This window comes from Bradyrhizobium sp. AZCC 1721 (assembly GCF_036924715.1).
In the GTDB taxonomy this organism is placed as follows: domain Bacteria; phylum Pseudomonadota; class Alphaproteobacteria; order Rhizobiales; family Xanthobacteraceae; genus Bradyrhizobium.
Map to the genome: position 1 here is coordinate 6,715,934 of NZ_JAZHSB010000001.1, position 56,526 is coordinate 6,772,459.

The 56,526-nt window shown below is 63.2% G+C and carries 50 protein-coding genes, 2 pseudogenes and 1 riboswitch (2 of these 53 only partly in view); of the genes and pseudogenes, 13 read left to right on the forward strand and 39 right to left on the reverse strand.

Annotation, left to right across the window (positions count from 1 at the left end; translation table 11 throughout):
• Positions 1 to 684 carry the 5' portion of a 2'-deoxycytidine 5'-triphosphate deaminase gene (locus tag V1273_RS32065; protein ID WP_334379981.1) on the reverse strand. The gene continues 423 nt to the left of window position 1, outside the view, so 684 of the gene's 1,107 nt are visible here — the first part of the coding sequence; it begins with the start codon at positions 682 to 684; the stop codon falls past the left edge of the window.
• Positions 685 to 803: 119 nt separating this feature from the next.
• Positions 804 to 883: riboswitch (SAM riboswitch) on the forward strand.
• A 71-nt stretch (positions 884 to 954) separates the two neighbouring features.
• On the opposite strand from V1273_RS32065, the gene V1273_RS32070 reads away from it, so the two are divergent.
• Positions 955 to 2,148, forward strand: coding sequence for an O-succinylhomoserine sulfhydrylase (locus V1273_RS32070; protein WP_334411921.1), 1,194 nt, complete (start codon positions 955 to 957; stop codon positions 2,146 to 2,148).
• Positions 2,149 to 2,321: 173 nt separating this feature from the next.
• On the opposite strand, the gene V1273_RS32075 is transcribed toward V1273_RS32070, so the two are convergent.
• From V1273_RS32075 to V1273_RS32085, 3 genes are read right to left on the reverse strand one after another with little or no spacing between them, the layout of a single operon-like run.
• Entirely contained in the window at positions 2,322 to 3,353 is a 1,032-nt protein-coding gene (locus tag V1273_RS32075) for an SGNH/GDSL hydrolase family protein (RefSeq protein WP_334411922.1), read from the reverse strand.
• Positions 3,354 to 3,365: 12 nt separating this feature from the next.
• Entirely contained in the window at positions 3,366 to 4,127 is a 762-nt protein-coding gene (locus tag V1273_RS32080; RefSeq protein WP_334411923.1) for an SGNH/GDSL hydrolase family protein, read from the reverse strand.
• Positions 4,124 to 5,383, reverse strand: coding sequence for an OpgC domain-containing protein (locus V1273_RS32085; RefSeq protein WP_334411924.1), 1,260 nt, complete (start codon positions 5,381 to 5,383; stop codon positions 4,124 to 4,126). Before V1273_RS32085 ends, V1273_RS32080 begins: the two co-directional genes overlap by 4 nt.
• 252 nt (positions 5,384 to 5,635) lie before the next feature.
• Between V1273_RS32085 and apaG the strand changes: the two genes are divergently transcribed.
• Positions 5,636 to 6,028 carry a Co2+/Mg2+ efflux protein ApaG gene (apaG, locus tag V1273_RS32090; protein ID WP_028351829.1) on the forward strand — a complete coding sequence of 131 codons (393 nt, stop codon included), beginning with the start codon at positions 5,636 to 5,638 and terminating at the stop codon, positions 6,026 to 6,028.
• A gap of 505 nt (positions 6,029 to 6,533) precedes the next feature.
• On the opposite strand, the gene V1273_RS32095 is transcribed toward apaG, so the two are convergent.
• The 3 genes from V1273_RS32095 to V1273_RS32105 all read right to left on the reverse strand — a co-directional run bounded on the left by V1273_RS32095 (position 6,534) and on the right by V1273_RS32105 (position 9,867).
• Positions 6,534 to 7,535, reverse strand: a complete 1,002-nt coding sequence (locus tag V1273_RS32095; protein WP_334411925.1) for an Hsp33 family molecular chaperone — start codon at positions 7,533 to 7,535, stop codon at positions 6,534 to 6,536.
• Between the two features lie 197 nt (positions 7,536 to 7,732).
• Entirely contained in the window at positions 7,733 to 8,659 is a 927-nt protein-coding gene (gene argF, locus V1273_RS32100; protein WP_334365359.1) for an ornithine carbamoyltransferase, read from the reverse strand.
• Positions 8,659 to 9,867 (reverse strand): aspartate aminotransferase family protein, encoded by a 1,209-nt coding sequence (locus V1273_RS32105; RefSeq protein ID WP_334379977.1) that lies wholly within the window; start codon positions 9,865 to 9,867, stop codon positions 8,659 to 8,661. The genes argF and V1273_RS32105 overlap by 1 nt, the downstream gene beginning before the upstream one ends.
• A 496-nt stretch (positions 9,868 to 10,363) precedes the next feature.
• Here V1273_RS32105 and V1273_RS32110 point away from each other — a divergent pair, with 496 nt between their 5' ends.
• The gene (locus tag V1273_RS32110) at positions 10,364 to 10,873 is read left to right on the forward strand and encodes a GcrA family cell cycle regulator (protein ID WP_028351833.1); all 510 of its coding nucleotides are present in this window, start codon (positions 10,364 to 10,366) and stop codon (positions 10,871 to 10,873) included.
• Between the two features lie 179 nt (positions 10,874 to 11,052).
• Here V1273_RS32110 and phoB read toward each other — a convergent pair whose 3' ends face one another.
• The 10 genes from phoB to V1273_RS32160 form a co-directional block, all read right to left on the reverse strand.
• The gene (phoB, locus tag V1273_RS32115) at positions 11,053 to 11,757 is read right to left on the reverse strand and encodes a phosphate regulon transcriptional regulator PhoB (protein ID WP_028351834.1); all 705 of its coding nucleotides are present in this window, start codon (positions 11,755 to 11,757) and stop codon (positions 11,053 to 11,055) included.
• A 10-nt stretch (positions 11,758 to 11,767) separates the two neighbouring features.
• Complete coding sequence (phoU, locus tag V1273_RS32120) at positions 11,768 to 12,484, reverse strand: phosphate signaling complex protein PhoU (protein WP_334365361.1); 717 nt, start codon at positions 12,482 to 12,484, stop codon at positions 11,768 to 11,770.
• 11 nt (positions 12,485 to 12,495) lie between these two features.
• A complete protein-coding gene (gene pstB / locus V1273_RS32125) occupies positions 12,496 to 13,317 on the reverse strand; it encodes a phosphate ABC transporter ATP-binding protein PstB (protein ID WP_334365362.1) in 822 nt (273 codons plus the stop codon).
• Positions 13,314 to 14,159, reverse strand: coding sequence for a phosphate ABC transporter permease PstA (gene pstA / locus V1273_RS32130; protein WP_334365363.1), 846 nt, complete (start codon positions 14,157 to 14,159; stop codon positions 13,314 to 13,316). The genes pstB and pstA overlap by 4 nt, the downstream gene beginning before the upstream one ends.
• Before the next feature lies 1 nt (position 14,160).
• On the reverse strand, positions 14,161 to 15,159 hold the full coding sequence (gene pstC / locus V1273_RS32135) for a phosphate ABC transporter permease subunit PstC (RefSeq protein WP_334411926.1): 999 nt from the start codon (positions 15,157 to 15,159) through the stop codon (positions 14,161 to 14,163).
• Positions 15,160 to 15,308: 149 nt separating this feature from the next.
• A complete protein-coding gene (gene pstS / locus V1273_RS32140) occupies positions 15,309 to 16,319 on the reverse strand; it encodes a phosphate ABC transporter substrate-binding protein PstS (RefSeq protein WP_334365365.1) in 1,011 nt (336 codons plus the stop codon).
• A 139-nt stretch (positions 16,320 to 16,458) separates the two neighbouring features.
• The gene (locus V1273_RS32145) at positions 16,459 to 17,760 is read right to left on the reverse strand and encodes an ATP-binding protein (protein WP_334379973.1); all 1,302 of its coding nucleotides are present in this window, start codon (positions 17,758 to 17,760) and stop codon (positions 16,459 to 16,461) included.
• A gap of 46 nt (positions 17,761 to 17,806) precedes the next feature.
• The gene (locus tag V1273_RS32150; RefSeq protein WP_334365367.1) at positions 17,807 to 18,865 is read right to left on the reverse strand and encodes a lysylphosphatidylglycerol synthase domain-containing protein; all 1,059 of its coding nucleotides are present in this window, start codon (positions 18,863 to 18,865) and stop codon (positions 17,807 to 17,809) included.
• Positions 18,866 to 19,142: 277 nt separating this feature from the next.
• A complete protein-coding gene (locus V1273_RS32155; RefSeq protein ID WP_334365368.1) occupies positions 19,143 to 19,439 on the reverse strand; it encodes a hypothetical protein in 297 nt (98 codons plus the stop codon).
• 2 nt (positions 19,440 to 19,441) lie between these two features.
• Positions 19,442 to 20,836 carry an OmpA family protein gene (locus tag V1273_RS32160; protein WP_334365369.1) on the reverse strand — a complete coding sequence of 465 codons (1,395 nt, stop codon included), beginning with the start codon at positions 20,834 to 20,836 and terminating at the stop codon, positions 19,442 to 19,444.
• A 168-nt stretch (positions 20,837 to 21,004) separates the two neighbouring features.
• On the opposite strand from V1273_RS32160, the gene V1273_RS32165 reads away from it, so the two are divergent.
• Both V1273_RS32165 and V1273_RS32170 read left to right on the forward strand, forming a co-directional pair.
• Positions 21,005 to 22,063: a polysaccharide deacetylase family protein gene (locus tag V1273_RS32165; RefSeq protein WP_334365370.1), complete on the forward strand. Its 1,059-nt coding sequence runs from the start codon at positions 21,005 to 21,007 to the stop codon at positions 22,061 to 22,063.
• Between the two features lie 448 nt (positions 22,064 to 22,511).
• The gene (locus V1273_RS32170) at positions 22,512 to 23,312 is read left to right on the forward strand and encodes an SDR family oxidoreductase (RefSeq protein WP_334411927.1); all 801 of its coding nucleotides are present in this window, start codon (positions 22,512 to 22,514) and stop codon (positions 23,310 to 23,312) included.
• A gap of 146 nt (positions 23,313 to 23,458) precedes the next feature.
• Here the strand turns inward: V1273_RS32170 and V1273_RS32175 are convergent, their stop codons facing one another.
• The 6 genes from V1273_RS32175 to V1273_RS32200 all read right to left on the reverse strand — a co-directional run bounded on the left by V1273_RS32175 (position 23,459) and on the right by V1273_RS32200 (position 30,256).
• A complete protein-coding gene (locus V1273_RS32175; protein WP_334365372.1) occupies positions 23,459 to 23,743 on the reverse strand; it encodes a hypothetical protein in 285 nt (94 codons plus the stop codon).
• A 27-nt stretch (positions 23,744 to 23,770) separates the two neighbouring features.
• Positions 23,771 to 25,207, reverse strand: coding sequence for a benzoyl-CoA 2,3-epoxidase subunit BoxB (gene boxB, locus V1273_RS32180; protein ID WP_334412300.1), 1,437 nt, complete (start codon positions 25,205 to 25,207; stop codon positions 23,771 to 23,773).
• Positions 25,208 to 25,368: 161 nt separating this feature from the next.
• Positions 25,369 to 27,057 carry a 2,3-epoxybenzoyl-CoA dihydrolase gene (boxC, locus tag V1273_RS32185; RefSeq protein ID WP_334365373.1) on the reverse strand — a complete coding sequence of 563 codons (1,689 nt, stop codon included), beginning with the start codon at positions 27,055 to 27,057 and terminating at the stop codon, positions 25,369 to 25,371.
• A gap of 106 nt (positions 27,058 to 27,163) precedes the next feature.
• Complete coding sequence (locus V1273_RS32190; RefSeq protein WP_334411928.1) at positions 27,164 to 27,682, reverse strand: DUF309 domain-containing protein; 519 nt, start codon at positions 27,680 to 27,682, stop codon at positions 27,164 to 27,166.
• A gap of 36 nt (positions 27,683 to 27,718) precedes the next feature.
• Positions 27,719 to 28,537 carry an alpha/beta fold hydrolase gene (locus V1273_RS32195; protein WP_334411929.1) on the reverse strand — a complete coding sequence of 273 codons (819 nt, stop codon included), beginning with the start codon at positions 28,535 to 28,537 and terminating at the stop codon, positions 27,719 to 27,721.
• A 171-nt stretch (positions 28,538 to 28,708) separates the two neighbouring features.
• On the reverse strand, positions 28,709 to 30,256 hold the full coding sequence (locus V1273_RS32200) for a benzoate-CoA ligase family protein (protein ID WP_334411930.1): 1,548 nt from the start codon (positions 30,254 to 30,256) through the stop codon (positions 28,709 to 28,711).
• Positions 30,257 to 30,319: 63 nt separating this feature from the next.
• Between V1273_RS32200 and V1273_RS32205 the strand changes: the two are divergent.
• Positions 30,320 to 31,288, forward strand: a pseudogene (locus V1273_RS32205) (helix-turn-helix transcriptional regulator); the annotation flags it as partial.
• 71 nt (positions 31,289 to 31,359) lie between these two features.
• Here the strand turns inward: V1273_RS32205 and V1273_RS32210 are convergent.
• Together V1273_RS32210 and V1273_RS32215 are read right to left on the reverse strand one after the other, a co-directional pair.
• A complete protein-coding gene (locus tag V1273_RS32210; protein WP_334411931.1) occupies positions 31,360 to 31,848 on the reverse strand; it encodes a GNAT family N-acetyltransferase in 489 nt (162 codons plus the stop codon).
• A gap of 3 nt (positions 31,849 to 31,851) precedes the next feature.
• Entirely contained in the window at positions 31,852 to 32,643 is a 792-nt protein-coding gene (locus V1273_RS32215) for an IclR family transcriptional regulator domain-containing protein (protein WP_334411932.1), read from the reverse strand.
• 97 nt (positions 32,644 to 32,740) lie between these two features.
• On the opposite strand from V1273_RS32215, the gene V1273_RS32220 reads away from it, so the two are divergent.
• Together V1273_RS32220 and V1273_RS32225 are read left to right on the forward strand one after the other, a co-directional pair.
• Positions 32,741 to 34,099, forward strand: a complete 1,359-nt coding sequence (locus V1273_RS32220; RefSeq protein WP_334411933.1) for an aromatic ring-hydroxylating dioxygenase subunit alpha — start codon at positions 32,741 to 32,743, stop codon at positions 34,097 to 34,099.
• Positions 34,100 to 34,217: 118 nt separating this feature from the next.
• On the forward strand, positions 34,218 to 35,654 hold the full coding sequence (locus V1273_RS32225) for a glutamine synthetase family protein (protein WP_334411934.1): 1,437 nt from the start codon (positions 34,218 to 34,220) through the stop codon (positions 35,652 to 35,654).
• Positions 35,655 to 35,797: 143 nt separating this feature from the next.
• On the opposite strand, the gene V1273_RS32230 is transcribed toward V1273_RS32225, so the two are convergent.
• The 8 genes and pseudogenes from V1273_RS32230 to V1273_RS34150 all read right to left on the reverse strand — a co-directional run bounded on the left by V1273_RS32230 (position 35,798) and on the right by V1273_RS34150 (position 43,467).
• Positions 35,798 to 37,042: an IS4 family transposase gene (locus V1273_RS32230; RefSeq protein ID WP_334368994.1), complete on the reverse strand. Its 1,245-nt coding sequence runs from the start codon at positions 37,040 to 37,042 to the stop codon at positions 35,798 to 35,800.
• Positions 37,043 to 37,304: 262 nt separating this feature from the next.
• The gene (locus V1273_RS32235; RefSeq protein ID WP_334411935.1) at positions 37,305 to 38,033 is read right to left on the reverse strand and encodes an ABC transporter ATP-binding protein; all 729 of its coding nucleotides are present in this window, start codon (positions 38,031 to 38,033) and stop codon (positions 37,305 to 37,307) included.
• A complete protein-coding gene (locus tag V1273_RS32240) occupies positions 38,026 to 38,793 on the reverse strand; it encodes an ABC transporter ATP-binding protein (protein WP_334411936.1) in 768 nt (255 codons plus the stop codon). The genes V1273_RS32235 and V1273_RS32240 overlap by 8 nt, the downstream gene beginning before the upstream one ends.
• The gene (locus tag V1273_RS32245; protein ID WP_334411937.1) at positions 38,786 to 39,733 is read right to left on the reverse strand and encodes a branched-chain amino acid ABC transporter permease; all 948 of its coding nucleotides are present in this window, start codon (positions 39,731 to 39,733) and stop codon (positions 38,786 to 38,788) included. The genes V1273_RS32240 and V1273_RS32245 overlap by 8 nt, the downstream gene beginning before the upstream one ends.
• On the reverse strand, positions 39,730 to 40,647 hold the full coding sequence (locus V1273_RS32250) for a branched-chain amino acid ABC transporter permease (RefSeq protein WP_213289778.1): 918 nt from the start codon (positions 40,645 to 40,647) through the stop codon (positions 39,730 to 39,732). The genes V1273_RS32245 and V1273_RS32250 overlap by 4 nt, the downstream gene beginning before the upstream one ends.
• Positions 40,648 to 40,794: 147 nt before the next feature.
• Positions 40,795 to 41,971, reverse strand: a pseudogene (locus tag V1273_RS32255) (ABC transporter substrate-binding protein).
• 413 nt (positions 41,972 to 42,384) lie between these two features.
• Positions 42,385 to 43,272: a sigma-70 family RNA polymerase sigma factor gene (locus V1273_RS32260; RefSeq protein WP_334411938.1), complete on the reverse strand. Its 888-nt coding sequence runs from the start codon at positions 43,270 to 43,272 to the stop codon at positions 42,385 to 42,387.
• On the reverse strand, positions 43,273 to 43,467 hold the full coding sequence (locus V1273_RS34150; RefSeq protein WP_442894125.1) for a hypothetical protein: 195 nt from the start codon (positions 43,465 to 43,467) through the stop codon (positions 43,273 to 43,275).
• Positions 43,468 to 43,942: 475 nt separating this feature from the next.
• On the opposite strand from V1273_RS34150, the gene V1273_RS32270 reads away from it, so the two are divergent.
• Complete coding sequence (locus V1273_RS32270) at positions 43,943 to 45,217, forward strand: NAD(P)/FAD-dependent oxidoreductase (protein WP_334411939.1); 1,275 nt, start codon at positions 43,943 to 43,945, stop codon at positions 45,215 to 45,217.
• A 35-nt stretch (positions 45,218 to 45,252) separates the two neighbouring features.
• On the opposite strand, the gene V1273_RS32275 is transcribed toward V1273_RS32270, so the two are convergent.
• From V1273_RS32275 to V1273_RS32290, 4 genes are all read right to left on the reverse strand, one after another.
• Complete coding sequence (locus tag V1273_RS32275; RefSeq protein WP_442894126.1) at positions 45,253 to 46,923, reverse strand: tannase/feruloyl esterase family alpha/beta hydrolase; 1,671 nt, start codon at positions 46,921 to 46,923, stop codon at positions 45,253 to 45,255.
• A gap of 248 nt (positions 46,924 to 47,171) precedes the next feature.
• Positions 47,172 to 48,386 (reverse strand): ABC transporter substrate-binding protein, encoded by a 1,215-nt coding sequence (locus V1273_RS32280; RefSeq protein WP_334411940.1) that lies wholly within the window; start codon positions 48,384 to 48,386, stop codon positions 47,172 to 47,174.
• A 78-nt stretch (positions 48,387 to 48,464) separates the two neighbouring features.
• On the reverse strand, positions 48,465 to 48,788 hold the full coding sequence (locus tag V1273_RS32285; protein WP_334411941.1) for a 2Fe-2S iron-sulfur cluster-binding protein: 324 nt from the start codon (positions 48,786 to 48,788) through the stop codon (positions 48,465 to 48,467).
• 10 nt (positions 48,789 to 48,798) lie between these two features.
• Positions 48,799 to 50,034, reverse strand: coding sequence for a cytochrome P450 (locus V1273_RS32290; protein WP_334411942.1), 1,236 nt, complete (start codon positions 50,032 to 50,034; stop codon positions 48,799 to 48,801).
• Between the two features lie 80 nt (positions 50,035 to 50,114).
• Between V1273_RS32290 and V1273_RS32295 the strand changes: the two genes are divergently transcribed.
• Positions 50,115 to 50,645, forward strand: coding sequence for a MarR family winged helix-turn-helix transcriptional regulator (locus tag V1273_RS32295; RefSeq protein WP_334365392.1), 531 nt, complete (start codon positions 50,115 to 50,117; stop codon positions 50,643 to 50,645).
• Positions 50,646 to 50,887: 242 nt separating this feature from the next.
• On the opposite strand, the gene V1273_RS32300 is transcribed toward V1273_RS32295, so the two are convergent.
• Positions 50,888 to 52,087, reverse strand: a complete 1,200-nt coding sequence (locus V1273_RS32300) for an ABC transporter substrate-binding protein (RefSeq protein WP_334412303.1) — start codon at positions 52,085 to 52,087, stop codon at positions 50,888 to 50,890.
• Between the two features lie 136 nt (positions 52,088 to 52,223).
• On the opposite strand from V1273_RS32300, the gene V1273_RS32305 reads away from it, so the two are divergent.
• Positions 52,224 to 52,751, forward strand: coding sequence for a MarR family winged helix-turn-helix transcriptional regulator (locus tag V1273_RS32305; protein WP_334411943.1), 528 nt, complete (start codon positions 52,224 to 52,226; stop codon positions 52,749 to 52,751).
• 106 nt (positions 52,752 to 52,857) lie between these two features.
• On the opposite strand, the gene V1273_RS32310 is transcribed toward V1273_RS32305, so the two are convergent.
• Entirely contained in the window at positions 52,858 to 54,720 is a 1,863-nt protein-coding gene (locus V1273_RS32310) for a feruloyl-CoA synthase (RefSeq protein ID WP_334411944.1), read from the reverse strand.
• A gap of 113 nt (positions 54,721 to 54,833) precedes the next feature.
• On the opposite strand from V1273_RS32310, the gene V1273_RS32315 reads away from it, so the two are divergent.
• Both V1273_RS32315 and atzF read left to right on the forward strand, forming a co-directional pair.
• Positions 54,834 to 55,382, forward strand: a complete 549-nt coding sequence (locus V1273_RS32315; protein WP_442894127.1) for a MarR family winged helix-turn-helix transcriptional regulator — start codon at positions 54,834 to 54,836, stop codon at positions 55,380 to 55,382.
• Positions 55,383 to 55,602: 220 nt separating this feature from the next.
• On the forward strand, positions 55,603 to 56,526 hold the 5' portion of the coding sequence (gene atzF / locus V1273_RS32320) for an allophanate hydrolase (RefSeq protein WP_334411945.1). It continues 885 nt past the right edge of the window; the window shows 924 of its 1,809 coding nt (coding positions 1-924); its start codon is at positions 55,603 to 55,605; its stop codon lies beyond the right edge, outside the window.

Here is a 56,526-nt window from a genome sequence, read left to right on the forward strand (position 1 = left end):
GTCGACCACACCGGTGTGGCGCTTGGCGCGGTAGCCGACGAAGCCGCTAGTGTTCTCACCGGACAGATCGACCGACAGCGCCACGCCATTGGCGAGATCGGCGTCATCGATATCGACGAGGCGCTCGGCGCCATGCAGCGCGTCGAGCTCGTCGGCATTGAGGATGGCATCTCCGGTGCGGAAACGCACTTGTGATAGCCGCGAGCCCTCCCGCAGCAGCACCGGAAACGTCTTCGGGCTGATCTCGGCATAGAGCGGGCCGTGATAGCCCGCGCCGATCATATCGAAGCGGCGGGTGCCGTCGGCAATCACGCGGGTGAAGACGTCGAGCCGTCCGGTCGAGCTCTTCGGATTGGCGGCGGCCACGATCTCCGGCGGCAGCGCGAGGCTTTCCAGGAGCGGCACGATGTAGACGCAATTGGTCTCCAGCACCGCGCCGTCGGAGAGATTTATTTCATGCAGCTTCAATTCGTCGATGCGCTCGGCGACGGTCGCGCCCGGCCCAGGCAGGAAGCTCGCGCGCACCCGATAGGCAACGTCGCCGAGGCGCAAATCGAGGCTTGCGGGCTGGATCTGGCTCTCGACAAACGGATAGGCCGGCAGGATCAGGCCCGCATCCGCCATCGCCGCGATCATGCGGTCGGGGAGAATTCCGTTACCGTCGGGCGGAAGCGTGAACGACACGGCGCGGTCCTCTGAGGTGGCCCTGGATGCCCAAATGTCATCCAAACCTCGTAAATATGGGCTTTTAGGGGTTATCCGATGGCTGCCTTGACTGAAAGGGCGCAAGCGAATATCAGCATGACTTATCCCGTGGTGATTTGAGCCGGCCGGCTTGCAGCCACGTTAAATAAGTAGCTAAACAGGCCGGGGACACGTGTGATCCCGGCCTGTGGAAATTCTTCCAGGCCGGTTTTTTTGTGACCATTTTCCGGTGGTCACGACGGAGGTCACATGTCTGAAGTTGGTTCTACCAAGCGTTTTCGTCCCGAAACCCGCCTCGTCCACGGCGGCACGCTGCGCTCGCAATTCGGCGAGACGTCGGAAGCGCTGTTCCTCACCCAAGGCTATGTCTACGACAGCGCGGAGCAGTGCGAGGCGCGCTTCAAGGGCGAGGATCCCGGCTTTATCTATTCGCGCTATTCCAATCCTACGATTTCAATGTTCGAGCGCCGCATGATCGAGCTCGAAGGCGCGGAAGCTGCTCGCTCCACCGCCACCGGCATGGCCGCGGTGACGACCGCGATCCTCGCACCGCTCAGAGCCGGCGATCATGTGGTAGCCTCGAAAGCCCTGTTCGGCTCGTGCCTTTACGTCGTGCAGGACCTCCTGCCGCGCTACGGGATCGAAACGACGCTGGTCGACGGCCTAGATCTCGACCAATGGCAGCGCGCATTGCAGCCTAACACCAAGACCTTCTTTCTGGAGAGCCCGACCAACCCGACGCTCGATGTGCTCGATATTCCGGCGATTGCCGAGATCGCGCACAAGGGCGGCGCACGGCTGGTCGTCGATAACGTCTTTGCCACGCCGATTTGGCAGAGCCCGCTTTCGCTCGGCGCCGACGTCGTGGTCTACTCCGCAACCAAACATATCGACGGTCAAGGGCGCTGCCTCGGCGGCATCATTCTCTCGTCCGAAGCCTTCATCGCAGAGCACATTCACAACTTCATGCGCCAGACCGGGCCATCGCTCTCGCCCTTCAACGCCTGGGTCCTGCTCAAGGGACTGGAGACGTTGGGCGTGCGGGTACGCGCGCAGACCGACAACGCGGCGAAAATCGCCGAGGCGTTGGCAAGCCATCCGAAGATTTCGCGATTGATCTATCCCGGCCGCGCCGATCATCCGCAAGCGGAGCTGGTGAAGAAGCAGATGCGCGGCGGTTCAACGCTGATCGGCTTCGAGGTCAAGGGCGGCAAGGCCGCCGCCTTCCGCGTCCTCAATGCGTTGCAGATCTCGCGCATCTCCAACAATCTCGGCGACGCCAAGAGCCTCGTCACCCATCCTGCGACGACGACGCATCAACGGCTGACGCCAGAGGCGCGCGCCGAGCTCGGCATCAGCGAAGGCTTTATCCGCTTCTCGGCCGGGCTCGAGCATGCGGATGATCTGATCGAGGATTTTGCACAGGCGCTGGAGAAGGCGTGAGCTCGCTACGCGCGTAGCCACACAACAGGTGTCGTCCCTGCGAACGCAGGGACCCATAACCACAGGGTGTGGTGGGTTAAGCAAGGCGTCAACCACCGCCTCTAATCACCAGGGCCGCGGCGTATGGGTCCCTGCGCCGAGTGCGCGATTGCGCACGGAGGCAGGGACGACGGCTACATCGGCCGATAGGCTCGCACATCAGACGGCACGGCGACGCCGAGCTTGATCTGGCCGACCGACTTGATGATGTCGTCGCCGAGCAGTTGGGCGAAGCAGGCATAGCCCCAGTCGCTCATGTGCAAGCCGTCGGCGATCACGAAATTCTCGATCGGAATCGCCTGCCGCTCGTGCCAGTCTTTCATCACCGCGAAGCGCGGGAAGATGCCGACCTTGCGAAGCTCGGCCGTCTTGTTCAAGAGCTTCATCATCTTGCCGGCACTTTCGGCGTGCTCGTTGACCCGCGGCGAATATTGCGGATCGATCAGCACGACGTCGGAGCCCGCAGCCTGAATGCGTGCGATGCCTTCGTCGATGAGCTTGACGGTCTCGGCGGGATCGAGGTTGCGCAGCACCGCATTGGTGCCGACCTGCCAGATCACCAGATCCGGACGCAAGTCGATCACGGAGGTCTGCAGCCGCTTCATCATTTCCGGCGCGTCCTCGCCGCCCTTGCCGGCATTGACGACGGAGATGTCGGCCGTCGGATATTTGCGGCGTAGCTGCGCCGCGAGCCTGTTCGGATAAGTGAATTCCGGCGAACTGGAGCCGTACCCCTGGGTCGATGACGATCCGAAAGCGACGATCACCACTGGCTGACCCGCGACGAGCTTGTTGGCGACACGCGGCAGCGATCCCATCGATTTGGAAGCGCCCTTCGGCGGCAGGCAGGGAACGCGGCTGAAGATGTCGCCGGCCGATTTCGCGACTTCCTTCACCTTGTCGATTGCTTTGCCGGTAACGCCCTTCTGCGCGGCCGGATTGCCGGTGGCCGCCGGCGCGGCCTGCGGCGGGGTGCCTTCAGCCGCGGGTTTTTTGTCCGGGTCGTTTTCCGCTTTGGCGCCATCGGATAGCGCCGCCTGCTGACCGGCTTGCTGCGAAGCCGTCTGGGCATACAGAGGCAACATCGAGGCAGGCATCAACACCGCGAGGCCCGCGGCGAAGACAGTCAGCAATGTCGACAAACGAAAAGGGCAGTGAGAACTCATTAACGCCAGTTCCTAATTCTGCTGCGCCTGATCGAGGCGGGCCGCATCGAGCACGAATTTCGAGAGCGCCCGGCCCAGGCAGGCATGAACCCTTTTGGCCATGTCGGTCCCATGAAAGGTACTGAACAGATCGAAATCTCCGGCGTCGTTCCAGTGGCGCATGATGGCGAACCGATCGAACAGCGGAACATTATGCTGCTGTGCCACCACGCGCATATTATCTAGGTACGGCGGCGCGGAAATCATGGTTTCGGTGCGCGGGCTGTATTGCAGATTGACCAAAACCACGTCGGCTCCCGCATTTTGCAGCGCAGCAACCCCCTCGTCGATGGCGCCGCGAAAATCGTCGGGATCGACGGATCGCATAGCATCGACGGTTCCCGTCTGCCAGATGACCAAAGTAGGCCTTTTTGCTTCCACCAGCTTAACGAGGCCGGCGTCCACCTCCTCGGCGGTCTTGCCGGTTTGTAGTTCCACGGAGAGGTTGATTGGGGTGGAGGGCAGCTTCTCCTTCAGCGCCGCCTGCAGCCTGGCCGGATAGGCGCTGTTTTCAGAGGACAGGATGGTCGATGAGCGGCTCCCCACCACCAGGACGGTCAGCGGCCGGGCGTTCTTGACGGCCTCGGCCACCTTGGGAAGCGTGCTCTCGGTGGAGAGGAGGTAGGGGGGAACTTCGCAAGCCTGGGGGGCGGCATCTTGGGCACGAGCCAATCCGGCCGCTGCAAGACCCGCAAGCAGCGCCAGGACCAGCACAGTTCCCGAGCCGGGCCTCATGCGCTTCCTCCCGCCATATCGGCGTTGATTGCCGTGCTTTTCGTTTTTGAGGCTCCTTTGTCGGCCGAATGCTTGTACCACGAAATCACCCACGCCATGCCCCACATGATGAGGATACCGGCAAGACTGACCAGGGCGTGCGTGAGGGCACCCCCACCGACTTCGGCCAGCACAAAGTGTCCCGCAAAGGCCAGGAAGACGCCGAGACAGAATATCTCAAGCGAATGCTGGCCACATAGGATCAATGGTCGCAGCCAGCGCGATTTGAGGCCCGACCAATCCTTGGGCAGGAAGCGCACGGTGAGCGCGGCCAGCGCCAGGAAATGGGCAAACCGCAGTACGTCCAGATCCGTCTTGGTGATCGGATACATCCACTGTTCGATCCGCTTGGGCATCAGGAAGCTGAGTTGCGGAATGTGCCAAGTGAGTGTGACGAAGAACGCCGACGCCAGGTAGGTGATGCAGATCCACATCGTCACCGGCGACGCCAGGATGCGGGACATGCGCTGCGCCCCGCCCAGTGCGCACCAGGCGCCGAACACGAACAGCAACTGCCAGCAAAACGGATTGAATATCCAGAAGCCGCTCGGATAGGCCGTCAGATACCAGTCGAAGTGCCAGGTCAGTGCGTAGAGCAGCACCGACAGTCCCAGCGCGACGTCGGCCCGCCACTTCATCAGCCACAGGATGATGGGCAGAAACAGCATCAGCACGATGTAGAGCGGCAGCACGTCCATGTTGACGGGCCGAAATCTCAGCAGCAGCGCCTGGACGATCGTGACATCCGGCTGCTTGAGGAAATCCATGATGCCCATTTCCTCGCTGTAGAGCGGGTTCTCGAAACGGGTGGCGACGTAGGAGATTTCCGCCAGGAAGATCGTGAACAGGAACACATGGGCGACGTAGATCTGCCACACGCGCCGCATGATGCGCGCGGTCGCCACCACGAAACCGGCCTCGAGCATCGCGCGGCCATAGACGAAGGCGGCGGTGTATCCGGAGATGAAGATGAAGATCTCGGTGGCGTCGGAAAATCCGTAATTGCGGATCGTGAACCAGGTCAGGATGTTGGTCGGCAGATGGTCGATGAAGATCAGCCACAGCGCCATGCCGCGAAACAGATCGAGCCGCAATTCGCGCTCGCCGGCCACCGGGAACGCAATCGCCGGCGCGGAAGATGCAGCGGCGGCCTTGGCATCGCTGGCCTTGGCATCGCTGCGAGGCGTTCCGGCGACTGGATCGGCAATGGACGACATCTGGCACCGTTTGGGCAATTGAGCTTTTACGCGTGCACTGTCCGGAAAAGATAACATCGGCCCGCAACTTGCACACCAGATACGCAAGGGATACGCAAGCGGAAGGTCCGGGGCCGGGCAGCGCGGCTGCGCTCTAGAACGGAACTATGTTGAAACCGCGATCAAGCAAGCGGGCAACCCGGCGCAGCGGAGATTGGTTCCCCCGGCATTCCCGGCTATGATGCGACACAGGATTCCCGGAAGCTTGCTCGCATGTACCGCGCCGTCACCCGCCAGATCGAAGTCACCGTCGAACCGAACTTCCTCCCCGAGCGCTCGTCGGTCGACAAGGGCCAGTATTTCTGGTCCTACACCATCGTCATCACCAATACCGGCGCCGAGACCGTGCAGCTTCGTACCCGGCACTGGATCATCACCGACGCCACCGGCCGCAAGCAGGAAGTCCGCGGCGAGGGCGTGGTCGGCGAACAGCCTGTTTTGGCGCCAGGCGAGCGCTTCGAATATACCAGCGGCGTGCCGCTGCCGACCGCATCGGGCTTCATGACCGGGCGCTATCAAATGGTCAGCGAAAGCGGTGAGCGTTTCGAGATCGACGTGCCGACGTTCTCGCTGGACAGCCCGGATAACAAGCGGGTGTTGAATTGACGAGCGCTCGCGCTTGTCATCACCGGGCTTGACCCGGTGATCCATCTTTCTTCGCATGATTCTTCCGAGGGTGACGGATGCCCGGGTCCCGGCTACGCCAAGGCTTCGCCGAGGCTTTCCCGTGCTGGCGCGCCGAAGCTTCAGCGGAGGCGGTAAGCCCGGGCATGACGAATGTGTTTGCCGTGGCCTTATCCCTGTCATTGCGAGCGAAGCGAAGCAATCCACGCCTCAGCGCGGGGATAGATAGATTGCTTCGCTGCGCTCGCAATGACGCGGTGATAGCGACGCAACATATCACCGTCATACCCCGCGAACGCGGGGTACCCAGTACGCTGCGACTTCTCGATTTCGATCACTGCTGTCTCTGGGATACTGGGTCACCCGTCTTCGCGGATGACGACAGTCCGTGGGCTGGGCAAAGCAAAGCGTGCCCACCATCATAAAGCGCGATCGGAGGATGATGGTGGGCACGGCGCTATCGCGCCTTTGCCCACCCTACGGCCCCCTACTCCTCCACGCCCGCTTCATGCGGGGTGAACTGATAGACTGAGGAGCAGAACTCGCAGGTCACCACCACCTTGTCGTCCTTGACCATCTCGGCGCGGTCCTTGGGCGAGAAGCTTTTCAACATCGCGGAGACTGCCTCGCGCGAGCAGGAGCATTTTGCGCGCAAGGAGAGCTGTGAGAACACGCGCACGCCGCGCTCGTGAAACAGGCGATACAGCAGGCGCTCGCCCGACAGATCGGGATCGATCAGTTCGACATCCTCGACGGTGCCGATCAGCGACTGACCTTCCACCCATGCGTCGTCTTCCGCCACCTGATGCGTAACCGCGCCTTCCGGCGCGTTGCCCGGATGCAGGTCGGCCTGCCGCGCCCGCTCGGGCGCCTGCGGCAGGAATTGCAGCAGCATGCCGCCGGCGCGCCAGCGATGCTTGCCGCCGTCGCCGCCACGCCATTCTTCGCCGACCGCAAGCCGCACGCGGGTCGGAATCTGCTCGGAGCGCAGGAAATATTCATGCGCGGCATCCTCAAGGCTGCCGCCGTCGAGCGCCACCAGTCCCTGGTAACGGCTCATGTCCGCGCCCTGATCGATGGTCATCGCGAGATGGCCCTTGCCGAGCAGGGCGCCTGAATCCTGCCCGTCCTTCAGCCGCCTTGCGTCGTAGCGCGCATAGGCGCGGAGCCGATCCGGCGACTGGAAATCCACGATCAGAAACGACACCGGGCCATCGGTCTGCGTCTGCAAAATGAACCGGCCGTCGAATTTGAGCGCCGAACCGAGCAGCGTCGCCAGCACGATCGCTTCGCCAAGCAATTTTCCGACCGGCGCCGGATAATCGTGCTTGGTCAGGATGTCGTCGAGCGCGGGGCCGAGTCGGGTCAGCCGTCCGCGCAGATCGAGCGAGGCGACCTCGAACGGCAGCACCGCATCATCGACGGGAACGGACGAGGGCGCGCGGATCGGCGCCTCGGTCGTGATTTTGATGTCTGATTGTGAATCCATGGCGCCTTATCTGGGGGCTTGGAATGCAAAACAAAAGGGGTTGACGAGCCGGCGAAACCATCTCCACGCGTCGTCCCTGCGAACGCAGGGACCCATAACCACAGGGCGTTGTGAGTAAGGCAAGGCGTCAACCACTGCCTTTAATTATTGGGGCCGCGGCGTATGGGTCCCTGCCTTCGCAGGGACGACGGAGAAACCTATGCCACCGCGTCAAAACACCAAGCCAGAATGCCTTTCTGCGCATGCAGGCGATTTTCGGCTTCGTCGAACACGACCGACTGCGCGCCGTCGATCACCTCATCGGTGACTTCCTCGCCGCGATGAGCGGGCAGGCAGTGCATGAAGATCGCGTCCGGCTTGGCCAGCGACATCAGCTTCGCATTGACCTGATAGGGCTTCAGCACATTGTGGCGATGTTCGCCGTCCTTGTCGCCCATCGAGACCCAGGTGTCGGTGACGACGCAATCGGCGCCGCGCACGGCGGCTTCGGGATCGGTGCCGAGCACGATCGGCGCCTGCGTCGCCTTGATCCAGTCCTTCATCGCCTTGTTCGGCGCAAGCTGCGGCGGGGTTGCGACATTGAGCCTGAACTTGAAACGCTCGGCTGCATGCGCCCAGGATGCCAGCACATTGTTGTCGTCGCCGGTCCAGGCCACGGTCCTGCCCTCGATCGGCCCGCGATGCTCCTCGAAGGTCATCAGGTCGGCCATCACCTGGCAGGGATGCGAGCGCCGCGTCAGGCCGTTGATCACGGGCACCGTGGCGTGCGCGGCCAATTCCAAGAGCGCGTCGTGGTTGAGGATGCGGATCATGATCGCATCGACATAGCGCGACAGCACGCGCGCGGTGTCGGCGATGGTCTCGCCGCGGCCGAGCTGCATCTCGGCACCGGTCAGCATGATGGATTCGCCGCCGAGTTGGCGCATGCCGACGTCGAACGACACCCGGGTGCGGGTCGAGGGACGTTCGAAGATCATCGCCAGCGTCTTGCCTTCGAGCGGCTTCTTGCCCTTCTCATGCGCTTTCAGCTTCGCCTTCATGGTGGCGCTCAAGGTCAGCATGCTGCGCAATTCATCTAACGGCAGTTCATTGATGTCGAGGAAGTGACGGACGGATTTGCTCATCAGCCCGCCGCCTTCTTCAACTGGCCAGCGGACAGCGCGACACAGGCGCGCTCCAACCTTTGCACGGATTCCTCGATCTCGGCCTCGGTGACGATCAGCGGCGCGAGGAACCGCACCACATTGTCGCCGGCGCCGACGGTGAGCAATTTCTCGTCGCGCAACGCATTGACGAGATCGCCCGACGGCACCACGGCCTTGACGCCGACCAGAAGCCCCTCGCCGCGAACTTCCGACAGCACGGCGGGATAGCGATCGACGACGGAGGCCAGTTTCTGTTTCAACAGCAGCGACATCTTCTGCACGTGATCGAAGAAGCCCGGCTCCAGCATCACGTCGAGCACGGCATTCGCCGCAGCGATCGCCAGCGGATTGCCGCCGAAGGTCGAGCCGTGCGAGCCCGGCGTCATGCCGCTTGCGGCTTCCGCCGTCGCCAGCACCGCGCCGATCGGGAAGCCGCCGCCCAACGCTTTGGCCAGCGACATCACATCCGGTGTCACGCCGACGCGCTTATAGGCGAAGAGATCGCCGGTGCGGCCCATGCCGGTCTGCACCTCGTCGAACGCGAGCAACAGGCCCTTCTCGTCGCAGAGCTGGCGCAGCGCCTTGAAGAAAGACTGCGGCGCCGAGCGCACGCCGCCCTCGCCCTGCACCGGCTCGATCAGGATGCCCGCGGTCTGCGGGCCGATCGCTTTCTTGACCGCTTCGAGATCGCCATGCGGCACCTGGTCGAAACCGTCCATCGGCGGCCCAAAGCCTTCGAGATATTTGGCGGAGCCGGTTGCTGCGAGCGTGCCCAGGGTGCGGCCGTGGAATGCGCCCTCGAAGGTGACGAGACGATAGCGCTCGGGATGGCCTTTGGAGAATTGATAGCGGCGCACGACCTTGATCACGCCTTCCATCGCCTCGGCGCCGGAATTGCAGAAGAACACGAGGTCGGCAAAGCTCTGCTCGCAAAGCCGCGCGGCGAGCTTCTCGCCATCCGGCGACTTGAACAGGTTCGACATGTGCCAGAGTTTCGTCGACTGCTCCTGCAGCGCCGCGATCAGGTGCGGATGGCAGTGACCGAGCGCATTCACCGCGACGCCCGAGGTGAAGTCCAAATAGCGCTCGCCATTGGTGGCGGTCAGCCAGCAGCCCTCGCCGCGTTCGAAGCCGAGATCGACCCTGGCGAAGACCGGGAGCAGATGCGACGTGGCGCTATTGGTCATGGCAATCACTGAGGTTTGAGACCTGCCTTTGAGACCTGCCGCGGGCGTGCATTGGCGCGAACGCGGCAACAGCCGGTCTTGCGAAAACGAAACGTGCCGCCTCTTAAGGGCGGCACGTGAGAGGCATTCTATGTGGGCGTGGGGCGCTGTCAACACGCCACGGAGCCGCCTTTCCTGCAGTGCAAGATGCTGAAATCCGTAAGATTGCGGTGTGGTGGAAAACACGCAGTGAAATGCCTAGATGTCAGAACATGTGGACGTTCGGGCCCGGACTCTTGCGCCCGAGTCACGCCATATTGTAGCGTTTGGGCTGTCGGGTACGACATCTCGTGCGGCAGTTCTGATCCCTAAGAGTCCATTTTGTACAGGCGTAAACGTTCGGCGCGGTTAGCGCGTCCGGCGAGGGCTAAGGGATTCTGACCGCAGGGATTTTTGAGACGAATGACTCGCCAGCGCTGCCCCCGATTGGCCGGCGCGATGCGAAGGGAAGATTACGATGACGGTTTTGACCTGGTCCGACGATCGCGTCGAACAGCTTAAGAAGCTCTGGGAAGCCGGATTGTCGGCGAGCCAGATCGCCGCGGAACTCGGGAATGTGACGCGAAACGCCGTAATCGGCAAAGTGCACCGGCTGGGCCTTTCCGGCCGTGCCAAGAGCCCCTCCTCGGCCGCCCCGCGGCAGCGCAAGGCACGCCCCGCCCAGCCGATGATGCGGGTGTCGCGTCCGGTCTCGCGCGGCAACACCGCGCTGGCACACGCCTTCGAAGTCGAGATGGAGCCGGATCCGATCGCCTTCGACAACGTCGTGCCGATGAGCCAGCGGCTGTCGCTGCTCGAACTGAACGAGGCCACCTGCCACTGGCCGGTCGGCGATCCCTCGAGCCCGGAATTCTTCTTCTGCGGCGGCAAGGCGCTCACGGGCCTGCCCTATTGCGCCCACCACTCGCGCATCGCCTACCAGCCCGCTGCCGATCGGCGCAGGCAGCAGCCGAAGCAGACGCGGTAAGGGGCGCGCACCATTATCTCAACTTGTCGTCCCTGCGAACGCAGGGACCCATAACCACAGGTGTCTGTGGTTACGCTGAGCTGGAGCTCCAGCACGTTTCAACAATCGAGATTTGTGGTTATCGGTCCCCGCGTTCGCGGGGACGACGGCGGGGCTTGCGGAAATAGCAGCGGACGCAGCTACGGCTCCACCTTCGCAAACCGGTCATCCAGCGCGTAACCTGCGCCGCGGACGGTGCGGATCGGATCCTGCTCGCGGCCGGGGTTGAGCAGTTTGCGCAAGCGGCCGATATGGACGTCGACGGTGCGCTCGTCGATATAGATGTCGCGGCCCCAGACGCTGTCGAGCAACTGCTCGCGGCTGAAGACGCGGCCGGGGTGCTCGAGGAAAAATTCGAGCAGGCGGTACTCGGTCGGGCCGAGATCGATCTGGCGGCCCGAGCGCGCGACGCGGCGTTTTTCGCGATCGAGTTCGATATCGCCATAGGTCAGCACGGTGGCGAGCCGCTCGGGGCTCGCCCGCCGCAGCAGGCCCTTTACGCGCGCCAGCAGTTCCGGCACCGAGAACGGCTTGACGATGTAATCGTCGGCGCCGGTCGCAAGCCCCCGCACCCGCTCGCTCTCCTCGCCGCGCGCGGTCAGCATGATGATCGGCAATTGCTTGGTTTCGGGGCGCGCTCTCAAACGGCGGCACAGCTCGATGCCGGAGAGGCCCGGCAGCATCCAGTCGAGCACGACGAGATCGGGCACGCGCTCCTTCAGCCGCGTATCCGCATCGTCGCCGCGGCCGACGGTCTCGACCTCATAGCCTTCAGCGTCGAGGTTGTAGCGCAACAGCGTGGTCAACGCTTCCTCGTCCTCGACCACCATAATGCGCGCGCTCATTCTGCTTTCCTCAAGTGTTGGAGACGGTCGTGGCAAACGTCGTCATGTCGCCCTTCGGGCGCTTGTCGAGCATCTGCTGACCCTCGATCATGTAGAACACGGTTTCGGCGATGTTGGTTGCGTGGTCGCCGATCCGCTCGATATTCTTGGCGCAGAACATCAGGTGGATGCAGAACGAGATGTTGCGCGGATCCTCCATCATGTAGGTGAGGAGTTCGCGGAACAGCGAGGTGCAGATGGCGTCGACTTCCTCGTCGCCCTTCCACACCGCCATCGCCGCCGGCAGATCGTGCGCGGCATAGGCGTCCAGCACCGACTTGACCTGCGATTGTACCAGATCGGTCATGTGCTCGAGGCCGCGCATCAGTTTCAGCGGCTGGAAATCGTTCTCCAGCGCCGCGACGCGCTTGCCCATGTTCTTGGCGAGGTCGCCGATCCGCTCCAGATCGGTGGCAACCCGCATCGCGCCGACGATCTCGCGCAGATCGATCGCCATCGGCTGGCGGCGGGCGATGGTCAGCACCGCGCGCTCCTCGATCAGATGCTGCAGGCGGTCGATCTCGACGTCGGTGGCGACGACGTGCTTGCCGAGCGCGACGTCGCGGCGGACCAGCGCGTCGACGGATTCGGTGATCATGCGCTCAGCAAGGCCGCCCATCTCGGCGACCAGACGCGTCAATTCCTGGAGGTCGCTGTCAAACGCCTTGGCGGTGTGCTCAGAAGCCATCTGTTATCTCCTTAACCAAACCGCCCCGTGATGTAGTCCTGGGTACGTCGATCGCGCGGCGAGGTGAAAATCTTGTTGGTGTCGTCGAATTCGACCAGCTCGCCGAGATACATGAAGGCGGTCTTGTCCGAGACGCGCGCCGCCTGCTGCATATTATGGGTGACGATGGCGATGGTGTAGTCCTCTGCCAGTTCCTGGATCAGTTCCTCGATCTTGGCGGTCGAGATCGGATCGAGCGCCGAGCAGGGCTCGTCGAACAGGATCACCTCGGGCCTGACCGCAACGGTGCGCGCGATGCAGAGCCGCTGCTGCTGGCCGCCGGACAGCGAGAGGCCGCTTGCATTGAGCTTGTCCTTGACCTCGTTCCACAGGGCGCCGCCGCGCAGCGCCTTCTCGACCCGGCCGTCCATCTCCGACTTGGAGATCTTCTCGTAGAGACGGATACCGAAGGCGATGTTCTCGTAGATCGTCATCGGGAACGGCGTCGGCTTCTGGAACACCATGCCGACGCGGGCCCGCAGCAGATTGAGATCGAGCTTGGGGTCGAGGACGTTGGTCTGGTCGAGCAAGAGCTGACCGGTGGCGCGCTGACCCGGATAGAGATCGTACATCCGGTTGAATATCCGCAGCAACGTGGATTTGCCGCAGCCGGACGGGCCGATGAAGGCGGTGACGCGGTGGGTGCCGAGCGTCAGGTTGATGTTCTTCAGCGCATGGTGCTCGCCATAGTAGAAGTTCAGACTGCGCGCGGTCACCTTCGGCGCAGCCTCGGGCAGCGTCGCCTGCGGAACGGGCCCGCTCGCGTTACTCACGGATACGGAGAGATCGGTCATTTGGATGTCCTCTCGGCGCCAAGGATGCGCGCGCCAATATTCAGGGCCAACACGGTGAGCGTGATCAGAAGCGCCCCGCTCCAGGCGAGCTGCTTCCAGTAGACATAGGGGCTCTGCACGAAGTTGTTGATGGTGACCGGCAGGTTCGCCATCGTCTTGGTCAGGTCCAGGCTGAAGAACTGGTTGGACAGCGCCGTGAACAATAGCGGCGCGGTTTCGCCGGCGACACGGGCGGTGGCCAGCAGGACGCCGGTGATAAGGCCGGCGCGCGCGGCGCGGTAGGCGATCCGGCGGATCACCAGCGAGCGCGGCAGGCCGAGCGCAGACGCCGCCTCGCGCAGGGGATTGGGCACCAGCCCCAGCATGTCCTCGGTGGTGCGGACCACCACGGGAATCACGATCACGGCGAGCGCCAGGCAGCCGGCAAAGGCCGAGAAGCCGCCCATCGGCACCACGATCGCGCCGTAGATGAACAGGCCGATGATGATCGACGGCGCGCTCAACAGAATATCGTTGATGAAGCGGATCACCGAGGTGAGCTTGTCGTGCTTGCCGTATTCGGCGAGATAGGTTCCGGCAAAAAGGCCGAGCGGCGCACCGATGCCGACCCCGATCACGGTCATCATGATCGAGCCGATGATGGCGTTGCGCAGGCCGCCATCGGTCGAACCGGGCGGCGGCGTATCCTGGGTGAAGACGGCGAGGTTGAGGCCGGCGAGGCCGTTATAGAACAGCGTGAACAGGATCAGTGCCAGCCAGGTCACGCCGAACGCTGCAGCGCCCAGGCACAGGAACTTGACGATGACATTCTTGCGGCGGCGGGAGACGTAAATCGGGTTCATGTCAGTTCCCCGCCTTCTTTTCCAGCCGCATCAGCATCAGCCGCGCGGCAGCAAGAACGAAGAACGTCAGAATGAACAGGAGCAGGCCGAGCAGGATCAGGCCGGACTGGTGCAACCCGTCGCTTTCGGCGAATTCGGATGCGATCGCGGCCGAGATCGTGGTGCCGGGCGCAAAGATCGAGGACTGGATCTTGAACGAATTGCCGATGATGAAGGTCACCGCCATGGTCTCGCCCAGCGCACGGCCGAGCGCCAGCATGATGCCGCCGATCACGCCGACGCGGGTGTAGGGGATGACGACGTTGCGAACGACTTCCCAGTTGGTACACCCCACCCCATAGGCGGCCTCTTTGAGCACCGGCGGGACCGTCTTGAAGACGTCGACCGAGATCGCGGTGATGAACGGCAACACCATGATCGCCAGAATCAATGACGCGTTGAACAGGCTGAGATAGGACGGCGGCCCGGCGAAGATCGTCCCCAGCACTGGAACGCCGTCGAACACGCTGATCATGAACGGCTGGAAGTTGTTGGCCAGAAACGGCCCCAGCACGAAGAAGCCCCACATGCCGTAGATGATGGAGGGAATGCCGGCCAGCAGTTCGATGGCAAGCCCGATCGGACGGCGCAGCCAGATCGGGCAGATCTCGGTCAGGAACACAGCGATGCCGAGCCCGACCGGAATAGCGATCGCCATCGCGATCACGGAGGTGATCAGCGTGCCGTAGACCGGGCCGAGCGCGCCGAGCACTGGCGGGTCGGCAGACGGCGCCCAGCGCTGCGTCCACAGGAAGGCGGCGCCGTATTCCCGGATCGCCGGCCAGGCGCCGATAATAAGCGAAATGATGATGCCGCCGAGGATGAGCAGAACCGAGATCGCGCAGGCGCGCGTAATCCAGTAGAAGGTGACGTCGCCGAGCTTGAACGCGCTGAGAGCCTTTGCGCGATCGTAAGGTCCGGCAGCGTCCATTACGTCGCTTTCAACTGCCATTTCTGCCACGCCAATCCCCTGTACTTATAGCCCAATGACCCGGACTTCGGTGCACGGCTTTTTCGGCTCGTGCATTGTTCTTGCCTCTCTTGTCCCGAGAGGGGTGCTCAACCCGGGCATCCCGGGTTGAGCGATCGTGTTGCGTAGCGCTGGACCGATCAGCTCTTGATCTCGGAGGCCCAGGTCTTTTCGATCTGCTTGACGACCGAGTCCGGCATCGGAATGTAATCGAGCTCTTCGGCCATCTTGTCGCCCTTCTCGAACGCCCATTTGAAGAACTTGATGGCTTCCTGGGACGCCGCCTTGTCGGTTGCATCCTTGTGCATCAGGATGAAGGTCGCGCCGGTGATCGGCCACGACGCATCGCCGGGCTGATCGGTCAGGATGACGAAGTAGTTCTTGGCACTGGCCCAGTCGGCATTGGAAGCCGCGGCCTGGAATGCACCAATCGTCGGCTGCACGGTCTTGCCGGCCTTGTTGACGACGGCACCGTAGGTCAGCTTGTTCTGCTTGGCATAGGCGTACTCGACGTAACCGATGGAGTTCTTGGTCTGGCTGACGTTTCCGGCGACGCCTTCGTTACCCTTGGCGCCAACGCCCGTCGGCCACTCAACCGCGGTGCCGGCACCTGCCTTGGTCTTCCACTCGGCATTGGTCTTGGAGAGATAGTCGGTCCAGATGAACGTGGTGCCCGAGCCGTCCGAACGGCGCACCACGGTGATCGCGTCGGAAGGCAGCTTCACCTTGGGATTGAGCTTGGCAATCGCGGGATCGTCCCACTTCTTGATCTTGCCGAGATAGATGTCACCGAGCAGTTCGCCCGAGAACACCAGCTCGCCCGGCTTGATGCCTTCGAGATTGACGACCGGCACCAGGGCGCCCATCGCCTGCGGCCACTGGATCATGCCTTCCTTGTCGAGCTGCTCCGGCTTGAGCGGCATGTCGCTGGCGCCGAAGGTCACGGTCTTGGCCACGATCTGCTTGATGCCGGCGCCGGAGCCGATCGACTGGTAGTTCAGGCCGTTACCGGTCTCCTTCTTGTAGGCATCGGCCCACTTCGAATAGAGCGGGAACGGGAAGGTGGCGCCTGCGCCGGTGATGTCGGCCGCGAAGGCCGACGTCGAAGCGGCGAGCAAGCCGGCAGCGACGACTGTCCTGACGAAATTCATGGTTGATCTCCATATCCTGAGCGAAGCGCCGTTGCGCCCGATCGCGCTCATGCCGCCCGTGTAGGCGCGGTCGATAGAGCTTTTACGAAGGTTTGATGACAGTTGGATGACACATCCAAGCGACTGAAATCGCTTGCATTTATGCCGCCGCCGGGGGTTTCGCCGGGGGAAAACAGGCGGTAAAGGTGGCGCCGTTTTTCGGCACGCTTTCGATCAACAGCCGGCCGCGATGGCGGTTAAGAATATGTTTCACCAAGGATAAACCGAGCCCGGTTCCGCCCTGCGCGCGGCTGTCGCCGACATCGACGCGGTAAAAGCGTTCTGTCAGCCGCGGCAGATGCTCGGGCGCAATGCCCGGGCCGAAATCGCGGACCGTGACGCGCACTTCGGGCGCGCCCTCTCCCGAGGCGACCTGGCTCAGCGAGACGATCACCTTCCCGCCGGACGCGCCATATTTGAGGGCGTTCTCGATCAGGTTCTCGAACAGCCGCAGCAGTTCCTCGCGATCACCCGCAATCGAGACCGGTGTCTCCGGCAGATCGATCTCGATCGCGACCTGGCGTTCCCTGGCCAACGGCTCCAGCCCGTCGGCGACCTGGCGAATGATCGGCACGATATCGACACACGCTTCGGGGCGGACATGCGCCGACAGCTCGACCCGCGACAGCGACAGCAGGTCGTCGATCAGCCGCGCCATCCGGGTCGCCTGTGTATGCATGATGGAGAGAAAGCGCTCGCGCGCCTTGGCGTCGTCCTTGGCCGGGCCCTGCAGCGTATCGATGAAGCCGGACAACGCAGCGAGCGGCGTGCGCAGCTCATGACTGGCATTGGCGACGAAATCGGCGCGCATCTCCTCGACCCGCCGCAGCGGCGTCTGGTCGTGGAAGGTCATCAGCATGCATCTTTCGGTCCCGCCGAACAGCGTCGGCACCGGTACCGGCGTGATGACCAGTTCCATCCAGCGGTCGACCGGCACCTGGTCGAGATAGTTGGCGCGGCGCGGCTCGCTGGTCGCGATCGCCTCGCGCAATGCGGTGATGATCTCCGGAGAGCGCAGCGCGAACTGGGCGAGTTCGTTCTTGCGCAGCGCCGGCGCGAGCTGGGCGGCCGCCGCATTGAGATGAATGACGCGGCCGGCGCGGTCGAGCAGCACGGCCGGGTCCGGCATGCCGGCAACGACCGCGCTGACGGCAGCAGATTCAACCGGACTGACGGCGCGGACATCCTCGCGGGAACCGGCGGTATCATGCAGCCGCCACGGCACCAGCGCGGCGGCGGCGATGCAGATGAAGACCGCTACCGCACGCGCCAGCGAGAGATCGGCCAGCAGCACCAGCGCGCAAAGCGCCAGCCCGGCGGCCAACAGGATAATGGCCGAATGCCGCAACCGGTCCGGCCACGGTGCAAAGAAGGAGGAGGAGTTCGAATCGTCAATCGCCATGGACGCAGGCTTTCCTTCCGCTATTCGCGAGGCGCCCGCCACATCATCAGGCGCCGGTGTCTCCACGCTCGCGCACATAGACGGGGGCCTCATGCCTCGGCTCGGGGTCGGCGGCAGACGCCAATTGGCGCAGGCGCTTCGATCGCGCGCCGATGATAATCTCCCGAAGCGTCAGCAAGATTACAGATATGACAAAAGGGCCGATATAATAGAGGACCCGGAACAGCAGCATGCCGGCGAGCAGTTCCTCCCGGTCCATCTGCCAGAGGCCGACCAGCATAGCGGCATCGAACACGCCGAGCCCGCCCGGCGAATGGCTGGCGAATCCCAACAGGGTGGCCGAGACGAAGATGACCGCGACGACGATAAAGCCGATATCGGGCTCGTCCGGCACCAGCATGTACATCGCCAGCGCACAGAAGCTGAGATCGACGATGCCGATGGCGATCTGCAGGAGCGTCAGCGGGCCGCCCGGCAGGGTGACCGTCCACGGTCCGCGGCCGACGCCGCGCGGCTGGGCCCAGACCCAGGCGACATAGCCGACCAGGGCGATGATGATTCCGAACGCCGCAACGCGGTTGAGCCAGGCCGGCAGTTGATCGATCGAGGCGGCGGCTTCCGGGTGGTAGGCGATGCCCAGTCCCAATACCGCGGCATTGCCGAGCCAGAAGGTGAGCCCGGCCAGGAAGCAGATCTTGGCGACGTCGATCGCATTCAACCCCCAGGCCGAATAAATCCGGTAGCGCACCGCGCCGCCGGTGAAGACGCTGGCGCCGACATTGTGCCCGATCGAATAGGAGGTGAAGGCAGCCAGCGCGTTGATGCGGTAGGGTATGTGGTGCTGGCCGATGGCGTGGACGGCGAACCAGTCATAGAAGGTCAGCGTGAAATAGCCTGCCGCCACGAACAGGGCCGCCAGCGCGATCCGGCGCGGCTCGGTGCCCTTGATGGCGTCGATCACCTCGTTGGCGTCGATGCCGCGTAGCATGTGATAGAGCACGTAGCACGCAACGGCGATGACCGTGATGCTGATAAGGACCCCGAGCTTATGCAGGACCTGTTTCTGGCGCAGAAACGAAGTTGCCCTGCGTATTGCTTCCAGCATCTACACCTCGAATTGCGCTTCTGCGACGACGGCAATGGCGCGAACCCCGCCGCCGCTACGCGGCTCCCTTGCCCCTCTGGTAGCGCGTTTTGGGCCGGAGTGGAATTCGCCGTACGACAATAAAACGCGCTTCTTCAACATATTAGGTATCGTTGATGACGGCGGTAGCACAGATTTACTGTATTCCCGCCGCCCGATGGGGGTTTCGGACCATAGCCAGGACCGGTCAACAACCCGTGACAGTGACGGCGGTAAAGCTGGCCGGCTCATGATGCAGTCAACCCGGCGGCGCACTGCGCGAGACCACCCAATCGCGCAACCATGACCCGACCGCACAGCCGCAGAGGTAGAGCGCGAACATGATCAGGCCGAGATCGAGCCAGTAGCCGAAACGGCCAGGCACGACGCGCGCGAGCGCGGCCGCGACCAACGCCGCGACCAAAACCGAAAGCACCCACCGCCATTTCCGCGAGACGCCTTCGCCGTACTGAACCACGGATATCCAGCCCATGGCGAAGCCGAGCAGCACCGATGCCAGGAGCCAGCCCCAGTAGAATGTGGTCAGATAGGCCATGCTCACTTCACCACGAAATCGATGCGGCGGTTCTGCGCCTTGCCCTGGTCGGTCTCGTTACCCGCAATCGGCTGCGTCGAGCCATAGCCGACCGCGCTGAACCGGTTGGCGGGTAATCCCGCCTTGACCAGATAGTCGGCGACCGCCTGCGCACGCCTCTCGGACAGCGCCTGGTTGGCCGCCTCGTCGCCGTCGGCATCGGTATGTCCCGCGATCTCGATATTGGCGGCCGGACAGCGCAACGCGGTTTCGATCAGGCGGTCGAGCAGACCGGCGGAATCGGTGACGATGTCGGCCTTGCCGGATTCGAAGCGGATCCGGGCCTTGCCGAGCAGTTCGGTAAACAATTGCTGGCAGACGGTCGCATCCACCGGCGCGGCGGCCGGCTTGACGGAGATTTCCGGCTTGAACTGCCAGCCCTGCGGAAAGTCCTTGCCGAGGCCGGCGCGGATCTGACTGGAGGCGGCTTCATAGAGCGCATCGCCCGACAGCTTCACCTCGCGGTCGGAGACGACGAGCGTACCGGTCGACAGCCGCGACAGCGCGCCGAGCGCTGATACCACCGCGTTGGCGAAGCCTGCGGGCGCGCCGATGCTCGTCTTGAGGTTATCGACGACTTTTTCGCTGAAGAACTTGCGCCCTGCCGCCCCCACCAGCCCGGCGTGGACGTTGTTGTCGGGCACGTTGCCGGTCAGCGTCAGCGTTACCGCGACGGGATCCTTGTAGGCCTGGAAGATGTAGGGCGGTGCCTTGACCTCGTTGGCTGCGACCGAAAAACCCTCGGGAAGATTTTTCAGTGCGGCGGCGATGGCTTCGCGGCCGCCGAGTTCGCGTGCCATGCCGGACAGGCTGACCGTGGTGTCCGACAGCGTGATCTTGCCGTCCTTCAGCTTGCCGATCTGGTCGAGCAGCAACAGCGCAGCATTGTCGAAACGCGGCGGCGCCCCGCGCGCAAGATTCGTCCGGTCGACCACCTCGACGCCGCCGAGGCTGGCGCGAGCCGCCTCCATCAGCCGGACCTTGCTCGCGGGCAAGGGCGAACTGCCCGATAGCGTTACCCGAACGACGTCGCGTTCAGCCGACCAGACGAACGGCTTGGCTTCGGGAACGAGCCGGGTTTCGTCGTTAACCAAACGCACCCCCGGCACCGCTTCGACCGAAGCCACCGCACTCTGCCGGCCGTCTTCCGAGAATGCGTCTGCGGCCAGGGTCACGTCGCGGCCTTCGACCGAGATTCGCCGTTTATCGAGGATGGTGCCCTTGAGGGCTGCGGCCGAACGCTGCGCCAGGTCGATTTCCAGCGGTTCGGTGCTCGTCCAGGCCGCGATCGCCCAACAGATGACCAGCGGAATGACACCCGGCCACCATTTGCTACTCCACCTGAAAAGTCCGCGCATTCGAGTTCCCGCCGGGTCCGGAACGGAGAGAAAACAAACCCTTGCGGGGCTGTCAAACCCGAAATGTCGCAGGCGCGAAAGGAGACGGAAATCGGTCCGGCTAACAGTTTCTTCAGCCGTCTGTCGCTAGTTTCGTCCCCGTAATTAACCGGGCAGCCCCGCATCTCGATGAAACAGCTTCGCAACACCGTCATTCGCGCCGGGCTGGAAGCGCTGTACTTCTCCGGGGCGCATCACCTGCTGCGACCAATCTTCGCAGGCGTCGGCATCATTTTCATGCTGCACCATGTCCGTCCGCGCCGCGACGGCGAGTTTCAGCCCAATCATCATCTCGAAGTCGAGCCGGAGTTCTTGCGGGCGATGCTCGCGCATCTTCGCGCGCTCGACGTCGATATCGTCACAATGGACGAGGTGCATCAGCGACTCCAGAAGCGGAATTTCGCGCGGCGCTTTGCCTGCTTTACCTTCGACGATGGCTATCGCGACAACCGCGATTACGCCCTGCCGGTGATGCGTGAGTTTGACGCGCCCCTCACCGTTTACGTCACGAGCGATTTCGCCGAAGGCACTGGTAGGTTGTGGTGGGTTGCGCTCGAAAAGGTGATCGCCAAGGCTCCCTCGATCGAAGTCCCGATCGGCGGCACAGTAATCCGCCTCGATAGCTCGACGCCATCAGCCAAGCAGGTCACCTTCGACCGCATCCACGATTGGCTGCGCCGACTGCCGGGCGAACACGACCTGCAGCGCGAAATCTCCGCGCTATGCACGCGCCATGACGTCGATGATTATCTCATCGCCCGCGATCTCTGCATGTCCTGGGAGGAATTGAAGGGGTTCGCGGACGATCCGCTGGTGACGATCGGCGCGCATACGGTTACGCATTGCCATCTGGCGCGGCAGAGCGAAGAGACCGCTTGGCTCGAACTGACCGAAAGCCGCGCGCGGATCGAAGCCAAGTTGCAGCGGCCGGTGCTTCATCTCGCCTATCCCTATGGCGACCGGATCGCCGCGGGCCAGCGCGAATTCGCCCTGGCGAAGGCGGCAGGATTCAAGACGGCAGTCACGACGCGGCCCGGCATGATCTTCGCCGAAAGCGCCGGCCACCTCACGGCGCTGCAGCGGGTCTCGCTGAACGGCAACTACCAGGACGAACGGATCATCCCCGTCCTGACCTCCGGCGCCGCCACCGCGATGTGGAACGGCTTTCGCCGCATCGACGCGGCCTGAAATCTCTCCATATTCGTCCCTGCGAACGCACTAGTGGATGCACACATGTTGCAGTGCGATTCAGGCTTCATATGCAATTTTAGAATCGAAGATGCGAGCTCATCGAAATTTTGGAATCGAGGCTGGCGTTTTCGCGCAAGATCGGAATCCAGCGCTTCGGTGGGGTGGAGAGCGCGCGCAGCAAAACTACGTCGCAACACTTGAGAAGTGCAAAAACCCTTGGCTTTTCATGAGTATTTGCGGCGCAACAAGTGTGCATGCCCTAGTGCGAACGCAGGGACGGACCCATACGCCGCGGCTCATCAGTTAAGCGATGTAGTAGTCATCTACCAAAACAATTATCGCTTGTGGTTATGGGTCCCTGCGTTCGCAGGGACGACGAACTGGCGTCCTTGACTCGCCCTGCTCCCACGCCCAAAACCTCCGGCAAAGCAAATGGAGGAACGCAATGTTCAAGGATCTGTTCTCGCTCAACGGCCGCATCGCGCTGGTGACGGGTGGCTCGCGCGGCATCGGCAAGATGATCGCGGCCGGATTTCTCGCGCAGGGCGCGGCGAAGGTTTACATCACCGCGCGCAAGGCGGGACCTTGCGAGGCGACCGCGCAAGAACTCACCGCCGCCTATGACGGCGAATGCATCGCGCTGCCGATCGACATCTCGACCGTCGAAGGCTGCGAAAGGCTGGCATCCGAAATCACCAAGCTGGAGCCGAAGCTCGACATCCTCGTCAACAATGCCGGCGCGGCGTGGGGTGCGGAATTCGACGAGTTTCCGGAGAGCGGCTGGGACAAGGTCATGGACCTCAACGTCAAGTCGCTGTTCTTCCTGACCAAGGCGCTGGCGAAACCGCTGCGCGCAGCGGCCTCGCCCGATCGCCCCGCCAAGGTCATCAACATCGCCTCCATCGACGGCATCTTCGTCAACCCGACGGAGACCTATTCCTATGCGGCAAGCAAGGCTGCGGTGATTCATCTGACGCGTCGCATGGCGACCAAGCTGATCAAGGACAATATCAACGTCACCGCGATTGCGCCGGGCGCCTTCAAGTCCGACATGAACCGTGCCGCGCGCGATCACGCCGATGAAGTGGCAAAGCGCGTTCCGGCACGGCGCATCGGCACCGACGAGGATATGGCGGGTATTGCGATATATCTCGCCTCGCGCGCGGGTAATTACGTCGTTGGCAATACGATCGCGGTGGACGGCGGCGTGGTGTACGCAAGTGCGGGGCTCGAGATCGCGGGGTAGTCACAGCCCGCGATGCCACGTCGTCCCGGCGAACGCCGGGGCCCATACCGTGTGATTCATCAATAGCGCACGGTGGCAGACGCCGTGCCAAAACAACGACGGTCGGTGGTCATGGGCCCCGGCTCAGGGCCGGGGCGACGGAGAAATCACGGCTCGTCCTTATCATATTCGACATCAGCCTCGGGCGCGTTGGGCAATTCGCGCTCCAGTGCCTCCCGATAGCGCAAACACCCGCGCAAAAATTTCGGCCAGGGCGGGACGGCCACTTCAGGCGTGATGCGCTCGGGCAACAGCCCCCAGAGATCGGGATGATGCCAGCACAGGTCATGACCGGTGCTGTCGCGGTGCGCGCGGATGCCCGCCCTGAGACGCTTCACCTCCGCGACCAACTGGTCGCGGTTCAGTGCTTCGAGGTCGCGATCGGGGTCCATGCTGCTGCTCCCCGATTGCGGGGCGGTTCAGGTTTCGATCTTCACGTACTCGAAATCGCCGGGCTTGTTGTCGATGCCGACTTTCGGCGGCGAGATCCAGGAGGCGTACTGGCCGGCTTCGGTGACCGGCTTCATCAGCGAGGCGATGAAGTCGCCGTCCTGCGACGAAGGCAACCATTCGCCCTTGCGTTGGTTCCAGGTGGCGTCGTCGATCAGGACGCCGTCGGGCGTGGCGTGGACGTCCTTGAACTCGCCGATCTGGCGGTGGAACGCGACGTTCGGCAGGGTCAGCTTGTACTGATAGCCCGCGGTCGAGATCACCTTGTTCCAGCGCAGCATGCCCTTGACGCAATCCTGCGTGTAGTCGTCGCGCAGCCGCATGTTGAGCGCCGTCAGCGCCGGCTCGTCGACCCGCTTGATCACGCCGTCGACCAGCTTGAGCACCGGATAGGTGGCGTTCTTGAGCTGGTGGTCGTCGTCGATCTGGGTTTCCTTGTAGCGGCCCTTGATGCCGGCGTTGAAGGCATTCGCCGCGTTGGTGGAGACTTCCGAACCGAACAGATCGAGCGACAGCGAATAGTGCAGGTTCAGCTTCTTCTGGATGGTCGGCAGGTCGATCACGCCGAGCGCGCGGACCTTGGCGATGTCGGTCGGATCGCTGATGCCGGCTTCTTTCATCGCCTCGCAGGTGCGCTGCACGACGCGGCTGATGCCGGTCTCGCCGACGAACATGTGATGGGCCTCTTCGGTCAGCATGAAGCGGCAGGTGCGCGACAGGGGATCGAAGCCGGATTGCGCGAGGCTGTGCAACTGCATCTTGCCGTCGCGGTCGGTGAAATAGGTGAACATGAAGAACGACAGCCAGTCCGGCGTCGCCTCGTTGAAGGCACCGAGCATGCGCGGGGAATCCGCATCGCCCGAGCGGCGGCGCAACAAATCGTCGGCCTCCTCGCGGCCGTCGCGGCCGAAATATTTCTGCAGGAGATAGACCATCGCCCAGAGATGGCGGCCTTCCTCGACATTGACCTGGAACAGGTTGCGCAGGTCGTAGAGCGAGGGCGCGGTCTTGCCGAGATGGCGCTGCTGCTCGACGGAGGCGGGCTCGGTGTCGCCCTGGATCACGATCAGGCGGCGCAGCGTGGCGCGGTGCTCGCCCGGGACTTCCTGCCAGGCCGGCTTGCCGTAATTCTCACCGAAGGGAATGACGCGGTTCTCTTCCTGCGGCGTCAGCAAGATGCCCCACCGATACTCCGGCATCTTGACGTAGTCGAACTTGGCCCAGCCGCGCGGATCGACCGAATAGGCGGTGCGCAAGTAGACCAGCGACTGCTGAAAACCTTCCGGCCCCATGTCGCCCCACCAGTCCATGTAACCGGGATGCCAGCCCTCCAGCGCCTTCAGCACCTGGCGGTCTTCGCTGAGATTCACGTTGTTAGGGATTTTGGTCGAGTAGTCGACGTTCATGTAATTCATTGGGGCCTCCCGTGGTTCGGTCTCGTGTCCCGGACGCGGTGCAGCGTTCCTCACGATGCACCGCAGAGCCGGGACCTATTTCGGTGGCTAAGGTGGGTCCCGGTTCTGCGAGCCGCGTCACAAGCGTGCCGCGCAGCGCCCGGGACACGGGCTTAAACTCTCGTCATGTCGAATTGCGCCTTCTGGCCGGTGCCGTAGCGGCGCAGCGCGCCTTCTTCGCCAACCGCGTTGGGGCGCTGGAAGATCCAGTTCTGCCACGCCGTGAGGCGCGAGAAGATTTTCGATTCCATGGTTTCGGGACCAACAAAGCGCAGATTCGCTTCCATGCCGGTGAGGCCGTCGGGCGAGAAGGAGGTGCGCTCTTCCAGGAACACCCGCACCTCGTCGTCCCAATCGATGTCGTCGAGCGCGAAGGTGACCAGGCCGAGCTCTTCGGCTTCCTCAGCGTCGAGCGTGGTGCCGATGGTGGCCTCCGCGCGTTCCAGATCGGACGGATCGGCCTGGAAGCGCGATTGCAGGCGGGTCAGGCCGTGGCTCATCGGATAGGGACCGAAATTCAGCGCAGTGAGCTGGATCGCCGGTGGCGGCCGGTTGTCGCCCTGGCGTGAGCCGATCAGCATGTAGGAACGGTCGGCGGCAAACACGAGTTCGGCGAGCGTGCCGGCAAAGCAGGAGCCGGGCTCGACCAGCGTCACCAGCGTGCGCGAGGTGACGTCGATGCGCTTCAACACCCGTTTCCAATAATGCCTGATCTCGTTGACCAGCCAATGCGCCTTGTTGGCTTCGAGGAAAGCGTCGCAAGCCACGACGTTGGCGGGGTCGCCGTGCGACTTGAACACCAGCATCGCGATTTCGAGTTCGTTGATGCGCAAGTGAAGGATTGCATCGTCGAGTTCGCGCGCCACCTGGAGCGACCAGAACGACGCGCCCTGCCCGATCAGGCCGTCGATATCATCAGGCGGCGCCGCCTCCGGCGCCTTGATCGAAATGGTCGCGATGCGCGCCGCGCGGTCGATGTCGACACTGACAAAGCCGTAGCGGATGCCGGTCTCGTCGATGGTGCGGTTGAGCGGCGCAAGCGTGATGCCCTTGCCACTGCCGTTGCGCTTCGAGCTGGCGGCGAATTCCTTGGCGCGCTCGGCGACCTTGGCCTCGAGCTTACTGTTCGGCGCGATTTCATCGACCAGCCGCCACGCGACGGCGCGCTTGCCTTTAATTCCTTCCTCGATGGTGCAGAAGAAGTCGGCATGGTCGCGGCGCACCTTGCGCTTGTCGACCACGCGGGTCAGGCCGCCGGTGCCCGGCAACACCGCGAGCAGCGGCACTTCCGGCAGCGCCACGGCGGCGGCGCCGTCATCGGCCAGGATAATGTGATCGGTTGCGAGCGCCAGCTCATAGCCGCCGCCAGCCGCGGTGCCGTTGACGACGGTGATGAAGCGCTGCCCGGAGTTTTCCGATGAATCTTCCAGGCCGTTGCGCGTCTCGTTGGTGAATTTGCAGAAATTGACCTTGTGGGCATGGGTCGCGCCCGCCAGCATGCGGATGTTGGCGCCGGCGCAGAACACGCGGTTCTTGCCGGAACGCATCACCACCACTTTCACTTCAGGATGTTCGAAGCGCAGCCGCTGCACGGCGTCGGCCAGCTCGATGTCGACCCCGAGATCGTAGGAATTCAGCTTGAGCTGATAGCCCTCGAACAGACCGGCATTCTCGTCGACGTCCATGGTCAGGGTTGCGACCTCGCCCTCGACCGCAAGCTTCCAGTGATGGTAGCGCGACGGATCGGTTTGAAAATCGATGTATTTCGCTCCCCCCGCAAGGACGCGATCTTCACCGGCCATGAGCCACCCTCTGTCGTTTTCTCAGGATTTGTTCGGTTCGTTACATGCACAATAATGCATGTTTTCAATTGAGTCTAGCCTAAAACGCCGGAACATGCATTTTGTTTCATGTTCGACCGGCAGCCGCAAAGGCCACGCAATCGGCCTTGGCGAGCTGCGGCTGCTCCAGTTTGGTCTTGATGAGGCCCGCCAGGGCCGCAACCGGAAAGCTGTCGGCAAAGCCGTCGCCGCCGACATTGCGCATACCGAGCGCCTCGAGTCCGCCGAGCGCTTCACCAAATAGCCGGACCGCGACGTGCGGCTTTTGCATGCGCAGCCGCAGATTGGCGGTCGTGATCAGGATGCAGGCGCGCAGCAATATCCGCTCGCGGCCGCCCTGCGGCGCCGCCGCCCATACCGCTTCCAGGATCTCCTGCGATTCCCAGAAGTAGCCCTGGTCGTTGAGCGCCATGCCGTAGCGCAGCGCCGGGTGGCGCGCCGGCACGTAGCCCTGGAAGCGCGCCGGCACCAGTGCTGCGATCTGTGCCAGCGTTTCGTAATCGGCGGCGGCTTCCCTGGACTGGCCGGGCACATAAGCCCATCGCGGCAGCAGCAGATGACCGATGCCTGAGGGCGGCGCGGTCATCCGAACAGCGCCTCGGCACGCGCAGGAGAAAATGCGCTACGCGGCCCGTCCTTGCGAGCCATTCTCGACGTGCAACACCGCCTTTGCGAAATCCGAAATCGCATCGAGCGTCGCCTCCGGCGCTTCGCGATGCGGCTGATGTCCCGCGCCCGGAATCACAGTCACATCGACCGGACAATAGCACTCTTCCCGAGCGATCTCGACCTGCCGCATGGTCCCATACTGATCGTCCACGCCTTGCAGGATCGCCACGGGCACGCGGATATAGGCGAGGTATTCGGAAATATCCCAGTTGCGGAAATCAGGATCGAGCCATGCGCCGTTCCAGCCATAGAAGGCGTTATCGACGTCCCTGTGCCAGCGCGAAAGCTTGCCCTTCAGGTTCGTGGTCTCGTAGGCGCTCCGGATATTCGCAATCGACGCCACCGAAATATCCTCGACGATGAAATGCGGGGCGATCAGCGCGAGGCCCTGCACGCCGTGATCCTGATGCGAGCCCGCATAGATCGCCGCGATCGAGGCGCCGTCGGAATGGCCGAGCAGCAGGCCGCGGCGAAAGCCGATCTTGTCGAGCAGTTTTGGCAGCACGTCGAGCGCCTCGACATGCATGTAGTCGAGCGGCCGCGGCAGTTTTACCGGCGTCGATGCGCCATAGCCCGCGCGCGAATAGACGAATACGCCCGCGCCGGTCGCGGCCTGCAACTTGTCCGGAAAGTCGCCCCACAGGCCGGTCGAGCCGAGCCCTTCATGCAGCATCACGATAACAGGCGCGTGCTCGGGCGACGGACCGATCATGCGGTATTCGAGATGGGAGGCGCCGACCGTGAGGAAGCCGGAGGCAGTGAGGGTTGTCATGCTGTAAGCTTTCGAAAGTGATCCAGACGTCGCATCCTGCTCACGTCGTCCCTGCGAACGCAGGGACCCATAACCACCGGCCTTCGTTGTGACCAAAGGTCTCGCACATCGCGCGTTAACGGATAAGCCGCGGGCGTATGGGTCCCTGCGTTCGCAGGGACGACGAGAGAGTTACGATGCACCATCCCGCAGCTTGAACCGTTGAATCTTCCCTGTCGCCGTCTTCGGCAGGCTGTCCACCACGTCGATCCAGCGCGGATATTTCCATGGGCCGATCTTCTGCTTGACGTGTTCCTTCAACGCTTCATGCAGATCATCCGTCCTGGCGCCGGCGCGCAGCACGACGAAGGCTTTCGGCTTCAACAATCCTTCGGGATCGGCTTCGGGCACGACGGCGGCCTCGAGCACGGCCGGATGGGTGATCAGCGCGCTCTCGACCTCGAACGGCGAGACCCAGATGCCCGAAACCTTGAACATGTCGTCGCTTCTGCCGCAGAACGTGTAACGGCCGTCGGCGTCGCGCGTGTATTTGTCCCCGGTGCGGGTCCAGTGGCCTTCGAAGGTCGCACGGCTCTTGGCACGCTGATTCCAGTAGCCTTCGGCGGCCGAGGGCGCTTCCACCAATAGCTCCCCGACCTCGCCATCGGCCACGTCATCGCCCGCCTCGTTCACCAGCCGCACCTTGTAGCCGGGCACAGGCTTGCCGGACGAGCCGTATTTGATGTCGCCCGGCGCGTTCGAGAGGAAGATGTGCAACAGCTCGGTCGAGCCGACGCCGTCGAGAATGTCGACGCCGAAGCGCGCCTTCCAGGCATTGCCGACAGACTCGGGCAGCGCCTCGCCCGCGGACGTGCAGATGCGCAAGCGCGTGCCGGCGCGCTCGTTCTTCGTTGTTTCGTCATTGAGCATCGCGGCGAACAGCGTCGGCACGCCGTAGAAGATGGTCGGGTTGTACTTGTTCAGCAGCTCGAACATGCGTGCCGGCGTCGGTCGGTCGGCATTGAGCACGGTGCTGGCGCCGACCGACATCGGGAAGGTAAGCGCATTGCCGAGCCCGTAGGCGAAGAACAGCTTTGCCGCGGAAAGGCAGACGTCGTCTTCCCTGATGCCGAGGACCTGCTTCGCATAGGTTTCCGCCGTGGCCTGCAGATTGGAATGCAGATGCCGCACGCCCTTGGGCATGCCGGTCGAGCCTGACGAATAGAGCCAGAACGCCGGCTCCTCGGCATGGGTTTCGACGGTTGGGAAAGAATCACCCTCCTTCGCCAACTCTTCGGAAAGCAGCTTATGGCCGAACGAATTCTTGCCGGCGACCACGACACATTCGAGATCCGGCATGCGGCCGACAATGTCTTTCACGGTCGGGTACAGCGCCTCTGAGACGAACAGCACCCGCGCGCGGCTGTCGGCCAGCACATAAGCATACTGCTCCGACGTCAGCACCGTGTTGAGCGGCACCGGCACGACGCCGGCGCGGATCGCGCCGAGGAACACCGCGGGAAAGTCCACGGTGTCGAGCATGATCATTGCCACGCGCTCTTCGCGGCGAACGCCGAGCCGGCGCAGCATGTTGGCAACGCGGCGGGTCTGCCGCTGCAGCTCGCCATAGGTGAGTTCGGCGACGGTGTCGGTGAAGGCGAGCTTGGCGCCGCGCCCCTCCTCGACATTGCGGTCGAGCAGCCAGGTCACCGCATTGTACGAACCGGACGTGCCGCTCACGACGCTTCTCCCTGAGCTTTTAAGAATTATAATTCATACAAAGACACCGGCTACCCTTGCTGTCAATCCTCATCGGCATTATGTTTCCGAAATCTGTTCACCCCGACGCAATGCCGAACGAGGGAAATGACCGAGGCCAGCGACCCCGAATCCGGCTTTCTCGAGCAGCTTGGCCAGCGTGTGCGCACCATGCGCGCCCTTCGCGGCATGTCGCGAAAAGTGCTCGCAAAAGTTTCCGGAATTTCGGAGCGCTACATCGCGCAGCTCGAAAGCGGCAAGGGCAACGTCTCGATTGTGCTGCTGCGACGCGTGTCGAACGCGATGGGCGCGCATCTCGAAGATCTCATTCCCTCGGCCGAGCCCGCGCCGGATTGGGCCGTGATCCGCGATCTCTTGCGCAAGGCAACGCCGGCGCAGATTGCGCAGGCCAAGAATGCGCTGGCCGGCGGCGGCCTATCGGCGCAGCGGCGGATTTCGTTTGCCGGCATCGCCCTGATCGGCCTGCGCGGCGCCGGCAAATCCACCCTGGGCAGGATGCTGGCGAAGAAGATCGGCTGGAAATTTGTCGAGCTCAACAAGGAGGTCGAGGCGCAGAACGGCTTGTCCGTCGCCGAGATCATCGCGCTCTACGGCCAGGAAGGTTTTAGGCGCATGGAGCAGGCGGCGCTGACGCAATTGCTGGCGCGCAAGGAATTGATGGTGCTGGCGACCGGCGGCGGCATCGTCTCCGAGCCGCTCACCTTCGACCTGATCCTGTCGTCGTTCTACACCATCTGGCTCAAGGCCGAGCCGGAAGAGCACATGGCGCGCGTCCGCCGCCAGGGCGATTTGCGCCCGATGGCGGACGATCGTTCCGCGATGGCGGAATTGCGCAACATCCTGGTCAGCCGCGAACCGCTCTATGCGCGGGCGTCAGCCGTGGTCGATACCGCGGGCCTCTCCGTCGATGCGGCGGCGGCGCGCTTAAGCGATGCGGTCGCGCCGGTGCTGCATGACAAGCACGCGTTCGGCCTGCGCAGCGCGGCCTCCTGATTTTTTCTGCGAAAGTCCTCGCAATAGCGGAGGAACGCTTCACCAGACTCAGGCGCATTGTTCGCCTTGCCCTAGCCGAACTTCGCAAAGGCGGGAGCATGCGCAATGATTCCCGTCGCCGTCGGAAGTTCGTTGCCTCCAAGCGGAAGGGCCATCAGATGCGGTCCGGCATAAGGTGAGATGAACCCGCTCGCCTTGCCGGCATCGAATCCAAAACGTCGATAGAAGGCAGGATCGCCGAGGACGAAGATTCCGGCCCAGGCGGCGGCCTCGCTGCGGGCGATTCCCTGGCGGATCAACCGACTGCCGAAACCTGTCCGCCGATATTCAGGCAGTACCGCGACGGGTGCGAGCGCGAGCGCTGGAAACGGCGCTTTCATCCTTGAGAGCATGATGTGGCCAACGACCGTTCCGTCATCAACGGCAACCAACGAGAAAACGGAATCGCCGGCATCGCGGAGATCGTCGACCAACCGCGCCTCGGCTGACCGACCGAACGCTACTTCTTCAACGAAGCGGATAGCCGCAACATCGCCGGGCGTTTCGGATCGGACAATCATGGGTCACACCAGCATCGATTTGACCGATGCCGCCGCCTCGCGCAGGCGCGGCAGAAATTTCTCGACCATCTCTTCCGCGGACACGCGGTCGACATGCGCGCCCATGTTGATGGCGGCGATGATCGCGCCGTCGTAGCGGCGGACCGGCACCGAGACCGAACGGAAACCCGGCTCGGCTTCGCGATCGACCAGCGAATAGCCCTGCGCGCGATCGGCGACGATCGTCTTCAGGAGCTGCTTCTTGTCGGTGACGGTGAACGGTGTCAGCGGCGCAAGCTCCATCCGGTCGAGCGCGGCGGCCACTTCGTCATCAGCCAGCCGCGACAGCAGGACACGGCCGACCGAGGTACAAAACGCCGGCAGCCGGTAGCCGATATCGATGCCTGACGAGAAGATTCGCGTCGGGCTGGCGCGCGCGATGAAGACGACGTCGTTGCCGTCGAGGATCGCCATCGACGCGATCTCCTGCGCCTCAGCCGACAATCGATCAAGCGCTGGCTGCAGCACCGAGACGACATGGTTGGAGGCGAGATAGCTTGAGGCCAGCACCAGCACGCGCGGCGTCAGGCGGAACAGCTTGCCGTCACTTGCGACAAAGCCGGCGCGTTCGAGCGTGAAAAGGATGCGCCGTGCGGTGGCGCGCGGCAGCTCAGCCGCCTTGGCGAGATCGCTCAGCGTCATCGGCTGCCGGCTGCCGCCAAATATCTCGAGCACGCGCAGGCCGCGGTCGAGGCTTTCGATGAAATCGGTCGCGCCGCGGTTGTCAGTGTCCGCCGCGCGCTTAAGCTTGGGCATCGCTGCCTCCATAATCCGCTTGCCTCACGCCAAGCATACGTTAAAATCGCACAAAAGTTCAATAGGCGAACAAGTCCAGCTAGCGGAGATCCTCGCCATGATGAGCCAGGAAGCGAACGACCTGATCACCCGCACCGGCCGCAAGGACCCGTGCGGCAAGCTGATGCGGATGTACTGGCAGCCGGCGGCGCTGGTCGACGAGCTGCAGGGATCGCGGCCGGTTCGCCCGGTCAAGCTGCTCGGCGAAAACCTCGTGCTGTTTCGCGACGAGCAGGGCCGCTACGGCCTGATCGACCGCCACTGCGCCCATCGCGGCGCCGACCTCGCGTTCGGACGGCTGGAGAATGGCGGGTTGCGCTGCGCCTTCCATGGCTGGCTGTTCGACGTCTCGGGCCAGTGCCTGGAGACGCCGGCGGAGCCGAAGGACTCAAAGCTGTGCCAGGGCATCAAGCAGCGCTCTTACCCCGTGGTCGAGAAGAGCGGCATCCTCTGGGCTTATCTCGGCGAAGGCGAACCGCCGGCGTTTCCGGAGATCGACTGTTTTGTGGCGCCCGACAGCCATACCTTTGCGTTCAAGGGGCATATCAACTGCAATTGGCTGCAGGCGCTGGAAGTCGGCATCGATCCGGCGCACGCCTCCTTCCTGCACCGCTTCTTCGAGGACGAAGACACTTCCACCGCCTACGGCAAGCAGTTCCGCGGTGCGTCCGCCGGCAGCGATATGCCGATGACGAAGATCTTGCGCGAATACGACAACCCGATCATCAACGTCGAACATACCGAGTATGGCCTGCGCCTGATCGCGCTGCGCGAGCTCGACGAAGAGCGCACGCATGTGCGCGTTACCAATCAGCTTTTCCCGCATGGCTTCGTCATCCCGATGAGCACGGAGATGACGATCACGCAGTGGCACGTGCCCATCGATGACGAGAACTGCTACTGGTATGCGATCTTCACCTCTTACACGACGCCGGTCGACAAGAAGAAGATGCGCGACCAGCGCCTCGAATTGTACGAGCTGCCGGATTACAAGTCGCGCAAGAACAAGAGCAACGATTACGGCTTCGATCCGCACGAACAGGCGACCGCGACCTATACCGGCATGGGGACCGACATCAACGTCCACGACCAGTGGGCGGTAGAATCGATGGGCCCGATCCAGGACCGCACTAACGAGCATTTGGGACAATCGGACAAGGCGATCGTGCAGTATCGCCGCCTGCTGCGGCAGGAGATCGAGAAGGTGGTCGGCGGCGAAAAGCCGATGCTGTTCCTTGACGCGGCACACGCGCGCAGCATTCAGGGTCCTGCCACCATGGACGGCATCGGGCCCACGCAGGGCTGGGAAATCTATTGGATGGAAATCGACGTCAAGCGCCGCCGCGGCGCACCTTGGGCCGCGCCGGTGCCGACGGAGATTTCCGGCAAGGTGCCCCACCTTACGGCGGCGGAGTGATGATGCTCCCTCTTCCGTCATTGCGAGCGAAGCGAAGCAATCCATCGCGCCGCACGTGGAGGCATGGATTGCTTCGTCGCGTGGCTCCTCGCAATGACGGCTACCTCGGAGCAACACGTTGAGTTTCGTAGAACGTCACGAGCTGTGGTCGAAAGAGCAGCAGGAGGCCGCGAGCCGCCTGCGCAAGATCGTCGAGGAGAAAAACCTCGAAGTCGTCCGCCTGTCATTCCCCGACCAGCACGGCATCCTGCGCGGCAAGACGCTGGTCGCGAGCGAAGCGATTGCCTCGCTGGAAAGCGGCTGCTCCATCACCACGACCATGCTCGCCAAGGACACCTCGCACAAGACGGTGTTTCCCGTATTCACAGCCGGCGGCGGGTTCGGCATGAAGGAGATGGAAGGCGCCGCCGACGTCTTGATGGTCGCCGACGCCACCACGTTTCGCGTGCTGCCGTGGGCGCCGACCACCGGCTGGCTGCTGTGCGATCTCTACTTCAACGATGGCCGTCCGGTGCCGTTCGCCACGCGGCATCTCTACCGCAAGGTGATCGATCTGCTCGGACAGCGCGGCTACGATTTCGTTGCTGGCCTCGAAGTCGAATTCCATCTCTTCAAGCTCGACGACGCGCATATGGCGCCGGAGGATGCCGGCCAGCCCGGACGCCCGCCATCGGTGAGCCTGCTGTCGCACGGCTACCAGTATCTCACCGAGCAGCGCTACGACCAGATGGAGCCGGCGCTGGAGATCATCCGCCGTGACGTGCTGGCGCTCGGCCTTCCCTTGCGATCGGTCGAGGTCGAGTTCGGGCCGAGCCAGTGCGAATTCACCTTCCAGCCGACCAAAGGCCTCGTGCCCGCCGACAACATGGTGCTGTTCCGCTCGGCCGTAAAACAGATCGCGCGCCGCCATGGCTATCACGCGACCTTCATGTGCCGGCCGAAACTGCCGAACGTGTTCGCTTCGGGCTGGCACCTGCACCAATCGCTGGTGTCACGCGCCAGCGGCGAGAATGCGTTCATGGCCGGCGACAAGGGCGAGGTGCTGAGCCCGTTTGGACGCGCCTATCTCGCGGGGCTCCTGGAGCACGCCCGCGCATCCACCGTATTCACGACGCCGACCATCAACGGCTACAAGCGCTACCGCTCCTATTCGCTGGCGCCGGATCGCGCGATCTGGGGCCGCGACAACCGCGGCGTCATGATCCGCGTGCTCGGCGGTCCGGGCGATGCGGCCACACGGCTGGAAAACCGCATCGGCGAGCCCGCGGCGAACCCGTATCTTTACATGGCCTCGCAGATTCTCTCAGGCCTCGATGGCGTCGACCGCAAGCTCGATCCGGGGCCGTCAGCGGATGCACCGTACGAGACCAAGGCGGCGTTGTTGCCGAAGAGTTTGCGCGAGGCGGTGTTCGCGCTGCAGGACGATCCGTTTTTCCGGCAGGCGCTGGGGGCGGAGTTCGTGGACTATTACGTCCACATCAAGAACGCGGAGATCGAACGGTTTCAGGCCGAAGTGTCGGACTGGGAGCATCGCGAATATTTCGAGATGTTTTGAGGGAGGGGATGACGCTCTCTCGTCGCCCCTGCAAACGCAGGGGCCCATAACCACCGATGCCAATGATCAGAGGAAGATCATCGACCACCGCCTTAAGTAACAACGGCTGCGGCGTATGGGTCCCTGCGAACGCACTAGGGCATCTACACGCTTGCCGGGCCATATACGAGGAGTTGGAAGCGAGCCATTCCCATGTGGAAGGTGATTGGTCCAGGTGGGCGATGAGAGGCGTAACCGGTCCATCCGCCGAGCTTTGCGATGATCCATGCCGCCCAGGCGACAGTGTTGGGGCGATGGTGGTTCTTCTGGAGCTCGGTGCGGCCTTTCAGGGTTTTGTTGATGGCCTTGAGCGCTTCGATCTCGTCCGGCGTGAACACAAATTCGACCTGCAATTGTTCGCCGCCATTGCGGGCTTGAACGAGCTGGATGACGATACATGCTACTCTGGTGGCGATCGCCACGAGTTTGATCAGGCCTTCAGCGCTGTCGAGCTGACTATCCTCGATGCGCAGACCCTGGCTCTTCAGCGAGCGAAAGAGCTGTTCGATGATCCAGCGCTGCTTGTACCAGGAGACGATCCGCCAGGCATCGGCGGCGGTGACGACCGGATGAGTGGTCAGGAGCAACCAATGAATGGGCTTGGCGCTCTTCGGGGGGTGCAACTCGACGACCTCCACGAAGCTGACTTTGACGCCCTGTGGCAGGTCTTTCACGCCGGGGCGCTGCGGTCGTTTGAGCACAACGGTTCCCAGGCGCATGGAGAGGTGGGCCTGGCGACCGTGGCGATCCATTCGCTTTGGTAGATCGATCACCGCCTTGTCGCAGAAGCGGGCCCGCGCGACCGCCTGATAAAGCGTGCCGCCATCGACCAGCGCATGGTCGTGCATGGCGCGCGACAGGAGGTGGACATTGTCAGCGGGTGTCAGCGACCAGTGAGCAAAGAAATCCCCCTCGCGGTCGTTGACGACGGTGATCATACGAGCAGCGACCAGAACCTCGCAGCCTTGCTTAGCCGTCGTCACCCAGCGCGCCGATTCCTTGTCGGCCAAGGCGCGCTTCTCGTGAGCGATCCTGGCCTTGCGCTTGCGCGTCCACACCTCACCGCCGGTGAGCCCGAGACAGACCCCGCTATCGGCATCGACCGCCATCATGGCATGCAGCAGCACGCCGCGAGCATTGCCTTTGCCGACCTTGCCCAAGTCGCGCCGATGTCCCGGACGAGTGTGGAAGTTGATCTCGCTGGTGTCCTGGATCGACAGCACATGACGCCCGCTGACCGCCATCGACGTCTGCAGGCTCCAGCCTTCAATCAGCTTGTCGATCGTGACTTGCGGATTGTTCACAAACCGCCAGAACGCCATGTTCGCGGCCCAGTTGCCCTGCGCCATCTGGCGCAAACAGACACTGCGCGTGCAAAGCATAGCCCGGAGAAGCGCCGCCCCCTTTTATCGAGGCGAACGTCTCCAAACTTACCCAGGGACAAATCCGGTTCCTGCTGCATCTCTGGCGCTCCTTCGAATCAAAGCGCCAGAGAGAGAATCATACAAAACGCTGCGGCGAACGCACATCATGCCGCCCCGAGTCAATCTGTCGCGTCCCCAAGACGTGTAGATGCCCTAGTGCGTGCGCAGGGACGACGGCAGAGGTAGCTTAAATCCCGAGATACCGGTGCTGCAGGTCCGGCTCCGCAATCAACTGCTCTGATGTCCCCGTCCACACCGTTCGCCCGCGCTCGATGATGTAGTGGCGATCGGCGATGCGGGAGAGGTTGGCGACGTTCTTGTCGATCACCAGCACAGATTGGCCGCGGCCCTTCAGCATCGACAGGCAGTTCCAGATTTCCTCGCGGATCAGCGGTGCGAGGCCTTCGGTGGCTTCGTCGAGGATCAGAAGCTTCGGGTTGGTCATCAGCGCACGGCCGATCGCCAGCATCTGCTGCTCGCCGCCCGACAAGGTCACGCCCATGTTGTTGCCGCGCTCGGCAAGCCGCGGAAACAGCGCGTGGATCTTGTCGATGGTCCAGGGATCGGGATTGCCTGAGCGGTTGCCCGAAGCCGCCACCAGATTCTCGTAGACTGTCAGGTTCGGAAAAATCTGGCGGCCTTCCGGCACCAGGCCGATGCCGAGTTTTGCTATTCTGTAGGATGGCAGGCTGCGCACTTGCTCACCCGCGAAGCGGATCGTGCCCGCGCGAGCCGGCGTCATGCCCATGATGGAGCGGATGGTCGTGGTCTTGCCCATGCCGTTGCGGCCCATCAGGGCGACCATCTCGCCCGGCTTTACCTTCAGCGACAGGCCGAACAGCACCTGGCTGAGACCGTAGCAGGTCTCGATGCCTTCAACTTCGAGCAGGGTTTCCGCGGCTTTTGATTCAGCCATGGCTAACCACCACATGCTGGTCGCCGAGATAGGCGCGCTTGACTTCCTCGTTGTTCCTGATGGCGTCGGGATCGCCTGAGGCAATGACGCGGCCATAAACCAGCACGGTGATGCGGTCGGCGAGCGCGAACACCGCCTCCATGTCGTGCTCGACCAGCACGATGGTGACTTCCTTCCGCAATTCCTTGAGCAGCGCCACCATGCGCGCGGATTCGGTGACGCCGAGGCCGGCCATCGGCTCGTCGAGCAACAGCAATTGCGGCTTGGTGGCGAGCGCCACCGCAAGTTCGAGTTCGCGCTGTTCGCCGTGGCTCAATTCCGACACCAGCACGTCAGCGCGCCTGGCGAGCCCTACCCGCGCGAGCGCCGCCTGCGCCGCTTCGCGCAGATGCCTCTCCTTGCGCGCGGCGCCCCAGAAGCGGAACGAGTGGCCGTCATGCGCTTGCGCCGCCAGCGCGACATTATCGGCTGCGGTAAAATCCGGCAGCAGGCAGGTGATCTGGAACGAGCGCGCCAGGCCAAGCCGGCTGCGCTGATAGGACGGCAGCCGCGTGATCTCGCGGCCGGCGAAGTGAATGGTGCCGGAATTCGGCATCAACTGTCCGGTCAACTGGCTGATCAGCGTGGTCTTGCCGGCGCCGTTGGGACCGATGATGGCATGCAGTTCGCCCGGCACGACATCGAGAGACAGATTGTCGGTGGCTTTGATGCCACCAAAACTTCGGACCAGGTTGTCTACACGGAGCAGAGGATCAGCCACGGCTCAACCTCCCGAGCAGGCCCATGATGCCGCCGCGCGCGAACAGCACGATCAGCAGCAATAGCGGGCCCATGATCAGCGCCCAATATTCGGTGAATTGCGACAGGACTTCTTCCAGCAGGAGGAACACGATGGTCCCCAGGACGGGACCGAACAGCGAGCCCATGCCGCCGAAGACCACCATCACCATGAGTTCGCCGGAACGGGTCCAGTACATCCCGGCCGGGCTGATGAAATCGGTGTTGTTGGCGAGCAGCGCCCCGGCGAGGCCGCAGATCGTGCCGGAGATGACGAAAGAGACGAGCCTGTAGCGGTTGGCGTGAAAGCCGATCGCCTGCATACGCTGTTCGTTGGAGCGCACGCCCTGTACCACCATGCCGAAGCGCGAATTGACGATGCGCCAGATCAGGTAGACGCCGCCGAATAGGCAGAAGAGGCAAAGGTAATAGAACTGTACGCGGTTCGACAGGTCGATCAGGCCTGCGAAATCGCTGCGCTTGTAGATGGTGAGGCCGTCGTCGCCGCCATAGCGAGAGAGGCCTGAGGCGATGTAATAGGCCATCTGCGCGAAGGCGAGCGTGATCATGATGAAATAGACGCCGCGTGTGCGGAGGCTGAGCGCACCGATCACGAGCGCATAAAGCGCCGACAGTGCCAGCGCAACCGGCCACTGGATGAAGCCGGAGCCGATGCCTTCATGGGCGAGGATGCCCACCGCATAGCCGCCAATGCCGAGATAGGCGGCGTGGCCAAAGCTCATCATGCCGCCATAGCCCATGATGAGATTGAGGCTCGCGGCCGCCAGCGCGAAAATGACGATGCGGGTGAACAGCGTCAGAATGAAGATGTTGCCGGTCAGTGCCGAATAGGCCGGCAGCACGGTGAGGCCAAGCGCGACAAGCGCCACGATGACGTTGCGGGCGTTGATGTGAGATTTCATCGCTTGGCAGCCGGAAACAGCCCCTCAGGCCGCACGACGAGGACGATGGCCATCAGGAGATAGATCAGCATCGACGACAGAGCGGGTGCGGCGGTGGAAGCGGCGGCGGAACTCAGCACGGTGCGCAGCAGATCGGGCAGGAAGGCGCGGCCGAGCGTATCGATCATGCCGACGAAGATCGCGGCCATGAAGGCGCCGCGGATCGAGCCGATGCCGCCGATCACGATGATAACGAAAGCGAGGATCAGGATGTTCTCGCCCATGCCGATCTGCACGGTCAGGATCGGCGCCTGCATCAGGCCGGCAAGGCCTGCGAGCGCCGCGCCAAGTCCGAACACCAGCGTGAACAACAGTTTGATGTTGATGCCGAGCGCGCCGATCATTTCACGGTTGGAGGCGCCGGCGCGGATCAACATGCCGATCCTGGTCCGCATCACCACGATATAAAGCAATGCCGCAACCGCCAGCGCGACCACGATGATCGACAGCCGGTAGGCCGGATAGAACACGCCGGGGACGATCTGCACCGGGACGGTCAGCCAGGCCGGCAGCGGCAGCGACAGGCCGGCGGGGCCCCAGATCAGCCGCACCGCGTCGTTGAAGAACAGAATCAGCCCGAAGGTCGCCAGCACCTGATCGAGATGGTCACGGCCGTAAAGATGTCGCAGTGCGATGAATTCGAGCGCGATGCCCAGTAGCAGCGTGGCGCCGAGCGCCAGCAATATGCCGAGCACAAAACTATTCGTCCAGGCGACAAAGGTCGCCGCGAAATAGGCGCCCATCATGTAGAGCGAGCCGTGCGCCAGATTGACGAAGTCCATGATGCCGAACACCAGCGTCAAGCCGGCCGCCAGCAGGAACAGCAGCAGGCCGAACTGCAGGCCGTTCAGCGATTGTTCAACGAGGACGAGCATGAACCTAAAACTCTAGACCTAACAAAACAGCGGCAGCACATCTGCGCCGCCGCCATTTTTCTTGTTGGGCGGATGATCTGTCGTTAACCGCCCCCGGGTCAAGCCCGAGGGCGCGCTCCGGCGATCATGCACCGGCCATGCCAACAATCACTTCTTCATCGGACATTTGTCGTGGAAGCGATCCTGGTCGTCCTTGACGATGGTCGCCACCGTCTTCAGCGAGAGCTGGCCGTCGGCGTCCTTGACCACGTCCTGCAGGTAGAAATTCTGGATCGGAATGTGGTTGTTGCCGTATTTGAACGGGCCGCGCACGGACTTGAAGTTGGCCTTCTCCATCTCGGCCTTCATCTCGTCCTTCTTCGAGGTGTCGCCCTTCACCGCGACCACCGCGCTGTTGATCAGGTTCGCGGCGTCATAGGACTGCGCGCCGTAGAAGGTCGGGCGCAGGCCGGTGTACTTCTTGCGGTAGTCCTCGACGAACTTCTTGTTCTCGGGGAACGGCAAATCGTTGACCCATTGCTGCGCGCCGGGCACGCCGATTGCATTGTCCTTCTGCAGCGGCAGCGACAATTCGTCGATCGTGAACGCGGTATAGAGCGGGATCTGCCCCTTGAGGCCCGCCTGGGCGTATTGATTGAGGAACTGGACACCGGCCGCGCCCGGATAGAACACGAAGATCGACTCGGCCTTGGAATTCTTCGCCTTGGTGAGCTCGGCGGAGAAGTCGAGCTGGCTCGGCCACACCGTGTATTCCTCGCCTACGACCTGGCCCTTGAAGGTGCTTTTGACGCCGGCCAGCATGTCCTTGCCGGCGGCATAGTTCGGGCCGATCAGGAACACTGACTTCACGCCCTTCTGGTTCATGTAGGTGCCGACCGCCTGCGGGGTCTGGTCGTTCTGCCAGGAGGTCGAGAACACGTAAGGCGAACAGAGATCGCCGGCGAGCTGCGAGGGACCGGCATTGGACGTGATCAGGAAGGTCTTGCTGTCGACCGCGGTCTTCAGCGACGCCAGCAGCACGTTCGACCAGATGTAGCCGACGACGAAATCGACCTTGTCGGACTGGATCAGCTTCTCGGTCTTCTGCTTGCCGACGTCAGGCTTCTGGCCGTCGTCTTCATAGATCACCTCGACCGGCTTGCCGCCCATCTTGCGGCCGAGATGGTCGAGCGCCAGCTCGAACGAGTTGCGCATGTCGTTGCCGATCACAGCAGTCGGGCCGCTGAAGGTCGAGACAAAGCCGATTTTGATGGTGTCGCCAGCGAGCGCGGGCTGCGCCAGCGCCAGAATTGTTGCGCCCCGCCAGCCAGAATGCCTTTTTCATAATCACTCCCCTCCTGTTTATCACTCAAAACCCGGTCAACCGGGCGACCGGCAACGCTTGCTCCGCGCGCCTCTTATCTGTGAGGTATTTTGTGCGCGAAATCGCCGGTCAGCGGCAAGCATGAACCCAAGGCTCCGGTTAGAACCTTCGGCGCATGCTTAAGCCACCTGCACCATAATTCGTGGATGGCGGGGATGGCAAGAAATATAATGCCGGTTGCCCCGGACAGACCAAGGGACCGGCTGGGGGCTACCTGACATTTTTCAATCTCCCCTCGCCTCCATCCATGAAAGGCTCGAGATCAATATCGAGGACGCCCGGCAGCGCCGTCTCACAAATCATTTTATGCTTAAAACAATTTTCCGCAAGGGTGGAATCGCGTATTTCCACCTTCACCATCCAGAAGCGCTCGTTCAGATCAGATATTCAGCGCCATCGATGACGTAAGGCGCGTGGCGGAAATCCCTGATGGTCGCGACCTTGCCGGCCGACCAGCCCAGCAGCACGAAATATTTCGGCTTGGCATCGCCTTCGTTGGGATCGAACACCAGGATGGCGGGACGTCCCTCCACCAGGCCCGGCACCAGGTGCCAGTCGCTCACTTTGTCGTAGTTGCCGAAATAGCGGGACACTTCGGCCTTGCCACGCAAGTGGGTTCTGCTGACGAGATCGAGCCTGACATCGTCTGTAATCATGGCGCGGATCGCGTCGAAATCGCGGGCGTTGAAATGGGCAACATAGGCGCCGAGCCGCTCGCGATCGGCGTCGGATAGTTTTTGTGGCGGCGCGTCGTCCGGCTCGTCGGCGATTTCCCGCAACTGCGCGCGGCCGCGATGCAGCGCGGCCTTGGCCGCGGGCAGGCTGCAATCCATCACCTCGCAGACTTCCTTCAGCGAGCAGCCGAGCACGTCCATCAGGATCACGCTCGCACGCTGTGGCACCGGCAATCGCATGAAGGTGCGCAAGGAGGTCGCGGCGATCTGGCGGCTCGCCACGGCATCGAGCTGGTCAACGATCATGTCCACCTCCGCTGGTCCCCGGAGCGCCTCCTGGCGCCTGCGCCGGCGCAGGAAATCCAGCGCGGTGTTGTGCGCAATGCGAAACAGCCAGCCTTCGGGATTGCCGAGCGTGCCGGCGGAGGCATGCGCCTCCACCGCCTTGATCATGGCATCCTGCAGCACGTCCTCGCCGTCGATGACGGAGCCCACCATGCGCGCGCAATAGCGATGCAGCTTTGGGCGCATCGCCACCAGCAGGCGTTCGATGTCGAAGGCGGCGGACGTCTCGGGACCCTCTGTCATTTAGACTCCGGCAAGCGCGTTCTCGGTCTCGCGCAACATGCGATAATTGCCGACGACGGTCACACCTTTCGGCAGCGGCGGTTCGGCGCAACGCTCGCGAATGCCGTTCTGGAATGCCTGAAACGCCGCCAGTTTCGGCAAGGCGCTGGAGCCGTCGTCGGCTGCGGTCTCGACGAAAATGGATGAACGTATCATCCTCCAGCCGCAGCGACAGATAGCGAAAGCCCTCCGGCTGGGCCGCCTGCAATTCGGCAAACACCGCCGCCACCAATTCGGCGTTCCTGTCGCTCATTTCCGGCTTGGTTTTGTACCTGATCACGGTTCGTCTCATGGCTTTCTCCTCATTTTGCGGCCATCTCGACCCCAAGGACGTTTGGGATTGGGCAAAGGATGCTGTGGCAGGAAATTTATTTTGCCGTCGTCCCTGCGAACGCAGGGACCCATAACCACAGAAGGGTATTGTTGAGAACGCTGGAGCCGCAGCACGGCGCCACAACAAAATCCTGTGGTTATGGGTCCCGGCTCCTGATGCGCAATTGCGCATAAGGGCCGGGACGACGGCATCATACGCTTTCGCTATCGACCGATTGACAAAGGCGTATTGGAGCGGAGCCGCAAATGGCTACATAATCCAGTGCGTTGAGACATCTGAAACCGGGGTCGCATTCCCATGACGACAGTGCCGAAAGAACCCCATCACGTCGTGATCGTCGGCGCCGGTTTCGGCGGTCTGGAGACCGCCTTTGGCCTCGCCGGGGCGCCGGTCCGGATCACGCTGATCGACCGCCGCAACCATCATCTGTTCCAGCCGCTGCTCTACCAGGTCGCGACCGCTTCGCTGGCGACGTCGGAAATCGCCTGGCCGATCCGCTATCTCTTGCGCGACCGCCCCGAAGTGACGACGCTGTTTGCCAATGTGAATGGCGTCGATGCCGCGGGAAAGCGCGTGCTGCTCGAAGACGGCGAAACGATCGCCTACGACACGCTGATCCTCGCCACCGGCGCCCGCCACGCCTATTTCGGCCACGATGAATGGGAGCCGTTCGCACCGGGCCTGAAGACGCTGGAGGATGCCACGACGCTGCGGCGGCGCATCCTCGTCGCCTTCGAGCGCGCCGAGCGCGAGAAGGATCCGGCGCGGCGCGCGGCGTTACTCACCTTCGTCATCATCGGCGCCGGCCCGACCGGCGTCGAAATGGCCGGAACGATCGCCGACCTCGCCAAGGACACGCTGCCGCCGGACTTTCGCAACATCGATACCCACAAGACCCGCGTTATCCTGATCGAGGCCGGCCCGCGCGTGCTCGCGGGCTTTCCCGAAGACCTCTCCTCCTATGCGCAGCGCGCGCTGGAGGAGCTCGGTGTCGAGGTGGTGCTGGGGCAGCCGGTTACGGAATGTGCGATCGACGGCGTCGTCTATGGCGGCAACCGGCTCGAGGCCAGGACCATCGTCTGGGCGGCCGGCGTGCGCGCCTCGCGCGCGGCGGAATGGATGAACGCGCCCGCCGACCGCGCCTACCGCCTGAAGGTCGAGCCAGACCTCTCCGTGCCCGGCCATCCCGATGTGTTTGCCATCGGCGATACCGTGACGATCGCCGGCCCCGACGGCAGTCCCGTGCCCGGCATCGCGCCGGCGGCCAAGCAGCAGGGGCGCTATGTGGCGGCGCTGATCAAGGCGCGCCTCTCCGGCGGCACGCTGCCGCCGTTCCGCTACAAACATGCCGGCAGTCTCGCGCAGATTGGCAAGAAGAAGGCCGTGATCGACTTCGGCCGCATCAAGCTGCGCGGCAATCTCGCCTGGTGGATATGGGGCATCGCCCACATCTACTTCCTGATCGGCCTGCGCAACCGCCTCAGCGTCGCCTTGAGTTGGCTGTGGATTCACGCCCGCGACCAGCGCGCCGCGCGGCTGATCACGCAGGGCTCGAGCAAGGTCACGGGATAGGCTTCGCTCCGCAGGGATCGCGCGGGCGGAACTCCTCACGGCGCGCAGGCAAAACTGGTCGCGCTACTCGTCGGCCCCGATTTGTAATGCGGCCATGCCGGCCATTGGCACAACGGCAGTGCGCGCGTGGTCTCAAACGCCGGCGCTTCGACCTTCTGCTCGATCACCTCGAGATCGCCGGGCGCTTTGCCGTTCTCGACCCAGTCGACCAGCACGGCCAGTATATCGACATTGGCGGGCGCGCCTGAACCAACATGATCGACACCGGGCGCCGTGTAGAGGCGGGCGAACTCTGCGGTCTTCTCCTTGCCCAAGGTGCGCTGCACGTTTTCGAAATAGCGGATTCCTGCGTAAGGGCTCTGGGCATAGTCGGCCATGTTTTCGAGAACCACGAGCTTGCCGCCGCGCGCGGCAAAGCGGCTGAGATCCGGATTGGTCGAATCCATCAACCGCGACACCTGCAGCAGCCGCTCCTTGTGATCCTCGGGCCTGTAGGTCGTGACGTCGAGCTTCGGGTCGCGCGCGAAGACGTATTGGATGCCGCCGGCGCCGTAGATCCAGGCGATGCCGTTGACAGGGGCCGGCGGCTGCGCCGGCGCCGCCTTGCCGAGCCACCAGGCGATCCAGCCGCCGGTCGGACCGAAGGCGGGAATGTTTTCGCCGGAAACGCCCCAGCCCGGATAATCGTCGAGGCTGTTCTCCAGCGGGAACGAGAACTGGTACGTCGAATGCAGCGTCCTGATCGCCGCGATCTGCGCTTCCGTCAGGCACTGGTCGCCGCTCTGCCCCGCCGCGCAGCGCAGCGAGTCCGGCTGGAATTTCGCCTTGCAGCCAACCGGGTCCAGCACCAGCGAATCCTCGGCGCCGTCCGCCTTGTCGCAGGCAGCAAGCACCGCCTTGGCCACGAGTTCGACCTGCGCGGGACGAATCCAGCCCTCGCCCATGGTCGCCAGCCCCGACCGCGTCCCGGCATGCTGCAATCCGACCCAGTTGATGACGGGCACGCGGGCAAAGATGCCGTCGAAGTCATCGGGATAGCGCTGCGCCATCGTCAGCCCCTCGCGGCCGCCTTCCGACGATCCCATGAAATACAATTTGGCCGGCGGGTTGCCGTAGGCGCGCAGCATCAGGGCAACCGCGGCGTCGCGCACGCGCTTGTAGGAACGATGGGCGAAATTCTCAAAGGCCTCGTCGTTGAGCGCAAACACTTGCGGCGGCTCGCCCGGCTTGGTCTCGTGGCCGGAATCGGTGCCATAGGTGACGAACCCGCGCGCCAGCGGCGACGGCGCGCCGAATGGATACGCCGGCGGCAAGGCAAGCCCGGTAATCAGCACGCCGTTGAAACCGCCGCCACCATATTGCAGCGAGCGGCCGTTCCACTCGACCGGAAGATTCACCTGAAATTTGATCGGCGGCGCCTTGGGATCGGCCGGCGCGATCTGGCCGAGGACCTTGCAGAATTCCGGATCGGCTGGCGTGATGCGCGCCGCCGGCGTCGGTGCTCTTTCGGCGACGGCGAGCGGCGACGGCGCGACCATGGTCGCAGAATCAATCCGCACGGCATTGTCGACCGGCCGGATAAGGTCGCCGCAGGTCGCAGCGGGATCGCCGACCATCTTTGCGGCCGTGGCGTCGACGGCAAAGAACGAGGTCGCAGCCGCCAGCAAAGCCAATTGGATGCGAATTTGGAATCTGAGGCGTTGCATCGTTTCTCCCTTCGCTGTCGCAGCCGTGTTCTTGACCGGCCATCAGGCTTACAATGGTTCAGACCACGCGGGCGTCAATCGAAATAAGACGAGGCAAGATTAGCGTCGACGTTTGACATCCGTTGTGCGGCGGCACCCCAACCATAGCCGATGCTCCGCATCGGCGTTCTTCGAAAGAACGGCGGCCACAGGCCGCCTATGCCTCCCCCGCAATTACCCGCAAGCGGGAGAGGAAGCGCAGCGGAGCATTACTTCACCAGCGAGCAGCCGCCGTCGGCGAGCGGGCGGAAGGCCTGGTCGGCCGGAATGGTCGAAACCAGTTTGTAGTAGTCGTAGGGATATTTCGACTCTTCCGGCTTCTTCACCTCGAACAGGTACATCGGGTGAATGACGCGACCGTCCTGGCGGATGGTGACATCGCCGAACAGTTTGTCCTTGCCCTTGAACTTCTTCATCTCAGGCACCGCATCCTTGGCGTGGTCGCTGCCGGTCGCGGCCACCGCGTTGAGATAGGCGAGCGTGGAAGCATAGACGCCGGCCTGATTGCCGCTCGGCATCTTGCCGTTCACGCCCGGCCGCGCTGCGAAGCGCTTTGCAAACGCGCGGGTGTTTTCATCCATGTCCCAGTAAAACGCCTCGAACAGTTGCAGGCCCTGGCCTACCTTCAGCCCCATGCCATGGACGTCGTTGATGAACAGCAGGAACGCCACCATCGTCTGTCCGCTTTGCTGAAGGCCGAACTCGGCCGCCTGCTTCACCGCGTTGACGGTGTCGCCGCCGGCATTGGCGAGACCGATGACCTTGGCCTTGGAATTCTGCGCCTGCAGCAGAAGCGAGGCAAAGTCCGGCGTGTTGAGCGGATGCTTGGCCGAGCCCAGCACCTTGCCGCCGTGCTTTTCGATGTAGTTGGTGGCCTCGGCCTCGATGCCCTGGCCGAGCGCAAAATTCACCGTGATGAAGTACCATTCCTTGCCACCGCGCGCCATCATCGCCGCCGCGGTCGAGTTGCCGGTCGCCCAGGCGTCATTGACCCACTGGATGGTGTTGGGAGAGCAGGCCTTGCCGGTCAGGTCGGAGCTCGCCGTCGACGACGCCAGGAACGTCATGCGGCTATCGCGCAGCAGCGAGTTGATGGTGAGCCCAACGGCGGAATTCGGCACGTCGACCACGGCATCGACGCCATCGACGTCGAGCCATTTGCGCACGATCGCCGAACCGACGTCGGCCTTGTTCTGGTGATCGGCATAGACGATCTCGACCTTGATACCCTTGCCACCGCCGTTGAAATCTTCCGCCGCCATGCGCGCAGCTTCCACCGAGCCCATGCCGTTGGTGTCCTGGAAGATACCGGAAATGTCGTTCAGCACGCCGATGCGCACGACATTGTCGGAAATTTCCGCGCGCGCCGCGCCCGACGCCACGCAAGACAAGGCAAGCGCGAGACCTAACCTTAAACCCCTCATTGTTCTCTCCCTTTCGAATTTGATCTTGAGCGTTCCCGGACTTCGCCGGGTTTGACTTCAGTTCAGGTGATTAGGCCGTCACAATTGCCGGTCCGGCAGATTGAGAACCAAACCATCGAGATCGGCAGCCAACTTGATCCGGCAGGACAGCCGGCTGTTGGCCCGCCGTTCGGCGGCGGCGCCGTCCAGCAGCGCGTCCTCGTCGTCGCCCATGGCCGGCAGGCGGGCGAGCCAGCTCTCGTCGACATAGACGTGGCAGGTGGCGCACATCGCGTTGCCGCCGCATTCGGCCAGAATTCCACCGACATCGTGGCGCGTCGCCGCCTGCATCGCGCTTTCGCCGTCGCTGGCATCGATGCGCTGCGCCTGGCCGTCAAGGTGAACAAACGTGATGCTCGGCATGGGTGGTCCGTCAGGCCGGAGAAATGGTGATGGGGAGACTTTCGAGACCGCGCAGCGTGTTGTTGTAGCGGCGCTTCACCGGGCCTGATATCTCGATACTTGCGACCTTGCGCGCGATCGCCGCCAGCATCACCTCGCCTTCGAGGCGTGCGAGGAGCTGGCCGACGCACATATGAATGCCCGAACCGAACCCGACATGGCCGGAGGTGCGGCGGGTGACGTCGTAGCGATCAGGATTTTCCCAGCGTCGCGGATCGCGGTTGGCGGCGCCAAGGAACATCAGAACCTTTTCGCCTTCGCCGATGCGATGGCCGGCGAGTTCGACCTCCCGGGTCGTGGTGCGGAAAAAGGTCTGCACCGGGCTTTCGAAACGGATCGCTTCCTCGAATGCGTTGCGCGCCAGCGTTGGATCGCTGCGCAGCCGCGCAAGCTGATCGGGAAAGCGCGCCAGGCAGTACATCGCGGCGCCGATGCCGTTGACGGTGGTGTCGAGGCCTGCCGAAAGCAGCGAGCGCACCAGCAGCGGCGCCTCTTCCGCCGTGATGTCGCCGGCATCGGCGCGCGCATGGATGCAAGCGCCGAAGCCGCCGGGCGCAAGATTTTCGCGCTGGCACTGCGCGGCGACATAGGCCTGATGGGGCGCGGAGCGCTCGATCGCCTCCTGGCGCAACTGGTTCGGCGGCCCAAACGCGTTGAAGACTAGGCTCGCATAGGGCAGCAGATTCTCCCGCCCCTCCTGCTTCAGGCCCATCGCATCAGGAAATACCGAGAGCGGATAGGCCTCCGCGAGATCGGCAACCGCATCGAACCTTCCGCGCGCCAGCAGTTCGTCGACCTTGGCCGCGGCCATCGCCGTGAATTGTTCGCGGACCTGCTTCATGGCGGTCGGCGACAGCACCTGGGCGAGCACCGCGCGTGTCCTGGTATGCGCCGGCGGGTCTGCTTCAAGGATGATGCTTTGCGGTCGCCACGGCTTTTCCTTGGCAAAATCGCTCAAGCCGACGCCGCGGCTCGAGCAGAAGGTCAGTGGGTCGTTGAGGACGGCGTGCACCTCGGCATAGCGGGCGACGCCATAGACGCCCCACTTCTCGAGCCAGACCACCGGCCCGGCCTCGCGGAGAACGTCGTGGATCCGGTGCGGATCCTCGAAAAACTCGGTCGAGAACGGGTCCACGTCCAGACGGGGTACGCCGGCCGGCGCACTCCGCTCCGGGGTTGCAGAATCTATCCGGGATGTCGCGCTCATGTGGGCCTCCTGCATAATGTCCTTGCAGAGCGGTGTGCGCTGTCTCTATGTCTGGAACGCTGGAGCAGCGTCGGAAAAGCATGAGCAGGAACAGACAGGCGCGCGCCCCCCGTGTGGGCGCGGCAGGCAGGAGCGGACGGGCCGAGCAGGTGCTCGACCTCGACCGTTACGTTCCGGCCCTCATCACCTTCATCGCCAACAAATTGTCGCGTAGCGCGACCGTGGTCTATCAGAAGCGCTTTGGGGTCAACGTCACGGAATGGCGGATACTGTCGCTGCTCGCGATCGAGCCGGAAATTTCCGCGGCGCGGATCTGCCACGTGATCGGTTTCGACAAAGGACCCGTGAGCCGGACGCTCGCCGGCATGGAGGAACGCGGGCTGGTCAGCATCAGGGCCGACCGCGAGGACGGCCGCACCCATTCGATCTCGCTGACCCCGAAGGGCTATGCCACCCACGACCAGGTCATCGCGGTCGCGCTCGAACGCGAGCGCCGCCTGCTCTCCTGCTTGAGCAAGCCGGAGCGGGAGACCCTGATCGCGCTGCTGCTGCGAGTGCACGGCAATCTCGACGCCGTGAAGGGCGCGGGCGAAGTCGATACGCGGAGCTGAGCGGCGCCTATTAGCTGCGCCGCGGCGACCACACTGCGCGCGCGACATCGCATTGCGTCGTGACGATCCGACACACCCAAACATCCGTTTCTCCCTGTGCGGCCCGGCACTCTCCGTGCTCTGCGATCGGCCGCCTTGCGGAAATACGCTCGCACAAATTAGTTGCCTTGGCAACATACACGACGAGCCTCGGCGATCGATTTTCGGACCCGGCCGATTCCTGCCGGCCGCCGCCAGTCAGATCATCTCTTGACGAGTGGGCAGTTGCCGTCGCTTTCGGGACGAAACGCCTGATCGCCCGGGATTGTAGCGACGACCTTCAACAGATCCCATTTCGACGTGGATTCGTCAGGCTTCTTCACCTCAAGCAGAAACAGCGGATGAATCTTACGCCCGTCTGCGCGGATGGTTCCCTTGCCGAACAGCGGATCGTCGGTCGGCATCGCCTTCATCGCCGCGACAACGGCCTTGCCGTCGGCGGCGCCGCCGATCTTGTCGACGGCCTTCAGATAATGCAGCACCGAAGCATAGACGCCGGCCTGCATGTCGTTCGGATAATTCTTTTGCGGATGGCGTTCGGCGAACCGTTTTGCAAAAGCGCGCGTGCCTTCGTTCAAATCCCAATAGAACGGATTCATGATCTGCGCGCCCTGCGCTGCCTTCAGGCCGAGCGCAGGAATTCCGTTCATGCCGAGGATCAGCCCGACCAACTTCTGCTTTTGCGTCAGCCCGAACTCCGCCGCCTGCTTGATCGAGGTGATGGTGTCGTCACCGGCATTCGCCACGCCGACGATGTCGGCGCCCGAGGCCTGCGCCTGCAGCAGGAACGAGGCATAGTCGGCTGTGCCGAGCGGATGGCGCACGGCGCCGAGCACTTCGCCGCCGGAGGCCTTGACGCCTTCCATCGCCTGCTTCTCCAGGTCGTGGCCGAAGGCGTAATCGGCGGTCAGAAAGAACCATTTCTTGCCGCCTTGGGCTACCACGGCTTTGCCAAGGCCACGGCCGTAGGCATAGGTATCGTAGGTCCAGTGCACGGTATTCGGCGTGCACTTTTCGCCGGTGAGCAGCGCGGTGCCGGCGCCGGAGCCGATGAAGACCTTGTTCTTCTGCTCGCTCATATTGGCAACCGCGAGCGCAATCGCCGAGTTCGGCAGGTCGAAGATGGCGTCGATGCTTTCGGTATCGTACCAGCGCCGCGCGATGCCGACGCCGACGTCGGTCTTGTTCTGATGATCGGCGGTGATGACGTCGACAACCTTGCCGGCAGCCTTGCCGCCATAGTCCTCCACCGCCATTTGCGCGGCGATGACCGAGCCGATGCCCTGGTAGGTCGAGAACACGCCCGACTGGTCGTTGAGCACGCCGATCCGGACGTGGTCCTGGGCCTGGGCTTGGTCTTGGGGAGCGCCGGCGAATATTCCGCCGAGCGCGACCGCGAGCATTCCTGTGCGAAAAAGCTGTCGCATGCGTTCCCTCCTGTATGGAAAAGGCGGCCTTCTCGGCCGCTTCAAAATTACTTATAACTTATAAGCATTTTGAGGATTGTCAATTCACGTGATGCCGTGCGAGCTTTTGCCCATGGAACGAATCGGAAAAATTTCGACGCGCAACGGTAACGGAGCGGCCAGACCGGCCGAGCCGGACTCGGCGCGAAAACTCGATCTCACCGCGCTGCAGCAGACCCCGGGATTCATGATCCGGATCCTGCAGTTGGAGAACTTCGAGGCGTTCTATCCGTATTTCGAGTCCCTGAACCTTTCGCCGCTCGAATATGCCATCCTGGTTACGGTGCGGGACAACAAGACGGTGACGCAGAGCGAACTCGCCGCCGTGTTGAAGATGCAGCTCCCCAACCTCGTGAAAATCCTGTCACGGATGGAGGAAACCGGCGTCTTGAAGCGGAAGCGATCCGCGCGGGACAAGCGCGCGGTCGAGCTCAGCCTCAGCGCGGCGGGCGAGAGGCGCGCTGACGAAGCCAGCCGGCTTGGCGAGAGCTTTAATGCCCAGACGCTTTCCGCGCTCAGCAAGAGCGAGCAGACGGCATTTCTCCAGATGCTGGTGCGGCTGGTCGAGGCGCACAAGCACGCGGCGTCCCGACGCGCCTAGAGCCGTTTCGGTTCTGATTCAATCAGAACCGGGCTCTAGATTCTTGTTTTGACGCGTTTTCTTGACGCGAACCGGTGTCCACTTCGCTTGAAAACGCTCTGGCGTTTCAGCCAGCGCAGCCGATCCATTCGGCCGAGGCGTCGTCATCCAACGTTGCCACTGCGCTCGCGCGCCGCGTCAGCACCGCGCGCTGGTTGATATAACCCTTGTCGGTGATCTCGCCGCCGTCGACGGACGCGGGTTCGGCCAGCAGCAGCGCGCGCGTTGCGTGACCGGACGAGTTGCCGCTTTGCGCCTTTAGGTTCGCAAGGCCCTGCGCGATCGCTGCGCGAACCCGGTCGTGGCCAATCACATCTTTCACGTCGGCGCTGTCGGGCAAGCCGGCATGTGCACGGCAGGCCGCAATATTCGGAAATACCAGGAAGCGAACCTCGTCGCCGCCATGGCCGGTCACGACAATGTCCTGCGCCAGCGGCGCCAGAGCAGCGATGCCGGCGATGCGCAACGTGCCGACGCTGACCCAGGTGCCCGAATTGAGCTTGAAGTCCTCGGCGACGCGGCCGTCGAAGAACAGTCCGAGTTCGGGACGCGCCGGATCGGCAAAGGTCACGGCGTCGCCGATGAGATAAAAACCCTCTTCGTCGAACGCCTGCGCGGTCAAATCCGGCGCCTTCCAGTAACCGGGCGTGACATTCGGACCGCGCACCCGCACCTCCAGCTTGTCGCCCGATGGCACCAGCTTCAGTTCGGTGCCCGGGATCGGCACGCCGATATTGCCGGAACGTTTCGCCTGGAAATGGCAATCGGTGGCGAGCGGCGAGGTTTCGGTCGAGCCCCAGGCCGACACCATCGACAGCGCACGCCCCACCGTCTCGATCGAGAGTTCCTCCAGCGCGTCCCAGAGATTCTGCGGCAAGGCTGCGCCGGCGTAGAAAGCGAACTTCACCTCGCTGAAGAACTTTTTTCGCAGTTCGTCGTCGCTGCGCAGCGCCGCGATCAGCATGTCAAAACCGCGCGGCACGTTGAAATAGACTGATGGCATCACGCTTCGCAGATTGGCGAGCGAGGTCGCGAACAACCCCGGTGCCGGCTTGCCGCCGTCGACATAGAGCGTGCCGCCGTTGCGCAGCACCAGATTGAAATTGTGGTTGGCGCCGAAGGTGTGGCTCCAGGGCAGCCAATCTAGGATCACGAGATCCTCGCCGATATCTTCGAGGAACGTCCAGGTCTGCGCCTTGGCCTGCTGGCTGGAGGTCAGCATGCGCTGGGTATTGATCACGGCCTTCGGCGTGCCGGTCGAGCCCGAGGTGAATAGGAATTTTGCGATCGTGTCCGGCGTGATCGCGGCAAAGGCCTTTTCGACATCGCGCGTTTCCGGCGTTGAAGCGACGGCGCGGAAGGAGATCGCGCTGTCATCACCCGCACTGCCGCTGACAATGGTGGCCGAATGCAGTGGCTTGATCGCCGCCAGCGCCGCGGCAAACGGCTTTGTGCCGGAAACATAGATGGCGCCCGGTCCGAGCAGCGTGATCATGCTCTTGAGCTTGTCGAAATCCTTGGACATCAGCGAATAGGCCGGCGAGATCGCGGCCGATGGCACGCCGACATGCTGGGCGGCGAGCGCGAACAGCGCGTGCTCGACGCTGTTGTCGGACAGGATCACCAGCGGACGCTCGGCGCTTAGCCCCTGCGCGAGGATCCAGGCGGCGGCCGAGCGCACCTGCTTCAACGCATCCCTGTAGGTGACGGTGTTCCACGGCGTATCAACGCTGGCGCGATCGGCGAGAAAGATCCGGTCCGGCGCCTGCCGCGCCCAATGCTCCAGCCAGTCGCCGATACAGCGCGCACTCGGCCGCAGCGGCGTGGTCGATTTCAGGATGATGCTGCCATCGGTCCGGCGATCGGCAACGATCGCCGGCGTCGCGAATAGATTTTGGGAATCGGCACCGCTGATGGCGGCGATAGTCATGGGCTTCCTCCTGCCGCCTCGAAAGGGCTGGCTTGACGCCAATGTTGGGCACAACAATTGTTGTCGTCAACAACAATCTTCCCCTTGGCCGCGTGAAGCGCTAGAAGGGAACGATGGCGAGGAACAGTCAGGCACCCAGAATTGCCAAGTCACGAATAGCCAAGTCGCGCGCTGGTATTCGGCCGCGCCCCGGCCGCGCGCGAAGTGAAAACGGCAACGCGCACAGCGATCTGATGAACGGCGAAATCGGCCTCGACGCGCTGGCGGGCCACGCCGGTTATGCGGTGCGGCGCTTTCAAATCTGGATCTTCCAGGATTTCATTCGTACGCTCGGCGCCGTCGATATCCGCCCCACGCAGTATTCCGTGATGACGGTGATCGGCGCTAACCCGGGGCTGAGCCAGATGGCTGTTGCAAAACGGCTCGGCATCGAGCGCGCCCGGCTGGTGCACCTCCTGGATAGTCTTGAACAGCGCGATCTCGTCAGCCGCGTCAAATCCGCCGCCGACCGGCGCTCCCACGCGCTGCACCTGACCGCGCGCGGCCGGACGGCGCTGGCGCAGTTCAAGCGGCTTGCCGCCGAACATGAGCGCCATGTGGCCGAGAAGATCGGCAAGGAGAACCGGGAGAAACTGCTGCAGATACTCTCGGACTTCACCTGATCGCGGCTGGCGCCAGGCCTTGGGCTGAGTGGCCTAAGTTTTAGGCAGTCTCCAGTAACGGCCGGGCTCATGGCATGCGTCAGTCGCCCCGTAAGTGCATGAAACTGCAAATCTATATTTGAGCGTTGGCTCGACTAAGCGATTGTACACAATGGCACATCGCTTGCTTCAGCTTGGTAACCTTAGTCCGGGTAACCTTGCTCGCTGGAGTTTTGCTGCCATGGGATCCGACGCGCCTGAAACCGTTGCTGCCATTGTCGCCGCGCACCGCGCCGGCGCGATCACCCCGGCGCAAACCGTCGCGCGCTGCTATCAGCGCATCCGCGACCATAATGATCCCGCCGTGTTCATCAGCCTGCGCGACGAGAAGGATGCGGTGGCGGAGGCCGAAGCGCTGGCCTCGAAAGATGCGGCATTGCTTCCGCTGCTCGGCGTCCCGGTCGCAGTGAAGGACAATATCGACGCGCTGGGCTTAGCGACCACGGCCGCCTGCCCGGCCTTTTCCTTTTTCCCCGCGCAGGACTCGACGGCGGTCGCAAAGCTGCGGGCGGCCGGCGCCATCATCATCGGCAAGACCAACCTCGACCAGTTCGCGACCGGCCTGGTCGGCGTCCGCTCGCCCTATGGTATTCCCGTCAATCCGATCCGCGCCGATCTCGTGCCGGGCGGATCGAGTTCAGGATCGGCGGTGGCGGTTTCCGCCGGCCTCGTGCCGCTTGCGCTCGGCACCGACACCGCGGGTTCGGGCCGCGTGCCGGCGATGCTCAACAACATCGTAGGGCTCAAGCCGAGCCTTGGGCTGATCTCCAACGCCGGGCTGGTCCCGGCCTGCCGCACGCTGGACTGCGTTTCGGTTTTCTCGCTCACCGTCGACGATGCGATGACCGCACTGGCTGCGATGGCGGGCGCCGACTGCGCCGATCCGTTTTCGCGCGACCGGCCGCTGGGACCGATGTCGGTATTTCCCGAAAAACTCCGGCTCGGCGTGCCGCGCAATGGCCAATTGATCTTCTTTGGCGACGCGGCTTCCGAGAAAGCCTATGGCGAGGCGCTCAAGCGCTGGACGGCGCTCGGCGCCACGCTGGTCGAGTTCGACCTCGAACCCTTTTATGAGACCGCGCGGCTGCTTTACGAAGGCCCGTGG

Excerpts from the sequence above, each read along its gene's own strand:
- V1273_RS32305 (WP_334411943.1), top strand. The coding sequence starts at position 52,224 with ATGGAACGAATCGGAAAAATTTCGACGCGCAACGGTAACGGAGCGGCC.
- boxC (WP_334365373.1), bottom strand. The coding sequence starts at position 27,057 with ATGGCCGGTGAAGATCGCGTCCTTGCGGGGGGAGCGAAATACATCGAT.
- argF (WP_334365359.1), bottom strand. The coding sequence starts at position 8,659 with ATGAGCAAATCCGTCCGTCACTTCCTCGACATCAATGAACTGCCGTTA.
- boxB (WP_334412300.1), bottom strand. The coding sequence starts at position 25,207 with ATGAACGTCGACTACTCGACCAAAATCCCTAACAACGTGAATCTCAGC.
- V1273_RS32095 (WP_334411925.1), bottom strand. The coding sequence starts at position 7,535 with ATGGATTCACAATCAGACATCAAAATCACGACCGAGGCGCCGATCCGC.
- V1273_RS32075 (WP_334411922.1), bottom strand. The coding sequence starts at position 3,353 with ATGAGTTCTCACTGCCCTTTTCGTTTGTCGACATTGCTGACTGTCTTC.
- V1273_RS32310 (WP_334411944.1), bottom strand. The coding sequence starts at position 54,720 with ATGACTATCGCCGCCATCAGCGGTGCCGATTCCCAAAATCTATTCGCG.
- V1273_RS32150 (WP_334365367.1), bottom strand. The coding sequence starts at position 18,865 with ATGCTGGAAGCAATACGCAGGGCAACTTCGTTTCTGCGCCAGAAACAG.
- V1273_RS32195 (WP_334411929.1), bottom strand. The coding sequence starts at position 28,537 with ATGACAACCCTCACTGCCTCCGGCTTCCTCACGGTCGGCGCCTCCCAT.
- V1273_RS32165 (WP_334365370.1), top strand. The coding sequence starts at position 21,005 with ATGAAACAGCTTCGCAACACCGTCATTCGCGCCGGGCTGGAAGCGCTG.
- V1273_RS32155 (WP_334365368.1), bottom strand. The coding sequence starts at position 19,439 with ATGGCCTATCTGACCACATTCTACTGGGGCTGGCTCCTGGCATCGGTG.
- V1273_RS32190 (WP_334411928.1), bottom strand. The coding sequence starts at position 27,682 with ATGACCGCGCCGCCCTCAGGCATCGGTCATCTGCTGCTGCCGCGATGG.
- V1273_RS32210 (WP_334411931.1), bottom strand. The coding sequence starts at position 31,848 with ATGATTGTCCGATCCGAAACGCCCGGCGATGTTGCGGCTATCCGCTTC.
- V1273_RS32315 (WP_442894127.1), top strand. The coding sequence starts at position 54,834 with ATGGCGAGGAACAGTCAGGCACCCAGAATTGCCAAGTCACGAATAGCC.
- V1273_RS32280 (WP_334411940.1), bottom strand. The coding sequence starts at position 48,386 with ATGAGGGGTTTAAGGTTAGGTCTCGCGCTTGCCTTGTCTTGCGTGGCG.
- V1273_RS32250 (WP_213289778.1), bottom strand. The coding sequence starts at position 40,647 with ATGCTCGTCCTCGTTGAACAATCGCTGAACGGCCTGCAGTTCGGCCTG.
- phoU (WP_334365361.1), bottom strand. The coding sequence starts at position 12,484 with ATGGCTTCTGAGCACACCGCCAAGGCGTTTGACAGCGACCTCCAGGAA.
- V1273_RS32270 (WP_334411939.1), top strand. The coding sequence starts at position 43,943 with ATGACGACAGTGCCGAAAGAACCCCATCACGTCGTGATCGTCGGCGCC.
- V1273_RS32145 (WP_334379973.1), bottom strand. The coding sequence starts at position 17,760 with ATGGCGATTGACGATTCGAACTCCTCCTCCTTCTTTGCACCGTGGCCG.
- V1273_RS32235 (WP_334411935.1), bottom strand. The coding sequence starts at position 38,033 with ATGGCTGAATCAAAAGCCGCGGAAACCCTGCTCGAAGTTGAAGGCATC.
- phoB (WP_028351834.1), bottom strand. The coding sequence starts at position 11,757 with ATGAGCGCGCGCATTATGGTGGTCGAGGACGAGGAAGCGTTGACCACG.
- pstB (WP_334365362.1), bottom strand. The coding sequence starts at position 13,317 with ATGACCGATCTCTCCGTATCCGTGAGTAACGCGAGCGGGCCCGTTCCG.
- V1273_RS34150 (WP_442894125.1), bottom strand. The coding sequence starts at position 43,467 with ATGATACGTTCATCCATTTTCGTCGAGACCGCAGCCGACGACGGCTCC.
- V1273_RS32160 (WP_334365369.1), bottom strand. The coding sequence starts at position 20,836 with ATGCGCGGACTTTTCAGGTGGAGTAGCAAATGGTGGCCGGGTGTCATT.
- V1273_RS32230 (WP_334368994.1), bottom strand. The coding sequence starts at position 37,042 with ATGGCGCAGGGCAACTGGGCCGCGAACATGGCGTTCTGGCGGTTTGTG.
- V1273_RS32080 (WP_334411923.1), bottom strand. The coding sequence starts at position 4,127 with ATGAGGCCCGGCTCGGGAACTGTGCTGGTCCTGGCGCTGCTTGCGGGT.
- V1273_RS32285 (WP_334411941.1), bottom strand. The coding sequence starts at position 48,788 with ATGCCGAGCATCACGTTTGTTCACCTTGACGGCCAGGCGCAGCGCATC.
- V1273_RS32215 (WP_334411932.1), bottom strand. The coding sequence starts at position 32,643 with ATGCCCAAGCTTAAGCGCGCGGCGGACACTGACAACCGCGGCGCGACC.
- V1273_RS32085 (WP_334411924.1), bottom strand. The coding sequence starts at position 5,383 with ATGTCGTCCATTGCCGATCCAGTCGCCGGAACGCCTCGCAGCGATGCC.
- V1273_RS32245 (WP_334411937.1), bottom strand. The coding sequence starts at position 39,733 with ATGAAATCTCACATCAACGCCCGCAACGTCATCGTGGCGCTTGTCGCG.
- V1273_RS32170 (WP_334411927.1), top strand. The coding sequence starts at position 22,512 with ATGTTCAAGGATCTGTTCTCGCTCAACGGCCGCATCGCGCTGGTGACG.
- V1273_RS32275 (WP_442894126.1), bottom strand. The coding sequence starts at position 46,923 with ATGCAACGCCTCAGATTCCAAATTCGCATCCAATTGGCTTTGCTGGCG.
- V1273_RS32070 (WP_334411921.1), top strand. The coding sequence starts at position 955 with ATGTCTGAAGTTGGTTCTACCAAGCGTTTTCGTCCCGAAACCCGCCTC.
- V1273_RS32105 (WP_334379977.1), bottom strand. The coding sequence starts at position 9,867 with ATGACCAATAGCGCCACGTCGCATCTGCTCCCGGTCTTCGCCAGGGTC.
- pstS (WP_334365365.1), bottom strand. The coding sequence starts at position 16,319 with ATGAATTTCGTCAGGACAGTCGTCGCTGCCGGCTTGCTCGCCGCTTCG.
- V1273_RS32295 (WP_334365392.1), top strand. The coding sequence starts at position 50,115 with ATGAGCAGGAACAGACAGGCGCGCGCCCCCCGTGTGGGCGCGGCAGGC.
- V1273_RS32260 (WP_334411938.1), bottom strand. The coding sequence starts at position 43,272 with ATGACAGAGGGTCCCGAGACGTCCGCCGCCTTCGACATCGAACGCCTG.
- V1273_RS32175 (WP_334365372.1), bottom strand. The coding sequence starts at position 23,743 with ATGGACCCCGATCGCGACCTCGAAGCACTGAACCGCGACCAGTTGGTC.
- V1273_RS32220 (WP_334411933.1), top strand. The coding sequence starts at position 32,741 with ATGATGAGCCAGGAAGCGAACGACCTGATCACCCGCACCGGCCGCAAG.
- V1273_RS32290 (WP_334411942.1), bottom strand. The coding sequence starts at position 50,034 with ATGAGCGCGACATCCCGGATAGATTCTGCAACCCCGGAGCGGAGTGCG.
- pstA (WP_334365363.1), bottom strand. The coding sequence starts at position 14,159 with ATGAACCCGATTTACGTCTCCCGCCGCCGCAAGAATGTCATCGTCAAG.
- V1273_RS32110 (WP_028351833.1), top strand. The coding sequence starts at position 10,364 with ATGACGGTTTTGACCTGGTCCGACGATCGCGTCGAACAGCTTAAGAAG.
- apaG (WP_028351829.1), top strand. The coding sequence starts at position 5,636 with ATGTACCGCGCCGTCACCCGCCAGATCGAAGTCACCGTCGAACCGAAC.
- V1273_RS32300 (WP_334412303.1), bottom strand. The coding sequence starts at position 52,087 with ATGCTCGCGGTCGCGCTCGGCGGAATATTCGCCGGCGCTCCCCAAGAC.